52 protein-coding genes (1 of these 52 running past the window's edge) are annotated in these 56,510 nt (G+C 73.2%); 20 read left to right on the top strand and 32 right to left on the bottom strand.

The window, feature by feature from the left end:
• A protein-coding gene (locus tag ACPCK6_RS13335; protein WP_423481258.1) for a cation-translocating P-type ATPase crosses the window boundary here: on the bottom strand, positions 1-1,128 show its 5' end (the start). It extends 1,533 nt beyond the left edge of the window; only the first 1,128 of its 2,661 coding nucleotides appear in the window; the start codon lies at positions 1,126-1,128; its stop codon lies beyond the left edge, outside the window.
• 173 nt (positions 1,129-1,301) lie between these two features.
• Between ACPCK6_RS13335 and ACPCK6_RS13330 the strand changes: the two genes are divergently transcribed.
• The 4 genes from ACPCK6_RS13330 to ACPCK6_RS13315 all read left to right on the top strand — a co-directional run bounded on the left by ACPCK6_RS13330 (position 1,302) and on the right by ACPCK6_RS13315 (position 4,065).
• The gene (locus ACPCK6_RS13330; RefSeq protein WP_423481257.1) at positions 1,302-2,051 is read left to right on the top strand and encodes a hypothetical protein; all 750 of its coding nucleotides are present in this window, start codon (positions 1,302-1,304) and stop codon (positions 2,049-2,051) included.
• A gap of 41 nt (positions 2,052-2,092) precedes the next feature.
• Positions 2,093-2,281, top strand: coding sequence for a hypothetical protein (locus ACPCK6_RS13325; protein WP_013286843.1), 189 nt, complete (start codon positions 2,093-2,095; stop codon positions 2,279-2,281).
• Between the two features lie 34 nt (positions 2,282-2,315).
• A complete protein-coding gene (locus tag ACPCK6_RS13320) occupies positions 2,316-2,789 on the top strand; it encodes a hypothetical protein (protein ID WP_423481256.1) in 474 nt (157 codons plus the stop codon).
• A 79-nt stretch (positions 2,790-2,868) separates the two neighbouring features.
• Complete coding sequence (locus tag ACPCK6_RS13315) at positions 2,869-4,065, top strand: MFS transporter (RefSeq protein WP_423481255.1); 1,197 nt, start codon at positions 2,869-2,871, stop codon at positions 4,063-4,065.
• Positions 4,066-4,113: 48 nt separating this feature from the next.
• On the opposite strand, the gene ACPCK6_RS13310 is transcribed toward ACPCK6_RS13315, so the two are convergent.
• From ACPCK6_RS13310 to ACPCK6_RS13295, 4 genes are all read right to left on the bottom strand, one after another.
• Positions 4,114-6,318, bottom strand: coding sequence for a carbohydrate-binding module family 20 domain-containing protein (locus tag ACPCK6_RS13310; protein WP_423481254.1), 2,205 nt, complete (start codon positions 6,316-6,318; stop codon positions 4,114-4,116).
• A 382-nt stretch (positions 6,319-6,700) separates the two neighbouring features.
• On the bottom strand, positions 6,701-8,977 hold the full coding sequence (gene katG, locus ACPCK6_RS13305) for a catalase/peroxidase HPI (RefSeq protein WP_396882431.1): 2,277 nt from the start codon (positions 8,975-8,977) through the stop codon (positions 6,701-6,703).
• A gap of 23 nt (positions 8,978-9,000) precedes the next feature.
• The gene (locus ACPCK6_RS13300; RefSeq protein ID WP_135240611.1) at positions 9,001-9,429 is read right to left on the bottom strand and encodes a Fur family transcriptional regulator; all 429 of its coding nucleotides are present in this window, start codon (positions 9,427-9,429) and stop codon (positions 9,001-9,003) included.
• Between the two features lie 134 nt (positions 9,430-9,563).
• A complete protein-coding gene (locus ACPCK6_RS13295) occupies positions 9,564-10,565 on the bottom strand; it encodes a glycoside hydrolase family 11 protein (protein ID WP_423481253.1) in 1,002 nt (333 codons plus the stop codon).
• Between the two features lie 524 nt (positions 10,566-11,089).
• On the opposite strand from ACPCK6_RS13295, the gene ACPCK6_RS13290 reads away from it, so the two are divergent.
• Positions 11,090-12,673: a ricin-type beta-trefoil lectin domain protein gene (locus tag ACPCK6_RS13290; RefSeq protein ID WP_423481252.1), complete on the top strand. Its 1,584-nt coding sequence runs from the start codon at positions 11,090-11,092 to the stop codon at positions 12,671-12,673.
• Between the two features lie 31 nt (positions 12,674-12,704).
• On the opposite strand, the gene ACPCK6_RS13285 is transcribed toward ACPCK6_RS13290, so the two are convergent.
• From ACPCK6_RS13285 to ACPCK6_RS13265, 5 genes are all read right to left on the bottom strand, one after another.
• The gene (locus ACPCK6_RS13285; protein WP_396882428.1) at positions 12,705-13,184 is read right to left on the bottom strand and encodes a hypothetical protein; all 480 of its coding nucleotides are present in this window, start codon (positions 13,182-13,184) and stop codon (positions 12,705-12,707) included.
• Between the two features lie 44 nt (positions 13,185-13,228).
• A complete protein-coding gene (locus tag ACPCK6_RS13280; RefSeq protein ID WP_423481251.1) occupies positions 13,229-14,881 on the bottom strand; it encodes a class I adenylate-forming enzyme family protein in 1,653 nt (550 codons plus the stop codon).
• Positions 14,882-14,997: 116 nt separating this feature from the next.
• Positions 14,998-15,762 carry an ABC transporter permease gene (locus ACPCK6_RS13275; protein ID WP_318334458.1) on the bottom strand — a complete coding sequence of 255 codons (765 nt, stop codon included), beginning with the start codon at positions 15,760-15,762 and terminating at the stop codon, positions 14,998-15,000.
• 23 nt (positions 15,763-15,785) lie between these two features.
• Positions 15,786-16,763, bottom strand: a complete 978-nt coding sequence (locus ACPCK6_RS13270) for an efflux ABC transporter ATPase subunit, DrrA-related (RefSeq protein WP_423481250.1) — start codon at positions 16,761-16,763, stop codon at positions 15,786-15,788.
• 85 nt (positions 16,764-16,848) lie between these two features.
• Entirely contained in the window at positions 16,849-18,009 is a 1,161-nt protein-coding gene (locus ACPCK6_RS13265; RefSeq protein ID WP_423481249.1) for a glycosyltransferase, read from the bottom strand.
• 71 nt (positions 18,010-18,080) lie between these two features.
• Between ACPCK6_RS13265 and ACPCK6_RS13260 the strand changes: the two genes are divergently transcribed.
• Both ACPCK6_RS13260 and ACPCK6_RS13255 read left to right on the top strand, forming a co-directional pair.
• Positions 18,081-19,019: a 3-oxoacyl-[acyl-carrier-protein] synthase III C-terminal domain-containing protein gene (locus tag ACPCK6_RS13260; protein ID WP_396882424.1), complete on the top strand. Its 939-nt coding sequence runs from the start codon at positions 18,081-18,083 to the stop codon at positions 19,017-19,019.
• A gap of 20 nt (positions 19,020-19,039) precedes the next feature.
• Positions 19,040-19,993, top strand: a complete 954-nt coding sequence (locus ACPCK6_RS13255; protein WP_423481248.1) for a 2-hydroxy-acid oxidase — start codon at positions 19,040-19,042, stop codon at positions 19,991-19,993.
• Here ACPCK6_RS13255 and ACPCK6_RS13250 read toward each other — a convergent pair.
• The 6 genes from ACPCK6_RS13250 to ACPCK6_RS13225 all read right to left on the bottom strand — a co-directional run bounded on the left by ACPCK6_RS13250 (position 19,898) and on the right by ACPCK6_RS13225 (position 27,221).
• A complete protein-coding gene (locus ACPCK6_RS13250) occupies positions 19,898-20,923 on the bottom strand; it encodes an aminotransferase class I/II-fold pyridoxal phosphate-dependent enzyme (protein WP_396882422.1) in 1,026 nt (341 codons plus the stop codon). The two genes, ACPCK6_RS13255 and ACPCK6_RS13250, sit on opposite strands and share 96 nt — an antisense overlap.
• The gene (locus tag ACPCK6_RS13245) at positions 20,923-22,197 is read right to left on the bottom strand and encodes an FAD-dependent oxidoreductase (protein WP_423481247.1); all 1,275 of its coding nucleotides are present in this window, start codon (positions 22,195-22,197) and stop codon (positions 20,923-20,925) included. Before ACPCK6_RS13245 ends, ACPCK6_RS13250 begins: the two co-directional genes overlap by 1 nt.
• Positions 22,194-23,894, bottom strand: a complete 1,701-nt coding sequence (locus ACPCK6_RS13240) for a prenyltransferase (protein WP_423481246.1) — start codon at positions 23,892-23,894, stop codon at positions 22,194-22,196. The genes ACPCK6_RS13245 and ACPCK6_RS13240 overlap by 4 nt, the downstream gene beginning before the upstream one ends.
• On the bottom strand, positions 23,891-24,928 hold the full coding sequence (locus ACPCK6_RS13235) for a UbiA family prenyltransferase (RefSeq protein WP_423481245.1): 1,038 nt from the start codon (positions 24,926-24,928) through the stop codon (positions 23,891-23,893). Before ACPCK6_RS13235 ends, ACPCK6_RS13240 begins: the two co-directional genes overlap by 4 nt.
• Positions 24,925-25,944: a polyprenyl synthetase family protein gene (locus ACPCK6_RS13230; protein WP_396882418.1), complete on the bottom strand. Its 1,020-nt coding sequence runs from the start codon at positions 25,942-25,944 to the stop codon at positions 24,925-24,927. Before ACPCK6_RS13230 ends, ACPCK6_RS13235 begins: the two co-directional genes overlap by 4 nt.
• Positions 25,945-26,195: 251 nt before the next feature.
• On the bottom strand, positions 26,196-27,221 hold the full coding sequence (locus tag ACPCK6_RS13225) for a methyltransferase (protein ID WP_423481244.1): 1,026 nt from the start codon (positions 27,219-27,221) through the stop codon (positions 26,196-26,198).
• A gap of 161 nt (positions 27,222-27,382) precedes the next feature.
• Here ACPCK6_RS13225 and ACPCK6_RS13220 point away from each other — a divergent pair, with 161 nt between their 5' ends.
• Positions 27,383-28,246 carry a TauD/TfdA dioxygenase family protein gene (locus ACPCK6_RS13220; RefSeq protein ID WP_423481243.1) on the top strand — a complete coding sequence of 288 codons (864 nt, stop codon included), beginning with the start codon at positions 27,383-27,385 and terminating at the stop codon, positions 28,244-28,246.
• Between the two features lie 7 nt (positions 28,247-28,253).
• Here ACPCK6_RS13220 and ACPCK6_RS13215 read toward each other — a convergent pair whose 3' ends face one another.
• Positions 28,254-29,465, bottom strand: coding sequence for a cytochrome P450 (locus ACPCK6_RS13215; RefSeq protein WP_423481242.1), 1,212 nt, complete (start codon positions 29,463-29,465; stop codon positions 28,254-28,256).
• 157 nt (positions 29,466-29,622) lie between these two features.
• Between ACPCK6_RS13215 and ACPCK6_RS13210 the strand changes: the two genes are divergently transcribed.
• Together ACPCK6_RS13210 and ACPCK6_RS13205 are read left to right on the top strand one after the other, a co-directional pair.
• Positions 29,623-30,786: a nucleotide disphospho-sugar-binding domain-containing protein gene (locus ACPCK6_RS13210; protein ID WP_423481241.1), complete on the top strand. Its 1,164-nt coding sequence runs from the start codon at positions 29,623-29,625 to the stop codon at positions 30,784-30,786.
• Positions 30,787-30,796: 10 nt separating this feature from the next.
• A complete protein-coding gene (locus ACPCK6_RS13205; RefSeq protein ID WP_423481240.1) occupies positions 30,797-31,999 on the top strand; it encodes a cytochrome P450 in 1,203 nt (400 codons plus the stop codon).
• Between the two features lie 15 nt (positions 32,000-32,014).
• Here the strand turns inward: ACPCK6_RS13205 and ACPCK6_RS13200 are convergent, their stop codons facing one another.
• Complete coding sequence (locus ACPCK6_RS13200; protein ID WP_423481239.1) at positions 32,015-33,424, bottom strand: condensation domain-containing protein; 1,410 nt, start codon at positions 33,422-33,424, stop codon at positions 32,015-32,017.
• A gap of 65 nt (positions 33,425-33,489) precedes the next feature.
• On the opposite strand from ACPCK6_RS13200, the gene ACPCK6_RS13195 reads away from it, so the two are divergent.
• The 3 genes from ACPCK6_RS13195 to ACPCK6_RS13185 all read left to right on the top strand — a co-directional run bounded on the left by ACPCK6_RS13195 (position 33,490) and on the right by ACPCK6_RS13185 (position 35,864).
• Positions 33,490-34,170 (top strand): 4'-phosphopantetheinyl transferase family protein, encoded by a 681-nt coding sequence (locus ACPCK6_RS13195; protein WP_423481238.1) that lies wholly within the window; start codon positions 33,490-33,492, stop codon positions 34,168-34,170.
• A 74-nt stretch (positions 34,171-34,244) separates the two neighbouring features.
• Entirely contained in the window at positions 34,245-34,538 is a 294-nt protein-coding gene (locus tag ACPCK6_RS13190) for a phosphopantetheine-binding protein (RefSeq protein WP_396882410.1), read from the top strand.
• A 12-nt stretch (positions 34,539-34,550) separates the two neighbouring features.
• Positions 34,551-35,864, top strand: a complete 1,314-nt coding sequence (locus tag ACPCK6_RS13185) for a glycosyltransferase family 2 protein (protein WP_423481237.1) — start codon at positions 34,551-34,553, stop codon at positions 35,862-35,864.
• 29 nt (positions 35,865-35,893) lie between these two features.
• On the opposite strand, the gene ACPCK6_RS13180 is transcribed toward ACPCK6_RS13185, so the two are convergent.
• The 4 genes from ACPCK6_RS13180 to ACPCK6_RS13165 form a co-directional block, all read right to left on the bottom strand.
• The gene (locus ACPCK6_RS13180) at positions 35,894-37,132 is read right to left on the bottom strand and encodes a beta-ketoacyl-[acyl-carrier-protein] synthase family protein (protein ID WP_423481236.1); all 1,239 of its coding nucleotides are present in this window, start codon (positions 37,130-37,132) and stop codon (positions 35,894-35,896) included.
• A gap of 65 nt (positions 37,133-37,197) precedes the next feature.
• Positions 37,198-37,458, bottom strand: coding sequence for an acyl carrier protein (locus ACPCK6_RS13175; protein ID WP_013286876.1), 261 nt, complete (start codon positions 37,456-37,458; stop codon positions 37,198-37,200).
• A gap of 94 nt (positions 37,459-37,552) precedes the next feature.
• The gene (locus ACPCK6_RS13170) at positions 37,553-38,806 is read right to left on the bottom strand and encodes a cytochrome P450 (RefSeq protein WP_423481235.1); all 1,254 of its coding nucleotides are present in this window, start codon (positions 38,804-38,806) and stop codon (positions 37,553-37,555) included.
• Positions 38,797-39,759, bottom strand: coding sequence for a PaaX family transcriptional regulator (locus ACPCK6_RS13165; protein WP_396882406.1), 963 nt, complete (start codon positions 39,757-39,759; stop codon positions 38,797-38,799). Before ACPCK6_RS13165 ends, ACPCK6_RS13170 begins: the two co-directional genes overlap by 10 nt.
• A 237-nt stretch (positions 39,760-39,996) precedes the next feature.
• Between ACPCK6_RS13165 and ACPCK6_RS13160 the strand changes: the two genes are divergently transcribed.
• Positions 39,997-41,343, top strand: coding sequence for an extracellular catalytic domain type 1 short-chain-length polyhydroxyalkanoate depolymerase (locus ACPCK6_RS13160; protein WP_423481234.1), 1,347 nt, complete (start codon positions 39,997-39,999; stop codon positions 41,341-41,343).
• Between the two features lie 77 nt (positions 41,344-41,420).
• Here the strand turns inward: ACPCK6_RS13160 and ACPCK6_RS13155 are convergent, their stop codons facing one another.
• From ACPCK6_RS13155 to ACPCK6_RS13110, 10 genes are all read right to left on the bottom strand, one after another.
• Positions 41,421-42,176 carry a GntR family transcriptional regulator gene (locus ACPCK6_RS13155; RefSeq protein ID WP_194799048.1) on the bottom strand — a complete coding sequence of 252 codons (756 nt, stop codon included), beginning with the start codon at positions 42,174-42,176 and terminating at the stop codon, positions 41,421-41,423.
• A gap of 88 nt (positions 42,177-42,264) precedes the next feature.
• A complete protein-coding gene (locus ACPCK6_RS13150) occupies positions 42,265-43,467 on the bottom strand; it encodes a dipeptidase (RefSeq protein WP_198033260.1) in 1,203 nt (400 codons plus the stop codon).
• 29 nt (positions 43,468-43,496) lie between these two features.
• Positions 43,497-44,486 carry an ABC transporter ATP-binding protein gene (locus ACPCK6_RS13145; RefSeq protein ID WP_423481233.1) on the bottom strand — a complete coding sequence of 330 codons (990 nt, stop codon included), beginning with the start codon at positions 44,484-44,486 and terminating at the stop codon, positions 43,497-43,499.
• The gene (locus tag ACPCK6_RS13140; protein WP_423481232.1) at positions 44,470-45,453 is read right to left on the bottom strand and encodes an ABC transporter ATP-binding protein; all 984 of its coding nucleotides are present in this window, start codon (positions 45,451-45,453) and stop codon (positions 44,470-44,472) included. Before ACPCK6_RS13140 ends, ACPCK6_RS13145 begins: the two co-directional genes overlap by 17 nt.
• Complete coding sequence (locus ACPCK6_RS13135) at positions 45,450-46,286, bottom strand: alpha/beta fold hydrolase (RefSeq protein ID WP_262011949.1); 837 nt, start codon at positions 46,284-46,286, stop codon at positions 45,450-45,452. Before ACPCK6_RS13135 ends, ACPCK6_RS13140 begins: the two co-directional genes overlap by 4 nt.
• Positions 46,283-47,464 carry a M24 family metallopeptidase gene (locus ACPCK6_RS13130; protein ID WP_423481231.1) on the bottom strand — a complete coding sequence of 394 codons (1,182 nt, stop codon included), beginning with the start codon at positions 47,462-47,464 and terminating at the stop codon, positions 46,283-46,285. Before ACPCK6_RS13130 ends, ACPCK6_RS13135 begins: the two co-directional genes overlap by 4 nt.
• A 2-nt stretch (positions 47,465-47,466) precedes the next feature.
• Positions 47,467-48,348 (bottom strand): ABC transporter permease, encoded by an 882-nt coding sequence (locus ACPCK6_RS13125; protein ID WP_262011951.1) that lies wholly within the window; start codon positions 48,346-48,348, stop codon positions 47,467-47,469.
• A gap of 61 nt (positions 48,349-48,409) precedes the next feature.
• Positions 48,410-49,363 carry an ABC transporter permease gene (locus tag ACPCK6_RS13120; RefSeq protein WP_194799043.1) on the bottom strand — a complete coding sequence of 318 codons (954 nt, stop codon included), beginning with the start codon at positions 49,361-49,363 and terminating at the stop codon, positions 48,410-48,412.
• Between the two features lie 35 nt (positions 49,364-49,398).
• On the bottom strand, positions 49,399-51,024 hold the full coding sequence (locus tag ACPCK6_RS13115; protein ID WP_423481230.1) for an ABC transporter substrate-binding protein: 1,626 nt from the start codon (positions 51,022-51,024) through the stop codon (positions 49,399-49,401).
• Entirely contained in the window at positions 51,021-52,235 is a 1,215-nt protein-coding gene (locus ACPCK6_RS13110) for a dipeptidase (RefSeq protein ID WP_281599423.1), read from the bottom strand. The genes ACPCK6_RS13115 and ACPCK6_RS13110 overlap by 4 nt, the downstream gene beginning before the upstream one ends.
• A gap of 357 nt (positions 52,236-52,592) precedes the next feature.
• Here ACPCK6_RS13110 and ACPCK6_RS13105 point away from each other — a divergent pair, with 357 nt between their 5' ends.
• From ACPCK6_RS13105 to ACPCK6_RS13080, 6 genes are all read left to right on the top strand, one after another.
• Positions 52,593-52,973: an ArsR/SmtB family transcription factor gene (locus ACPCK6_RS13105; protein WP_318334481.1), complete on the top strand. Its 381-nt coding sequence runs from the start codon at positions 52,593-52,595 to the stop codon at positions 52,971-52,973.
• A complete protein-coding gene (locus ACPCK6_RS13100; RefSeq protein ID WP_318334482.1) occupies positions 52,927-53,394 on the top strand; it encodes an SRPBCC family protein in 468 nt (155 codons plus the stop codon). The genes ACPCK6_RS13105 and ACPCK6_RS13100 overlap by 47 nt, the downstream gene beginning before the upstream one ends.
• The gene (locus ACPCK6_RS13095) at positions 53,387-53,812 is read left to right on the top strand and encodes a DUF6069 family protein (RefSeq protein WP_318334483.1); all 426 of its coding nucleotides are present in this window, start codon (positions 53,387-53,389) and stop codon (positions 53,810-53,812) included. The genes ACPCK6_RS13100 and ACPCK6_RS13095 overlap by 8 nt, the downstream gene beginning before the upstream one ends.
• An 80-nt stretch (positions 53,813-53,892) precedes the next feature.
• Positions 53,893-55,023: an ABC transporter permease gene (locus tag ACPCK6_RS13090; protein WP_423481229.1), complete on the top strand. Its 1,131-nt coding sequence runs from the start codon at positions 53,893-53,895 to the stop codon at positions 55,021-55,023.
• Positions 55,020-55,745 carry an ABC transporter ATP-binding protein gene (locus ACPCK6_RS13085; protein WP_396882396.1) on the top strand — a complete coding sequence of 242 codons (726 nt, stop codon included), beginning with the start codon at positions 55,020-55,022 and terminating at the stop codon, positions 55,743-55,745. The genes ACPCK6_RS13090 and ACPCK6_RS13085 overlap by 4 nt, the downstream gene beginning before the upstream one ends.
• Positions 55,746-55,806: 61 nt before the next feature.
• The gene (locus ACPCK6_RS13080) at positions 55,807-56,391 is read left to right on the top strand and encodes a TetR/AcrR family transcriptional regulator (RefSeq protein WP_396882395.1); all 585 of its coding nucleotides are present in this window, start codon (positions 55,807-55,809) and stop codon (positions 56,389-56,391) included.
• Positions 56,392-56,510: the final 119 nt, after the last annotated feature.

Below are 56,510 nucleotides of genomic sequence, written 5' to 3'. Positions count from 1 at the left end.
GTCGGGGGCGCTCACCGGCTCGCCCCGGTGGTGCACCTCGCCGTCGGGCGCGTAGCCGGTGCCGGTGACGGCGTAGCGGTCGCGGCCGGGGACGACCGCGTACTGCACCGCCATCCGGCCCTCGGTGAGCGTGCCGGTCTTGTCGGAGGCGATCACGGTGACCGAGCCGAGGGTCTCCACCGCGTGCAGCCGGCGGGGGATGGCGCGGCTACCTGCCATCCGGCGCGCGCCCAGGGCGAGCGCCAGCGTGACGACGGCGGGCAGCGACTCCGGTACGGCCGCCACCACGAGGCTGACGGCGGTGACGGCCATCTGCGTGACCGGCCGCCCGTCGAGCACGCCGATGGCGAAGACCAGCCCGGAGAGCACCACGGCGGTCAGGCCGAGCACGCGGCCGAGCGAGGACAGGCGTCGTTGCAGCGGGGTGGGCGCCGGCCGGGTCGCCGCGACCAGGGCGCTGATCCGGCCCAGCGCGCTCGCCGCGCCGGTGCGCGCCACGGTTCCGGTGGCGCGGCCGGTGGTGACCACGGTGCCGGCGCTGGCCTCCTCACCCGCGACCCGGGCCACCGGCACCGACTCGCCGGTCAGCGCCGACTCGTCCAGGCTGAGGCGTACCGCGTCGGTGAGATCGAGGTCGGCGGGCACCACGTCGCCCGCCTCCAGCCGGACCAGGTCGCCGCGGACCAGGTCGGCGGCGGGCAGCACGAGGTCACGGCCGTCGCGGACCACACGCGCGGTCGGTGCGGCGAGCCGGTCCAGCGCGGCGACGGCCCGGTCGGCGCGTACCTCCTGCACCACGCCGATCGCGGTGTTGATCAGGACGACCAGCACGATCACGGCGGTGTCCGGGTAGTCGCGCAGCAGCGTGGTCACCACGGCGGCGGCCAGCAGCAGCGCCACCAGCGGATCGGTGAGCTGGCGGAACACCCGGCCGGCCAGCCCGCGCTTGCGCGGGGCGGCAACGGTGTTCGGCCCGTCGGCGCGCAGCCGGGCGGCCGCCTCGGCCGAGCCGAGCCCGGTCGCGGGGGCCGGAGAGATCTCGGTGGGCGTCGTCGCTGTCGCCGGCCCGCCGTTGATCACCACATCGTCCTCCATGTCGTCGCCGCCCGCGCCGGGCAGTCCCAGCATGCCGCGCGGGCGGGCACGGATCGCAGGGCCGAGGGCCTGTCGGATCCGGGACCAACGGCCCCCTCGTCACGGGGCAGCGCGGCGCCCGGCGCGCCGGTAACGTCCGCTCGGTGAACCGGACACGCGCCGCCACCGGGCCGACACCGCCGTCCCGTCACCGGTGGCTCCGGTGGATGCTCGCAGTGCTCCTCCTCGCGTCGGCCGGGTGCGGGAGGGGGATCGGGGAGGAGAGCGGCGACGCGCTGGCGCGCGACACCGCGACGGCGGAGGCGAAGCAGCTCAACACGGAGCTGGGGCACCGCAACCGGGCGCGGGACGCCGGGTCGATCGCGGCGGCCGAGATCGTCCAGGAGCCGACGGACGCCGCGTCCGGCGGCGGTGTGACAGTCCGGCGGGAGGCGCTGGCCTGGTCCGGGCGCACCGCCGGGAACGAGCGGGCCACCGTCGACGTGCGGTTCGTGGTGACGGTGCCGGAGCAGCCGCCGGTGTCGATCGGTGGAGCGAGCAACAGCGCCGGTGAGGCCGCGCGCTGTTACCGCTACGAGTTCGAGCTCTACCGCTACACGACGTACCACGAGATCGACTGTCCGAGCGGCCCCGCTCCCTCGCCGCCCACCGCCGCGCCGGTGCCGAGGGTGCCCGAGGACGGGCGGCAGCGGCTCACCGCCGTGCTGCGCACCGCCACCCCGGAGACGCTGGCGGACGCGGTGCGGGCGGCTTTCCCGCAGGACTGGATCACCGTCGACACGACGGTGCACGAGGGCGCGCTCGTCGCCGCCGTCGGCGTACCGGCCGAACGGGACTGCCTGCTGCTCGTCCGCACGCCGGCCGGGAAGATCGAATCCCCCGGGTACGACCGGATCTGGCTGGAGCCGGGCGAGACCGGCTGCCGGACCGCGCTCTACGTGGCGCCGCCGCGCTGACGTACCGGTTTGCCGCGTGGCCGCCGGGGCACCTGACGGTCATGACCGATCCGGAGCAGTTCCAGCGGCAGCAGGAGGGCGCGCTCGAGCGCGGGCAGGTGTTCCAGGACGCCGAGGGGCGGCGTACCCGGGATCCGGGCGCCGGGGCGGAGAACGCGGAGAGCGAGGCCGACCGCAACGCCGAGCGTCTGGCGCGCGGCGAGGTGGGCCCGGGCGTCCCGGAGGACTGACGCGCCGAGGCGGGTGTCAATGTAGCGTTGACAGGTGACCCTGGACCACCTGTCCGAGATCGCCGCGGCCCGGGTCCGGCTGGACGACCGCGAGCTGGACCTGATCGACCGGGCCCGGCACGACGGTGCCACCTGGGCCGAGATCGCGCGGGCGCTGGGCCTGGGCAGCCGGCAGGCCGCCGAGCAGCGCCGGCAACGCCTCGTCGCGGCCCGGCGGGCCCGCCTGTCCCGGCTCGATCCGGCCGGCGCCCCCGACCTGCCCGTGCTGCGGGCGGCGGTCACCGACCTGCACCGCTGGATCGAGGCGGACCGCGCGTGGGACGGCCGCTTCCCCCGCGCGGCGTTGACGCGCCGCACCTGCGCGCTCGCGCTGGACGCCGGTGCCGGGCCGCTGCACACGCTGGCGGGACACCTCGCCGACGACCTGGCCAGGGCCGGGCGGCGGCTGCCCGCTCCGGCACGCGACGCCGCCCGGCGCATCGCCGCCGCACTGTCAACACCGCATTGACGTACGCCCGGGGCATTGCCTCGCACTAACTCAACTCCGGAGGATGTGAGTCCACCAGACTCAATCTCTCGGGGGATCCATGCGCCGCAACGCCGTCCTGTTCGTGACCGTCTCGCTGCTGTCCGGCCTCGGCGGCAGCGCCATGGCCCTGGTCTGCGGCATCTGGATCCTGGACCTGACCGGCTCGACCGGGCTCGCCGCGCTGGCCGGGCTCTGCGTCTACGCCCCGACGCTGGCCGGCCCGTGGCTCGGCGGCCTGCTCGACCGGGTGCCCCGGCGTCCGCTGGTGATCGGCGTCAACCTCGCGCTCGCCGCCGCGCTGCTGAGCCTGCTGGCGGTACGGGGGCCCGGCGAGGCGTGGCTGATCTACGCCGTCTCGCTCGCCTACGGGATCGGCTACGTGCTCGTCGACGCCGGCGAGACCGCGCTGCTGCCCGCCGCACTCCCCCCGGCCCGGCTGGCCGACGTCAACGGCTGGCGGTCGAGCGCGCAGGAGGGTGTGAAGCTGGTGGCGCCGCTGGCCGGGGCGGGCCTGTACGCATGGCGGGGCGGACACGTCGTCGCGGTGCTCGCCGCCGTCGTACCGGTGATCGTGGCCGCCCTGTACGGCGCGTTGCGCCTGACGCGGACCGTTCCCGCTCCCCCGGCCGCACGCCCGGCGGGGGTGCGGGACGGGCTCGCCACGCTGCTGGCCCGGCGGACGGTACGCGTACCCGTGGCGCTCGCGGCGGTGTCCATCGCGATGTCCGGCTTCACCACCGCGGCGCTGTACGACGTGGTGGTCACCGGCCTCGAGCTGCCGTCCACCTTCCTCGGCGTGCTCGCCGGCGCCCAGGGTGCCGGATCGCTGCTCGCCGGGCTGGTGGTCGGCCGGCTGGTCCGCCGCCACGGTGAGATCGCGGTCGGTGCCGCCGGCACGGTCCTGTTCGCGGCCGGCTGTCTCGGGCGCTGCCTGCCCTGGTGGCCGGGCACTGTGGCCGCCTCGGTGGTGATCGGCGTCGGTCTGCCGTGGACGCTCGTCGCGGCGGTCACCGCCGTGCAGACGTACACGCCGCAGGCGATGCTCGGACGAGTCGCCGGGACCGCGAACACCGCGATGTTCGGCCCGATCACGCTGGCCATCCCGCTCGGGTCGGCGGCGGTCGCGGCCGGCGGCCGGCCGCCGCTGGTGCTCGCCGCGGTGGCGTGCCTGGCCACGGCAGTGGCGGCGGTCCGGGGCGGAGGCCGCGAAGGCGTCATCACCGCGTCGGAGGCCGAGGCCAGGGTCCGGGCCTGACCGGATGCGGCCCGTCCCCAGGGGTGAGGGGGACGGGCCGCACGATCGTCAGCGCCAGGTGTCGCTGACGGCCCGGGTGCCACCGGCCGGCGTGGTGAGCGTCCGGTTCGCGCCGGACTCCCAGATCACCGTGCCGTCCGGGTTCTTCTTGACGTACTTGTACTCGACAGCGGTGTTCGCGGGCAGGTCGACGGTGGCCCGCCAGACCGGGTAGGCGGCCGGCGAGAGCGCGACGGCGGCGGCCGGGTTCCAGCCGCCGAGCGCCGGGATGTTGCCGACCACGAACACGTTCTGCCCGTAGACGGTGGTCGCGGTGGCGGAGAACGTGGTGGCCACAGTCGTGCTGACGGTGTCGCCGCGGAACGTCTCGGTCACCGCGTACGTACCGCCGGCCGGGGTGCTGAGCGTCCGGTTCGCGCCGGACTCCCAGGTGACGGCGCCGGCGGCGGTCAGCTTGACGAACTTGTACTCCACCGCGGTGGACCGGGGCAGGCTGACGGTGGCGCGGTAGGTGCCACCGCCCTGCGCGGCGAGCTTGACGCCGTTCGCGGGCGTCCACGAGCCCAGCTCGGGGATGCTACCGACGACGTAGACGTCCTGCCCGGCGGCCACGTTCGCGGCGACGGTGAACGTGGTGGCGATCCGGTCACCCGGGCTGACGGTGGGCGACGCGGTCGGCGAGGCCGACGGGGACGCGGTCGGGGAGGCCGACGGGGACGGGCTCGCGCCCGGCCGGGCGTTCACGTGGATCGCGACCGCGTCGTTGGCCGGGACGGTCACTGTGGCCCGGCCCCCGGACACGGTCACCGTGGAGCCGGTGCAGCCGCTGCCGGTGGCGACGCCGGAGATGACGTCGCAGTACCGGCCGTCGGCGAGCCCGGTGACGAAGGTGGCGGTGGTGGCCGAGCCGGAGTCGTTGATGCCGATCCACGCCCGGTCGCCCCGGTGGAAGCCGATCACGTTGCTGTTGACCGTGGTGAAGTCCGAGACGGTCTTCACCGGGCGGGCCGCGTTGGCCCAGCCGACCATGCCCTTGACGCCGGTGGTGCGGCTCAGGCAGTTCCAGGCGGCGCCGCAGACGGTGTCGGTGACCCGGCCGGTGCCGTCATGCGGCGGGGACTGGTTGCGGTTGGACCAGGTGAAGCTGTCGTAGACCGACGGCTTTCCGTGCGGGTAGGCCAGCGCGAAGTAGTTCGCCAGCACGTAGTCGGTGCCGTTCTTGTACGACAGCACCACGCCGTCGCGCTCCAGGTCGTGGTTGGTGACCATGGAGAAGACGTTGGCGCCGGGCGCGTCGAGGTTCCAGTTCGGCACGTTCGCCAGCGCCGAGATCGAACCCTGGAACGCCGAGCGGATGCCCTTGGCGTACGCGAAGTCGAGCACGTCGCCGTTGCCGATGTAGGCGCGGGCCTGCAACGCCGGGTTGCTCGCCCCGTCGAAGATCTCCTGCGCGACGTACGGGCGCCGGCCCTCGACGACGGTGTTGTTCAGCTTGCCGAGGATCGCCGCGAAGTCGTCCTTGCGGATGTGCTTGACCGCGTCGACCCGGAAGCCGTCGACGCCGAGCCCGATCAGGTCGTTCAGGTAGCCGGCGATCTTGTTGCGGACCGCTTCCTTCTCGGTGTAGAGGTCGGACAGCGACAGCAGCTCGCAGCTGGTCACCTGGGCCTCGTTGTTCCAGTCGCTGATCGCGCCGCCGGTCGGGCAGTTGTCGCCGGGGCGGTGGAAGTCACCGTCGCCGTACGGCACGGCCGGGTAGTTGTAGCCGGAGAACTCGGTGCCGGCGTAGCCGCGCGTACCGGCCGGGTTGTTGGTGCCGGCCATGTGGTTGACCACCGCGTCGACGTAGACGCGCACACCGGCGTTGTGGCACGCGGTGACCATCGCGGCGAACTGCTGGCGGTTGCCGAACCGGCTGTCCAGCTTGTACGACACCGGCTGGTACACCTCGTACCAGGGGTACGCGCCGTCGGCGCTGGCGGGCAGCTTCACCGACTCCTGCGGCGGTGCCACCTGCACCGCGCCGTATCCGGCCGGTCCGAGGTGGTCGGTGCAGGCGGCGGCGACCGAGGTCCAGTTCCATTCCCAGAGGTTGGCGGTCACCTCGCTGTCGTTGAGGGCGACGGCGGCGCGGGCGGGGGCGGGGGCGGTGGTGGCGGCGGCGACGGCGACCGTGCCGCCGGCCGCGACGAGCGCGGCGGCGAGCAGCAGGCGACCGGCGCGGCCACGGGGGTGTGGCCTGGCGGAGTGCATGGCTGGGGGACCTCTTCCGTGGGTTCGAAAGGGTGAACGGGGGTGGGGCGGCCGTCCCGGGTAGCGAACACCATGCGCCATCCATGAAAGTCTTTGCAATAGCTTGCGGCAAAGTTTTCGAAACCAGCAGGCAACACGAGTGGGCCCGGATTCCCGGCCACCAGCGGCGATCCATGCTGGACCGAGCGGGTCGGCGCTCGACCGAGATCCCGCTGCTCGGGACGGGGCGAACCGCTTCGCGGGACGACCGCAACTTCCGAGCAGATTTTCCAACGTTTGCGGGCGGGCGGGTGCGTACGGCTGATCCCCGACGCCCGCCGGACACGGACGAGCCCCGGCCCGTCGCGGCGCGACGGACCGGGGCTCGCTCAGATGTGGCGGATCAGGCCAGGTCGAAGCGGTCCAGCTCCATGACCTTCGTCCAGGCGGCGACGAAGTCGCGGACGAACTTCTCCCGCGCGTCGTCGCTGGCGTAGACCTCGGCGAGCGCCCGCAGTTGCGAGTTGGAGCCGAAGATGAGGTCGACCGCGGTGGCGGTCCACTTCACCTGGTCGGTCGCCAGGTCCCGGATCTCGTACACGTGCTCCTCGGACTCCGCCGCCTTCCACCGGGTGCCCGGGGAGAGCAGGTTGACGAAGAAGTCGTTGGTGAGCACGCCGGGCCGGTCGGTGAGCACGCCGTGCGCGGCGCCGCCGACGTTGTTGCCGAGCGCGCGCAGGCCGCCGACCAGGACGGTCATCTCCGGCGCGGTCAGGTTCAGCATGTACGCGCGGTCGACGAGCAGCACCTCCGGCTGGGTCTTCTCACCCGGCCGCAGGTAGTTGCGGAACCCGTCGGCACGCGGCTCCATCACCCGGAACGACTCGACGTCGGTCTGCTCCTGGGTGGCGTCGGTACGACCCGGGTGGAACGGCACCGTGACCTCGACGCCGGCGTCGCGCGCCGCCTGCTCGACAGCGGCCGAGCCGGCCAGCACGATCAGGTCGGCGAGCGAGATCTGGGCGCCGCCGGCCGCGTTGAACTCCTGCTGGATGCCCTCCAGGGTGGTCAGCACGGTGGCGAGCTGCTCGGGCTGGTTGACCTCCCAGTTGCGCTGCGGCTCCAGCCGGATCCGCGCGCCGTTGGCGCCACCGCGCTTGTCGGTGGAGCGGTAGCTCGCGGCCGAGGCCCAGGCGGTGGAGACCAGCTGGGCGGTGGTGAGGCCGGACTCCAGCACCTTCGCCTTGAGCGCGGCGACGTCGGCGTCGTTCACCAACTCGTGCGCGGCGGCCGGCACCGGATCCTGCCAGAGCTGGGCCTCGGGCACCCACGGGCCGAGGAAGCGGCTGACCGGGCCCATGTCCCGGTGCAGCAGCTTGTACCAGGCCTTGGCGAACGCCAGCGCGAACTCGTCCGGGTTCTCCAGGAAGCGGCGGGAGATCTTCTCGTACGCCGGGTCCACGCGCAGCGACAGGTCAGTCGTCAGCATGGTCGGCTTGTGCTTCTTCGACGGGTCGTGGGCGTCCGGGATGATCGCCTCGGCGTCCTTGGCGACCCACTGCTTGGCGCCGCCGGGGCTGGTGGTCAGCTCCCACTCGTAGCCGAAGAGGATCTCGAAGAACCGGTTGCTCCACTGGGTCGGCTTGTCGGTCCAGGTGACCTCGAGGCCGCTGGTGATCGTGTCGCCGCCCTTGCCCTCGCCGTACGTGCTCAGCCAGCCCAGGCCCTGCGCCTCCAGCGGCGCGGCCTCCGGCTCGGGGCCGACGTGCGCGTCGGCCGGGCCCGCGCCGTGGGTCTTGCCGAACGTGTGGCCGCCGGCGATCAGCGCGACGGTCTCCTCGTCGTTCATCGCCATCCGGCGGAACGTCTCACGGATGAAGTGCGCCGCCGCGAGCGGGTCGGCGTTGCCGCGCGGGCCCTCCGGGTTGACGTAGATCAGACCCATCTCGGTCGCGCCGACGCCGGCCACCATCTCCTTCTCGGAGGCGTAGCGCTCGTCGCCCAGCCAGGTGTCCTCGGGGCCCCAGAAGATCTCCTCCGGCTCCCAGACGTCCTCCCGGCCGAAACCGAAGCCGAAGGTCTTGAAGCCCATCGACTCCAGCGCCACGTTGCCGGCGAGCACCAGCAGGTCGGCCCAGGAGATCTTCTGGCCGTACTTCTGCTTGACCGGCCAGAGCAGCCGACGGGCCTTGTCCAGGTTGGCGTTGTCCGGCCAGCTGTTCAGCGGGGCGAAGCGCTGCCCGCCGTCGCCGGCGCCACCGCGGCCGTCCTCGATGCGGTAGGTGCCCGCGGCGTGCCAGCTCATGCGGATCATCAGGCCGCCGTAGTGGCCGAAGTCGGCCGGCCACCAGTCCTGCGAGGTGGTGAGCACCTCGGTGATGTCCCGCTTGAGCGCCTCGACGTCGAGCTTCGCGAACTCCTTGGCGTAGCTGAACTCCGGGCCCAGCGGGTTGCCCTTGGACGAGTGGGCGTGCAGCACCGACAGGTCGAGCTGGTTGGGCCACCAGTCGCGGTTGCTGCGCGGACGACCGCCGGTCTTCGGGGTCGGCGAGTCGATCGCCGGGTTCTCGCTCTCGCTGCCGTGCGCGGTCACCGAGTCGTGCGCGACCGGGCAGCCGGCCGCCTCCTTGGCGTCCACGCCCTGCGGGCTGACGGGCCGGTTGTCCTGGGTGTCGCTCATCTGCTTCCTTCCGAACTGGCGGATCACTGGGCGGTGCGGTCGGCCGCGCAGCCGGGGCAGGTGCCCCAGTAGACGACCTCCGCCTCGTCCACCACGAAGCCGTGGTCGTCCGAGGCGGTGAGACAGGGGGCGCGGCCGACGGCGCACTCGACGTCGGCGATGGCGCCGCAGGAACGGCACACGACGTGGTGGTGGTTGTCTCCCACCCGTGACTCGTAGCGGGCCGTGGCGCCGGCCGGCTGGATGCGCCGGATCAGCCCGGCGTCGGTGAGTGCCCGGAGCACATCGTAGACCGCCTGGTGGGACACGGTGGGCTGCTCGGCGCGGACCAGGGCGATCACCGTGTCGGTGTCGACGTGCGGGTGGTCGCGCAGCGCGGACAGCACCGCCAGGCGGGGCCGGGTCACCCGCAACGAGACCGCCCGGAGCTGCGTCTCGAAGTCGGCCGTCATGCGACGACCTTAGTCCGGTCTTTTGGAATCAATCAAGTTTTTACCCAGGTGTGTCGGCCGTCACATCATCGCCCTCCGGGCACACGAAACGGGGGTGCCGCGCCAGGCGCGGCACCCCCTCCCCGGAAAAGGGCTCAGGCGGCGGAACAGGTCGCCGTCGGGGTGTTGCTGTTGCCGTTCTTGTAGAGCGTGATGCCGAAGTTGTTGCCGTTGCCGTTCGGGCGCGCGGTGAGCGTGCCGCTGGTGCCGCTGATCGACGCGTTCCAGCTGTTCTGCAGGCTCTGCCCGCCCTGGGTCTGGATGCTGACCACCCAGTTGTTGGTGCCGCTGACCGAGAAGGTCACGTTGAACCGGTCGCCCCACTCCTCGGCGCGGCTGACGCTGACCGTGCAGCCACCGTTGTTCGGCGGCGGGGTGGTCGGGTTGCCACCGCCGGTCCCGCCGATCGTGATGTTGGAGTTTCCGCTGCTCTGGTAGCCCTCGGTGGCCAGGATCTGGTAGTCGTGCGAACCGAGGTTCATGCCGTAGCGCGACCAGGCGTCGAAGTGGTTGCCGGAGGTGATGGTGCCGCCCACGCGCTTCGACTGGCGGACGCTCCAGTACTGGTAGAACGTCCGGGTCCCCTCGATCGAGGGGGCGTTGACCCGCTGCGTGCGGTAGACGTCGTACGTGCCGCCGTCGGAGGACACCGAACCCATGTAGCCGCTGCCCGGCGGGCGCCAACTGCCCCAGCTGTCCACGATGTAGTACTCGACGAGAGGGTTGCGCGTCCAGCCGTAGAGCGTCAGGTACGCGTTGCCGGACGGGTTGAAGCTGCCGGAGTAGCTGACCGTGCGGCGGCCGCCCGGGTTCCAGCCCTTGCCGGCGACGAAGTTGTTGATGTTGCTCCACTGGGTGCTGTACTGACCACCGTTACCCATGGTCATGGAGACGTTGCCACTGTCCTTCCAGAAGGAATAGAAGTAGCCGTTGTTGGTGCCGGTGGAGTTCGACGTGACGGTGGTGTCGGCGTAGGCCGGACCTGACGCGACGGCCGTCGCCCCGGCGGCGATCAGCGCCACGGCACAGGCGCCGCCGAGGGCCATCCTGAGGCGTCCGCGCCTGCGGATGCCCGTACGGACGGGGGCGTCTTTCATGGACGGGTTTCCTCCCTGTGACGGCTGGCGGGCGGCCAGCTTCCGGTGGCGCGAGCCGCGGGTGCTCGCCCGCCCGCGGACGGCGGGACCGGGGCGACAGCCGCGCCACGGTGGTGGTCGGACATCGACGTCAATCGAGATACGCCGATGGCCACAGTATTGGAGCCCCGGTTCATCCTGTCAACAAGTTCCGGAAATGTTGTGGTAACCCCGGCGGCGGTTCTGAACGGGCCTTACTGCCGCCGGGAAGGGTCTCCGATCAGCGTCGACGGGCCGTCGAAGGGCGCTCGACCGCCACCGTAAAGGACAGGATCCCGAAACTTTTCGGTTCCGTTCCGGATCAACACCGTCCTCGCCGCTCGACCCATGCGGGCGGTCCGGGCCGGGCACCACCGTCCACATTTGACGGCTCGCCGGACGCTCGGTTCAATGACGGCCGGACCGGATCGGACCCGATTCCGGCCGGGTGAACCGAGGACGCCGCGCACCGGCAGGGCGTCCGTCATCACCGGAGGGACCGCCCTGTGACACCCGATGCCCCCGGCGCGCGCCAGCGGCCGCGCCGGATCCCGCGCGGCGTCGTCGCCGCCGGCGCCGCCGGGCTGGCGGCGCTGAGCCTGGCGGTCGCCGCCCTCAGCGGGAGCGTCGCCACCGCGCGCGACGACGAGCCGGCCGGCCGGGCCGTCTCCGCCGAGCACCTGGCCGCCATCCGGACCGCCGCCCGCTCCTGCCCCGCGCTGACCCCGGCGCGGCTGGCCGGGCAGTTGATGGCCGAGTCGGGTCTGGACGCGCGGGCCGAGCGCACCGCGTCCGGCGGCCGGGGCCTGGCCGGGCTGGACGACGAGCGGTGGCGGACCTGGGCGCCGTGGCCGGACGCGCAGCGCACCGACGGTGCCGCCAACATCCTCGCGCTCGCCCACCACATGTGCGACCTGGCCGGGCAGGTGCGCGCGTCTGCCGTCCCGGGCGACCCGTGGCGGTTGTCGCTCGCCGCGTTCCACACCGGGTTCGAGGAGGTACGCGCCGCCGAGGGGGTGCCGTCGGCGGCGGTCCCGTACGTCGACGAGGCCGGCCGGTACGCCGCCTACTACGGGCGGCAGGACGGCTTCGCCGAGACCGGGCCGGCCGGCGGCGAGGGCGAGCGCCGGCAGCCCAAGGCGGTCCCCGCCGCGTACGTCCGCCTCGTGGTCCGGGCCGGCTCGGTGTGCCCGCAGGTGCCGCCGGCCGCCGTCGCCGCGCAGCTGATGGCCTCCTCCGGTTTCGACCCGAACCTGCTCGGCGACGGTGGCCGCAAGGGCATCGCCCAGTTCCGGCCCGAGCTGTGGCGTGCGTACGGCCCGTCCGGCGCCTCGCCCTGGGATCCGCAGGCAGCGGTGCCGGCGGCGGGCGCCACGCTCTGCGCGCTGCGGCGGGAGCTGGCCGCGCTCGACGGCGACCCGGACCTGCTGGCGCTGGCGGCGTACCGCGACGGGACCGACGCCGTGCGCCACACCGGCGGCGACTTCGACGCCGGGACGCAGGCGTTCCTGCGCACGGTCCGGGAGTTCACCGACTTCTACGCCCTCGACGGCCGGCTGCGGGGCGCGCCGGCGACTTCCGGCACGCCGTCGCCCGGCACGCGGACGCCGAAGCCGCCGGCCTCGTCGGCCGCGCGCCCGTCCACGTCGGCGCCGGAAGCGGGCACGTCGAAGGAGCCGGCGAAGCCGCCCGCGCCGGTCCGCCCGGCCGGCGCCAAGCAACTCGTCGGCAAGGAGACCGGCCTGTGTGCCAGCGGCGGCAGCGGGGACGGCGTACGCGTCGTGCTGCGGGCCTGCCGGGAGGAGCGCTTCCAGTGGTGGACGTTCGCGTCCGACGGCAGCGTCCGGGTCGAGGGCGGCCTCTGCCTGGACGTGGCGTGGGGCGAGAAGCGCGACGGCGTGCCGGTGCAGACGGCGTGGTGCAGCGGCAACCCGGCGCAGAAGTGGGAGTGGATCGAGAGCCAGGGCCGGCGGTCGCTGTTCAACCGGGCCACCGACCGCTGCCTGGACGTCGACGGGCACGCCGCGGGCGCACCGCTGAACGCCTGGACCTGCGTGTTCAACGTGAAGCAGACCTGGTCGCTGCGCTAGCGGAGCGACCAGGCCCGCCGGCCGGGCCGGATCAGGGAGTCGAGCCGATGAGCAGCCCGAACGCCCCGCAGCAGGCCAGGCCGATCACCGGCAGCAGGACCAGCATGACGCTGTAGTTGGACCACAGGCCGAACCGGGTGACGTCGGTGCCGTAGCCGTCGTACACCCGGTTGCGCCACCCGCCGAAGCGGAACGCGAGGTGGTGCGCGGCCCCCGGCTGTACCGCGAGCGTCGTGGTGACGAGCGGGACGCCCATGAAGTCGGTGTACCGGACGTCGTGCGCACCGGCCGGCACCGCGACGTGCCAGGTCCCCTCGCCGGGGATGGCGACCACCTGGCGGTTGATCTTGAAGCGGCTGGTCACCGGCACCGGGATCAGGTACGGCCCGCGGTTCACCGAGACGACGAGCACCCCGCAGCCGGGCGGCGGGGTGATCGGGTGCGGGTAGGCGATCAGCGGGCTGACGCCGCCGGGCATCGGCGGGTACGGCTGCGAGGGGAGGTAGGACACGGCTGGATTCTGGCACGGTCGCGCCAGCCGTCGATGTCCCCCGGTCAGCCGGTGCGGGGCGCTCCGGCGTCGGCGAGCAGCCGCTGTCGCATGAGGAACTTGCGGACCTTTCCGGTCGGCCCGGTGACCACGTCGTCGTCGGGGACCGTCACCACCCGGCGCAGCGTCGCGGCCACCGACGGCCCCAGCGCGGCCCGGACCCGGTCGGTACGGTCGTGCGCCGGATCGGCGTCGGCGGCGAGCAGGAGCAGCACGTCGGTGACGGTCGTGCCGTCCTCCCCCGTCGCCGCGAGGACGGTGCAGTCGCGGACGTCCGGGCAGTGCCGGAGGATGCGCTCCTCGGACAGCGCGGTGTACAGCCAGGTGCCGCCGCCGAGGTCGACCGCGTCGCTGGCCCGGTCGACGTGGTGGTAGTCGCCGGCCTCGTCGCGGTACATCAGGTCGCCGGTCAGGTAGTAGCCGCCCAGCCGGGTGCGGTACGTGGTGACCGAGTCGTTCCAGTAGCCGAGCGCCAGGGTCGGCGACTTGAGGCCGACGTGCCCCACCTGCCCCGGCGGAACCTCCTCGCCGGTCTCCACGTCGAGCAGCGCGATCTCGGCGAACGGGTACGGCCTGCCGACGCAGCGGTCGTAGCGGTCGCTGCCGAGCCGGTGGGTGATCCGGAACGCGCCGTGCCCCATCTCGGTGGAGCCGAGCATGTCGACGAACTTGGAACCGGGGACGTCGACCATGCCGTCCCGGGTGTACGCGGGATGGCTGCCGACGGCGACGAGCCGGCGTACGTGCGCCTCGTGCGCGCAGTCGCCGGTGTTGAACCAGTTGCGCACCGAGCTGAGGTCGCGGGTGGTGAGGTCGACCCGGGCCAGCTCGGACCAGGTCACCGCGAAGCCGAACACGCCGGTGGGGCGCCACCGTTCGATCGCGGAAAGGATCGTCTCCGCGCTGTGCGCGAACGGGCCGCCCTGCGCGGACAGGCAGAGCAGCTGGTAGCCGTTGCAGAGCGCCTGGTTGAGCGTGATGATGCCGGCGGCGTGCGCGGCCGGCAGCGCGGACATCTCCCGAACCTCGCCGTACGGCCGGGACTCGGTGAGCCGGACCGCGCGGATCGCGGCGAACAGGCCGTGGTGCGAGTGGACGATCGCGGCGGGTACCCGGGTGGTGCCCGAGGAGTGGGTGATGACCACCGGCTCCTGCGGGTGGTGCCGGTGGTGCGGCGGCGCCTGCGCCGGGTCGCCGGTGCCGGTCTGCGCCGCGTCGCCGAGGATCGGCGCGCCGAGGTCGTGCTCGGCCAGGGCGGCGTGGTCGGCGTCGACCACCACCCCGGCCCCGCGCAGCCGCCTGACGAACTCGGCGGCCAGCGGGACCGGCATGTTGCCGTTCATCAGCGCCGGGATCGCGCCGAGCCAGGTCAGCGCCAGGAAGTTGAGGAACACGTCTGGTGCGGAGGTCACGTACACCGCGATCGGGTCGGCCCGGCGGACGCCGCGCGCCCGGAACCAGGCGGCCCGGGCCGCGACCCGGTCGGTGAGCGTCGCCAGCGACAGCGGCGTCCAGGCGGGAATGCCGTCGACGTCGGCGTCGAACGTCACCCGGTGCATGTCCATGTCGGCGCCGTGCTCGGCCAGCCGGAGCAGCACGTTGCCCGCGCCCAGCTCCATGTCGGCCGCCAGCGTCGCCCGGAAGTTGTCGGCACCCAACGAGTGGCCTCCTCAGCTGACACGCGTCGCGGCCGCGCCCCGTACCGGCCGCCGAGCGGGGACACGATCAGGCTAGAGCGCTCGCCACGCTGAGACAATGGTCGATGCACGCACGGTCAGGAGACCTCGCGGTTGAACAGGTGCGACGACCAGAACAGACTGGCGGCGGCCAGCCCGGACATGATGAGCGCGCCCTGCCACACCACGGTCTGGGTGATCTGGCCGGCGAACAGCGCGCGCATGCCGTCGGTGGCCCAGGCGAACGGGTTCCACACCGCGACCCGCTGGATCCACATCGGCGCCAGTACGAGCGGGATGAGCACGCCGGCGAGCAGCGACACCGGCTGGCCGACGGTGTTCACCAGCACGCCGAGGCTGTTCTCGTTGCGCACCAGCAGCGCGATGTCGTACGAGATCGACGTGCTGAGCAGCACCATCACCGACAGCAGCGCGTACGACACCAGCAGGTTCGCCAGGTGCACCCGCAGGCCGAACGGCAGCGCCACCAGCGTGACCACCACCGCCTGCACCACGTTGAGGCACACGTGCATCAGCGCCCGGCCCAGCAGCAGGCCGGTCCGGCTCACCGGCGTCACCCGGCACCTGTCGATGATGCCCGCGCGCAGCGCGCTGAGCAGCCCGTACCCGGCGAACAGGCCGCCGAACAGGCCCATCGCCACGAACAGGCCGGGTACGTAGATGCGGTACGCGTCGGCGTACGACGAGGCACCCCGGTCGACCATCACCACCTTGAGGAACGGCGCGAACAGGATCAGGTAGGTGATCGGCTGGGCCAGGCTGAACGCCACCATCACCGGGTTGCGCACCATCAGGCCGGCCTCCTGCTGGAAGATCAGCCAGGTGTCGCGGACGAGCTTCACGCCGTACTCCTCTCGGCGTCCGGTCACTCGGTGAGCGACCGGCCGGTCTTGGCCAGGAACACGTCGTCGAGGCTGGGGCGGCGGGCCTCGATCGCGCCGGGCTCGATGCCCCTGTCGTAGAGCGCCCGCATGACCTGCGGGATCGCGGTGGCGGCGCTGTCGACGTAGAGCCGCAGCGTGCCGTCGACCGGCTCGGCCGCGTGCACGTACGGCGCCTCGGCCAGCAGCTTCGTCGCGGCCGGCAGGTCGCCGCCGGTCGGGTCCGCGACGTCGGCGGTGGCGAAGTCGACGGCGACCACGTCGCCGGAGATCTCGCGTTTGAGCGCCGACGGGGTGCCCTCGGCCACGATCCGCCCGGCGTCGATGATCGAGACCCGGTCGCAGAGGCTGTCGGCCTCGTCCAGGTAGTGGGTGGTGAGGAAGATGGTCATGCCCTCCTCGCGCAGCCGACGTACCTCCTGCCACATCCGGACCCGGCTGGGCGGGTCGAGCCCGGCGGTGGGCTCGTCCAGGAACATGACCTGCGGCGAGTGGATGACGCCGAGCGCGACGTCGAGGCGGCGGCGCTGCCCGCCCGAGTACGTCTTGATCTTGCGGTCGGCGAAGTCGTCGAGCTGGAACGCGCGGATCGCGCCGACGGCCAGGTCCTGCGCCACCGACTTGGACAGCCCGTGCATGCGGGCCTGGAGCACCAGGTCGCGCCGGGCGGTCGAGTCGTCGTAGGTGCCGCTGGCCTGCGCCACGAAGCCGATCCGCCGCCGGACCTGCGCGGGCGCCCGCAGCAGGTCGACCCCGGCGATGGTGGCCGCTCCCCCGCTGGGCCGGATCAGCGTGGCGAGCATCCGCAGCGTGGTGGACTTCCCGGCGCCGTTCGGGCCGAGGAACCCGACGATCTCGCCGCGCCGTACCGCGAAGTCGACGCCGCGTACCGCGTCGACTGTGGTGGCGCCGCGCCCGCGTCCGACCCGGAAGGACTTGCGTAGGCCGGTGGCCTCGATCATCGAGCCTCCTCGTGCGGCACGACGCCGGCGCGGGTACGTCAGGTCAGGCTAGTTCCGCGCCGACCGTTGGACAACGGTCGATGCGTCAGGCGTCGGGAGCCGTCCGTGCCAACGCGGCGAGGTGCGCCGCCGCCGCGCGGGCGCCGCCGGCCGCCGCGAACGACTCACCGACCCGGCGCGCCCCGGCCCGGTACGCCGGCTCGTCGAGCACCGCGCTCAGCGCGGCGGTCAGCTCCGCCGGGGTCGCCGAGCCGAAGGAGACCGCCAGACCGGCTCCGGCCCGGCACACCTGACTCGCCACCGCCGGGTGGTCGTGCCGGATCGGCGCGACCACCACCGGCACGCCGTGGGCCAGCGCCTCGGAGACGGTGCCCAGCCCGCCGTGGGACACCAGCGCGTCCAGTCGCGGCATCAGCTCCAGCACCGGCACCCGCGGCGCGACCAGCACGTGCGGCGGCGGGTCGGGCACCAGGCCGGGCCCGGCGGTGAGGATCACCTGGACCCGGCCGGCGAGCGGCGCGGTCGCCGCCGTCATCCGCCGGAGGAAGTCGGCGGCGAGATGCTCGGCCATCGTGCCGACGGTGACCAGCACGTGCCGGCGGCCGGGATCCCACGCCTCCCAGGCGAACGCGGGCGCGTTCGGCCGCCGTCCCAGTGCCGGCCCGGTGAGCACGCAGCCCGGCGGCAGCGGCGCCGGGCCGGTCAGCGCCGTCGTGGTCAGCCCGATCACGAGGTACGGCGAGAAGCGCAGGTCGATCGTCTCGTCCACGGGTACGTCGGTCATCGCCCACACCCGCTGGACCTGGGCGCGTACCCAGTCGGTGAACTCGGGCATCTCCCCGGTGGGCGGCGTCAGCTCCAGCATGCCGACGCAGAACGTCGCCCAGGGCAGCCCGCGGCGGTGCGCGGCGAGCGCGCCGGCCAGCGCGTACTGGTCGGCCACCACCACGTCCGGCTCGTACCGCTCGACCGCCGCGTCGGCGGCGTCGCGGATGAAGCGGTTGGCGGGCAGCACGTGCCCCTGCCAGAGGCTGCGCACCGAGGCCGCCCCGGACGCGCCGTCCGGCCGGTAGTAGCGCTTGCCGGTCGGGAACAGCACGGCGTCCGGGCCGACCAGCGGGCGCAGGTCGCTGCGCGGCCCGACCCAGGCCACCTCGTGCCCGGCCGCCTCCAGTTGCTGGGCGATGGCGACCGGGGCGTGCAGATGGGACTCCACCGGCAGCACGACGAAAAGGAAGCGAGCCACGTCGATATGATCGCACGCGCGTTGACATCCACCGGCGTCACTGATCTGATCCGTGTCGTGACGGTACGCGTATGACGGCGATCGACGCCGTCTCGGTGTTCCTGCCGCAGCGCCGGGTGCCGGTCGAGAGCCTGGCCGCGCCGCTGGGCCTGACCGACATGCAGGTCCGCCTGTTCGGCCGCTTCCACGGCCTGACCGAGGTCCGCCGCGACCCCGGGCTGTCCCTGACCGACCTGCTGCTGCGCGCGGCGGGCGGCCTCACCGCGCTGCCCGCGCTGCGGCGGCGGGTGCGGTTCGTGGTGTACGGGCGGGCGTTCCCGGTGGTCACCCCCTACCCGGTCAACCCGCTGCACGAGGTGTGCCACACGCTCGGGCTGAGCCACGCGCTCGCGTTCACGCTCACCCAGCAGTCCTGCGCGAGCGCGCTCGCAGCGATCGACGTGGCCGGGCGGCTGCTCGCGTCCGAACCGGACACGCCGGACGGCCCGCCGATCGCGCTGGTGCTCACCGGGGAGAAGGCGTTCACCCGCGACGCCCAGTTCATCCCGGAGACGTCGGTGTTCAGCGAGGGCTCGTCGGCCTGCCTGCTCAGCGCCGGTGGCGGCCGGGACCGGCTGCTCGCGTACGCCTGCCACCAGCGGGGCGAGTTCGACGTGGCCGGCGGCGAGTCCCCGGCACGGTTCCAGCGGGCGTACCGGCCGGCGCTGGCCGAGGTGATCGGCCGCGCGCTGGACCGGGCCGGGACGGCGCTGTCCGAGCTGCGGCTGGTGCTGCCGCACAACGTGAACCTGATGACCTGGAAGCGGCTGTGCCGGCTGATCGGGCTGCCGCTGGACCGGGTGCTGCTGGACAACGTGACCGAGACCGGCCACGTGTTCTGCGCCGACGCGTTCGTCAACTACCGCACCGCCCGGCAGCGCGACCTGCTCCGGCCGGGTGACCGCTACCTGGTCGCGGCGGTCGGTGCCGGGGACGGCGCGACGTTCGCCGCCATGGTGTTCGAGCACTGACCGGCGTACGGGAGGGCGGCATGGACGACGGGCTGCGCCTGCTGCGGGCCGCACGCCGCACGGTCACCGGCCCGGCCGCGCTGCTCGCCGATCCCGTGCTGCGCGAGCGCAGCGCCGGCTACCTGACGGACCTGACCCGGCCGTACGGGCTGCGCGTGCCGGACGGCCTGTTCGACGCGCCGTCGGCGGCGCTGGGCCAGTCGTACGGGGAGATGGCCGCCGAACTGATCCCGGCGGTCGTGCCGCCGGACGAGCCGGTGGACCTGCTGGTGCTGGCGTTCGCCGTGCACGACATGCTGCCCGGGCGGGCCACCGCGGCGTACCTCAGTCACGTGTGCCCCGGTACGCCGATGTCGTTCGCGCTCTGCGACCAGGGTTCGGCGGCGACGTTCACCGGGCTGCGGATCGCCCGCGACTACGGGTGCCGCCGCGCCCTGCTGGTCACCGTCGAGCAGGCGGTCCTGCCGTACGACGCGGCGGTGCCCGTACCGGCCCGCCACCGGGCCGTGGCCATGCTCTACGGCACCGCGGCCGACGACAGCGCCCGGAGCGACGGGGCGCGGGTGACCGGGCTGCGCCAGCACGCCGACGTCGGCCCCGGCGACGTCGCGGCGTTCGCGGCGGGCGAGGTGTGCGAGCTGACGGCCGGGCGTACCGATGTCGCGGTCGTGCTCGGCGCCGATCTCGCGGCCGCGTGGCCCGGTCCCGGCGGCGGCGCGGTGACCACCGGTCCGGAGCGGCAGCCGTCCACCGGGGTCTGGTGGGCGCTGCTGGACCGTCTCGACGCGGACGCGGCGCGGCCCCGGCCGGTGGTGGTGGCCGACTACGAGCCCGGCCTGGGCTACCTGAGCGTGGCCGCGCTGGCGCCGGCGGGCCGGTCAGAGCCCGTCGGCGAGCGCGGCGCGGACGACCGCGCACAGCCGCTCGTTCGCCTCCGGAGCGCCGACGGTGATCCGGACCCCGGCGCCCGGTAGCGCCATCACCAGGATGCCCGCCTCCCGGGCCCGCTCGGCGAACGGCACGGCCCGCTCCCCCAGCGGCAGCCACACGAAGTTGGCCTCACTCGGCGCGACGGTGAGCCCGAGGCCGCGCAGCGCGCCGATCAGGCGGGTACGCGCCGCCACCAGGTCGGTGCACCGCCGGGTCAGCTCGACGCCCACCTCCGGTGTCAGGCTCGCCACCGCGGCCGCCTGGGCGAGCGCGGAGGGGAAGAACACCGCCCCGGTGAGCGCGGCGGCCCGGGTGAGCCGGGGCGGCACCACGGCGTACCCGACGCGCAGCGCGGCCAGCCCGTACGCCTTGGAGAACGTGCGCAGCACGCAGACGTTGCCGTACGCGCGGTACAGGTCCATCCCGTCCGGGGAGCGCGGGTCGGTGACGAACTCGCGGTACGCCTCGTCCACGATCACCGGCACGTCGGCCGGGACGCGGTCCAGGAACGCCTCGACGTCGTCACGGCGCAGCGCCGTACCGGTCGGGTTGTTGGGGTTGCACAGCAGCACGCACCGGGTCCGGTCGGTGACCGCGTCCGCCATGGCCGGCAGGTCGTGGTCGTACCCGCGCATCGGGACCGGCACCGCGCGGGCGCCGGCGTTGCCGATGATCAGCGGGTAGCCCTCGAACGACAGGGCCGGATGGACGACGTCCGGGCGCGGCCCGAGGGACTGCACGAGGTGCTGGCACAGCCCGGCCGAGCCGGGACCGACGAGGATCGCCTCGGGGCCCACACCGAGCCGCGCCGACAGCGCCGCCACCAGCGCCGACGACGTGCGGTCCGGATAACGCTGGAGCGTCGCGGCGGCGTCGGCGACCACCCGCCGGATCCCCGGCAGCGGCGGGTAGGGCGTCTCGTTCATGGACAGGTCGGCCGGGGGTTGCGTCCCGACGGCGGTGGCAGGCGTCATCATCGTTCACTCTCCGACGGGACCGGTGGGGACGGGGTGTGCGCGTGCCGGTCGGCCAGCAGCCCCAGTTGGTAGAGCCGGTCGACGGCGGACAGCGGCCGCACGTCGGTGCCGGAGAGGTTGCCGGCGGTGAGCCCGAGCAGCCGGGGGTTGGCGGCGGTGCGGCGCATCATCCGCGCGCCGAGAAGCTTCGGCAGCCCGGACACGGCGGTGATCATGCGGGAGGCGTTGTGGCTGACGGTGGCGACGTGGTCGAGCCGGGGCCGCCGGGCCGCCTCGAAGGCCCGCAGTGCCCGGTCCACGGCGGCCGGTTCCGGCGCGCCGCCCTCGGCCGCCAGGCAGGCGGCGAGCGTCTCGGCGTCCCCGAGGGAGCTGTTGACGCCCTGCGCGGCCATCGGGTGCACCGCGTGGGCGGCCTCCCCGGCGAGCGCGAGCCCCGGTACGGCCAGTCGCGCGCTGCGCAGCCGGTAGACCGCGAGCAGTTGGCGCCGGTGCAGGCTCGCGCGCAGGGCCGGGGCCAGCGGGCGGATCGCCGGCACGTCGGCGAGCAGCCGTTCGCACCAGGCGTCCAGGTCCACGCGACCCCGGAACTCGTCCGGTGTGACCTGCGCGTAGAGGCGGCACCGCCCGCCCGGCAACGGGTAGACCAGGCAGAGCCCCCGGGCGGTGCGGTAGGCGGACACCTCGTCGGCCACCTCGGCGCCGTCCACGTCGAAGGCGACCAGGCCGTGCGGGTACTCCCGGCGTTCCACGCCGATCCCGGCGACGCGGCGCAGCGGCGACGACATGCCGTCGGCCGCGACCACCAGCGGCGCCGCGACGTCCCGCTCGGTGCCGTCCGCGACGACCCGGACGCCGTCGATCCGCCCGCCGCTGTCACGCCGGACGCCTGTCACCCGCACGCCCCACCGGACCTCCACCGAGGCGGGGAGCCGGCCGGCCAGCACCGCGCGCAGGTCGCCGTAGTCGGCGCAGAGGATCTGCCGGTACGCCCCGGGCAGGCCGGCGTAGTCCAGGCAGAGCAACGGCTCGCCGTCCGCGTCGCGGATGGCCAGCCGCCCGACCGGGCGTGCACCGGTGGCCCGCAGGGCGTCCAGCGCGCCCCAGGAGTCGAGGATGCGGACCGTCTCGGGCTGGAGGATCTCGCCCTTGGCGATCGACGCCGGAGCGCGCTGCCGGTCGAGCACGAGCACCCGCAGGCCGAGCGCGCCGAGCGCGTGGGCGCAGGCCAGCCCGCCGGCGCCGGCGCCGGCCACCACCACGTCGGCGGTCATCGGGCCACCGCGCCCGGTGCGGCGCCGGATCGTGCGGCGGCGGCCCGGCGGTACTCGCCGAGCGTCCGCAGCGCGAGCGCCTGGGTGATCACCGCGTTCGGGTAGCGCATGTGGTGGCGGATGTAGTTGCAGACCCGGGCGGCGGGCCAGGCGCCGTCCGGTCCGGCGGCGGCCACCAGCCAGGCGACGCCCCGGTCCACCGCCCCGGCGGCGTCCGGGTCGCCGGTGGCGAGCAGGCCCTGCACCGCCCAGGACGTCTCCTCGACGGTGCCGCCGCTGCCGTCGCCCGGGCCCCACGAGCCGTCGGGCAGCTGGGTGCCGCGCAGCCACCGGGCCGCGCGACGTACCACCTCGTGCCGGGCGTGCCCGACCCGGGACAGCGCGGCGACCACCACCGCGGTGCCGGAGGTGTGGTCGCGGTACCAGAGGTTCTCGAACGTGCCGTCGGGCGCGGCCCGGGTCAGCAGCCAGGCCGCGGCGCGGGCGATCGCCGGGTGGTCGTCCGGGTGCCCGGCGTCGTGCAGCGCGAGGATCGCCTGGCTGGTGATGGCCGGACAGGGTCCGTCGTTGGCGAGCCGGGTGTCGCGGACCCACAGGCTCCACGAGCCGCGGCTGTCCTGGCGGCCGGCGAGCCACGCCAGGCCCTGGCGCAGCACCGGGTCGGTGCCGGCGCCGGGGAGTCCGGCGAGCGCGGAGAGGATCTCGGCGGACTCCAGCGTGACCGGCCAGCCCCGGGCGTTCGAGTAGCTCCACCCGCCCGGCGGCACGTCCAGCACCTCGAACGCCTCCGTCTTGCGGGCGGCGTGGAGGAACTCCCGGGTGGCGTGCAGCCGGGGGTCGTCGGCGTAGCCGGCCGTGATCAGCCCGGTCGCCGCATACCCGGTGCGGGTAAGGTCGAGGTTGGTGACCGCGTCCCAGGACCCGTCGGGGCGGACCGCGCGGCGCAGCCAGCCGACGACGGCGCGGGCGATGTCGGGTGCCTCGCCGCTGCGGGCCAGGCCGAGCAGGACGAGCGCGGCCGGCCACGGGTCCTCGCTGAGCGCGCCGGTGCGGCCCTCGTGGTCGTGGATGGACCGCAGCAGCCGGACCGCCGCCGGACGGGCGCGGCGCAGCGTGGCCCGGCGCAGCCGGCCGGCGGGCAGCATGTCTGCCTGCATCAGGGCGAGCCCGACGAACGGCGCGGTACGGAACGACAGGCGCTGCCGGCGTACCCGGTCGAACAGGACGATCTCCAGCGGCAGCCGGCGCAGCGGGCCGGCCTCGGCGGTCATCCCGGCCATCGTGAGCAGTTGCCGGCACAGCAACGAGATCGCCGGATCGGTGATCGTGTCCACGCCGCCGAGCGCGGCCAGCCGGGCGCGGCCCGCCGCAATCGCGTCGGCGCTGTCCGCCGGTGCGCTCAGCGCCAGCGCGGCGACCGCCACGGCGGTGGGTACGACGGCGGTGCCGGCGCCCACGACGCCACCCCAGCCGCCGTCGTCGTGCTGCGCGCGACGCAGCCAGGCGGTCCCGGCGTCGACCAGGTCGGCACAGCCGGACGGGTCGGCGGCGTGCAGCGCGGCGACAGTGCCCGCGGTGCCGAGCACCGAGGCGGGTGGGTCGTCACCGAAGGCGCCGTCGGGGCGGCGGCGGCGGAACAGCGCCTCGGCACCGTCGGTGAGGGCCCTCCCGACGGCCTCGGCGGTCACAGCGGTCATGGCGCGTCCTCCAGCGGCAGTCGACTGCGGGTGGCGAGGGTCAGGCCCGCCACCGGCGGGCCGAGTTCGTGCCGGACGCGCATGCCGCGCTGCGCCAGCCAGGTCAGCAGCACCATCGGCAGCGCGAGCGCGAGCTGCACGGCGACGCCGAGGCCGAGGCCGACCGCCGCCGAGGCCAGGACGACCCGCTCGACGACGAGGACCGAGTGGGCGCGCAGCGCCACCCGGACGGGCATCCCGTCGCGGCGCGCCACCAGCGGGGCCAGCGCGACGACGCCGGTGGCCAGGACGACGAGCACCGTCGCCAGGTACGCCATCCGCGTGCCCGTGCCGGCCAGCAGCCCGGCGGTCACCGCGGCGCCGATCGTGACGGAGTAGAGCGCCACCACGGTCCGTACGGCCACCGGCACGCCGCGCCCCACCGGTAGCGTGCGGTAGCCGCCGGCGCGGTCGCCGTCGATGTCGCGCAGCGCGCCGACCAGGTTGGACATGGCGTCGTGCGACCAGAACGCGACGACGAGCGCGAGCAGCACCGGCATCGCCCAGTCCCGGTCCGGCGCGATCCCGGCGGCGAGCGCGCCGTAGCCGAGCGCGACCGCGCCGAGCGCGCCGCGGACCAGGTTGCCGGCGATCCCCCGGGCCTTGAACCATCTGCTGTACGCGACGATGCCGCACCCGGCCAGCAGCGCCGCCAGCGTGGTGCCCCATCCGTCCAGCACGGCGAGGACGCCGAGCGCAGCGAAGCAGGCGCTACCGCACCACAGCGCCGTGCCCGCGCGCAGCCGGCTGGACGGGATCGGCCGGTGCGGTTTGCTGCCGGCGTCGAGGTCCCGGTCGAAGTAGTCGCCGAGGTAGTGGCCGCCCAGCCAGCCGGCGGTGGGCGCGGCCCAGGCCGACAGCAGCAGCCACGGGTCGTGGCGGCCACCGGCCACTGCGGCGCCGGCGAGGCCGACCAGTCCGACGTACCAGAGGGTGTAGGGCCGCCAGGTCTCCACGTGGGCCCGCAGTGCTCGCACGGCGCCGGCCGTGCTCACGCCATCTCGCTCGTCATCCAGGCCGCGATGCCGGTGAGCACGTCCGCGCTCGCGGACGGGGTGAGCACTGCGAGTTCGGCGCGGGCCCGCTCGGCGTGCTCCACCATCCGCCGCCGGGCACCGGCGACCGCGCCCACGTCGTCGAGCAGGGCGGTGACCCACTCGACGTCGCCGGGACCGGCGCCGCGGCGGTGCAGCACCGCCAGCAGCTCCACCCGTGCGGCGTCACCGATCGCGTCGTACGCCAGCAGCAACGGCAGCGTGGGGCGGCCGTTGTTGAGGTCGCTCGTCGCGGGTTTGCCGGTCTGCTCCGGGGTGGACAGGTAGGACAGCAGGTCGTCGCGGATCTGGAACGCGGTGCCGAGGTGCTCGCCGTAGCGGGCCAGCGCGGCGGACACCAGCGGGTCGGCGCCGCCGAGCAGCGCGCCGATGTGGCACACGGCGCGGAACAGCGCGCCGGTCTTGAGCCGGATCATCTCCGGGTACCAGCGGGCGCCCGCGTCCAGGTCGCCGACGAGCCGCTCCTCCAGCGCCTGGCCCCGGCACAGGTCCTGGCCGGCCTCGGCGAGCGCGGTGACGGCGGCGACGACGGAGGCCGCGGGGACCGCCCGGCCGCCCTCCACGATCGCCTGGAAGGCGTGGAAGATGAGGTGGTCGCCGGCCACGATGGCGCCGGGGATGCCGTACGCGACAGGGACCGCCGGGCGGCCGCGGCGCAGCGTGTCGGCGTCGATGATGTCGTCGTGCACGAGCGTCGCGACGTGCAGGTACTCGGTGCCGAGCGCGGCGGCGAGGACGTCCCGTGGCGATCCGCCCACGGCCTCGGCGGCGTGCAGCGTCATCATCGGGCGGAGCATCTTTCCCGCCGGCAGCAGCGCGTAGCGGACGACCGCGTCGAGCCGGTCGGGCGTCTCCGGCCACCGCCGGCCGAGTTCGGCGCGCAGCAGCCGCCCCGATTCGCTACGGGCCAGGTCGTCGATGAAGGGCGGATATCGCGTGGAGCCAGCAACCGTCATGACGCGTCGACCCTTTCGCCAGGGATCGGCTAGTCGCCACGCGAGACGTTACCGGTAGGCCCTCCCCGGAACAACCATTGATAAATACGCATGGACATGGGTGGCCACAAATGTCGCGACAGCATTCTTCAGCACATTGCCCGAAGCACCGAGAAATCCACCGTTCGGCCCACGGCCGCCATCTCGATGCATATACGTCAATGTTCGGGCGCACGGGACGGCACCGGACAGGTGCGACCACCGCGCCCGGGTCAGGCGCCGGCGGCGAACTCCATGAGCGTCAGCCCGTCGGTGCCGTGGTAGGTGCGCCGGGGCGCCAGACCCGCGGCGGCGGCCAGCGCGGCGAACTCCGGCACCCCGCGCTCCCGGCCGCCGACGAGCACCAGCATCCGCAGGTCGTACGGCGACAGGTGCGGCACGTGCGGCATCGTCGGCAGCACCTCGATGACGAGCACCCGGCCGGTGGTCCCGGCCGCCTCGGCGCAGCGCCGCAGGATCGCGGTGGCGTGGGCGTCGCTCCAGTCGGTGAGCGCGCGGGAGACCACGTACACGTCGGCGCCGGGCGGCAGCGGGGCGAAGAAGTCCCCGACCACGGTCTCGGCCCGGCCGGCCAGCCCGCACGCGGCGAACGTCGCGGCGGCGGTGGCCACCGGCTCGTCGCGGTCGACGAGCGTGCCGCGCAGGTGCGGATGGGTGCCCAGCACCTCCCGCAGCAGCCCGCCCGCGCCCCCGGCCACGTCGACCACGTGGCCCGCCTCGTGCCAGGGGTAGAGCGCGGCGACCTCCGGCGCGGTGAACCGCTGCTGGCTGAGCATCAGCGCGTCGAAGTAGGCCCGGTGGTCCGGGTGGGCGTCGAGGTCGGCCCAGAAGTCGCGCCCGTGCACCTCCCGGTAGCCGGGCCCGCCGGTGCGGATCGCGTGCGGCAGGCCCGTCCAGGCCAGGTCCATCCGCGCGCCGAGGCCGGCGAGGTCCAGGTAGGCGCCGTGGCCGCCGCCGTCTCGGTCGCAGAGCAGCTCGCCGACGTCGGTCAGGCCGAAGACGTCCGGCGACACCTCGACGAACACGCCCCGGTGCACGAGGTAGCGCAGCAGGCGGCCCAGTGCGGCGGCGTCCGCGCCGCAGGCGTCGGCCAGCTCACCCAGACCGGTGACGCCCGCGGCGATCCGGTCCGGCACGCGCAGCGTCACCGCCGTACGGACCGCGAACGGGGTGGCCAGGTCGGTGAGCCGGTCGAGCCGCTCCTCCGCGTCACCCTCGATCGGGGCATCGATCGACACCGGCGCCTCCTCCCGCGTCGCGGGCCGGCACCGCCGCCCCCGCCGGTGCGCATGCTTCCAGGCGTACGGCGGGTGAGTCAACGACGACGGCTGGTGAGGACATTCATGGACGTGGAACAATTCGCGGACCAGCCGAGGCGCGCAGACCGGAGGGATCATCGATGACCACATCCATCGCGGCCGAGGTCCGGCTCGTCTCCGGCGCGCTGGGCGCCGAGGTCCACGGCGTCGACCTGAACACGCTCACCGACGAGGGCTTCGCGCTGATCCACGACCTGCTGCTCAAGCACCAGGTGGTCTTCCTCGCCGGCCAGACCGGGCTGACGCCGCAGGCGCACGTCGCGTTCGGCCGCCGCTTCGGCGAGGTGGAGCTGCACCCGTACCTGCCCCGGCTGGACGGGCACCCGGAGATCGTCGTGATCGACTCCGCCGACGGCGGCAAGGTCGACGTCTGGCACACCGACATGACGTTCCACCAGAGCCCGCCGATCGCCTCGATCCTGCACCTGATCCAGTTGCCCGAGGTCGGCGGCGACACCATGTGGACCAACCAGTGCCGGGTCTACGAGGCGCTCTCCGCGCCGATGCGGGATCTGCTCGACGGGCTGACCGCCATCCACGTCATCCGGATCGGCACCGAGTTCACCAGCCGGGCCGAACACCCGGTGGTCCGGGTGCATCCGGAGACCGGGCGCCGCTCGCTGTACGTCAACCGGTTGTTCACGTCGCACATCCCGCAGCTGACCCGCAACGAGAGCGACGCGCTGCTGGAACACCTGTTCACCTTCTCCGAGAGTCCCCAGTTCACCTGCCGTTACCGGTGGCGGGCCGGGGACGTCGCGGTGTGGGACAACCGGGTCACCCAGCACTACGCCGTGAACGACTACGACGGGCTGCGGCGCGGGCAGCGGATCACCGTGCTCGGCGACCACCCGACCGGCGACGAGCCCCGGTGGGAGCACTACGTCCCGGCACCGGGCGAGCGCTACTGGCCGGGCCGGGTCAACGCGGTGGAGAGCTACTGACCGCCGGTCACCAGGTGACCGGGAAGGAGGCGATGCCGCCGTTCATCCGGTCGTGCCGCCAGGGGATCTCCGCCAGTGGCACGGCCGGCGCGAGCGCCGGCATCCGGGTCAGCAGCGCCCCGAGCGACAGCTCCACCTGCATCCGGCCCAGCGCCGTGCCGAGGCAGAAGTGCGGCCCGAAGCCGAACGTCAGATGCGGTACGCCGGGCCGGCGGTCGATGTCGAAGACGTTCGGCTCGGGGAAGAACCGGGGGTCGCGGTTGCCGGCCCACGGGATCGCCATCACGCAGTCACCGGCCCGCATCCCGACCCCGCCGAGGACCAGGTCCGCACGGACCACCTGCACCCGGAACATGGCGCTCACCGACGTGTAGCGCAGGATCTCGTCGGTGGCCGCGGCGAGCTTGCCCGGCGCGGCGCGCAGCTTCGCCAGTTGCTCCGGGTGCTGGAACAACGCGCGCAGGCCCGCGCTCGTCGAGTTGATCTCCAGCCCGCCGAGCAGCACCCCCATGGCCAGCTCGACCAGTTCGGCGTCGACCAGCTCGTGCGCGCCGCCGCCGCGGACCCACGCGGAGAGCAGGTCGTCGCCGGGCTCGGCCCGCTTGCGCGCCAGCTGCCCGGCCAGGTAGTCCCGCAGCTCGGCCTGCGCGGTCGCGGCGGAGGCCGAGCCGTACGCGGTGACCGAGTTCAGCCCCTCGATCCAGGCGTAGAAGCGGGGCCGGTCGGCGGCCGGGACGCCGAGCACGTCGCACACCACGAGCACCGGCAGCGGCGCCACCAGTCCGGCCACCACGTCGGCCGGGCGCGGGCCGGCGAGCATGGCGTCGACCAGCTCGTCCACCAGCCGCTGCACCCGGGGCCGGAACGTCCCGATGCGCCGGGCGGTGAACGCGCGGCCGGCCACCCGCCGCACCACGGCGTGCGCCGGACCGTCCATGTTCAGCTCGCGGGGTCCGCCGCCGTCCGGTGTCGCCGTCGCGCCCAGCGGCAACCGGGAGAAGCGAGGGTCGGCCAGGACGGTGCAGCAGTCCTCGTAGCCCAGCACGAGCCAGGCCGCCCGCCCGTCGGGCAGCCGCACCCGGCTGACCGGCTCGGCGACGACCATCTCCAGCAGCTCGGCGGGAAGGTCACCGGTGAACGGTTCGAACGGATAGGAACGCAGCCCGGAATTGACTGTCACCGGGCCACCGGGCGGCTGATCGTGGTCCATCTCGGACATCGGCTAAGAGTCCAGCATCGGTTAGTCCGGCGTCAATATCCGCCGTGTACGTTCGCGGCCTTCCGCGTACCGGCGTCGATCCCCTAGCATCGGTTCTCCAGGGCTGCCGTTTCGCCGCGCGGATTGGTGGGATTTGACTGCACCGCTGCGATTTCTGATGTCGACGTGGGGCTGGCGGTCGCATTTCTACAGCCTGGTCCCGCTCGGCTGGGCGTTGCAGGCCGCCGGTCACGAGGTACGGGTGGCGAGTCACCCGTCGATGGCCGCCACGATCAGCGCGGCCGGGCTGGCGGCCGTACCGCTGGGCGCGGACGTCGACTTCGCCGAGGCGTTCGCCGGCCGGATCGGCGCGGTGGCCCCGCTCGCCGGTTCCGCGCCCGCCGGCGCCGTCGAGCCGGCGATCACCGCCGACGGCGGGGTGGTCCGGTTCGCCGACGCCGTCCTCGACGACCTGGTCTCCTACGGCCGGTCCTGGCGGCCGGACCTGGTCCTCTGGGAGCCGTTCAACCTGGCCGCGCCGGTGGCCGCCGCCGCGCTGGGCGTGCCGGGCGTGCTGAACCTGTGGGGTCCGGACTCCTCGACCACGCTGCGCCTGGACCCGGATGAGGTGGTCGGGCCGCTGGCCGCCCGGTTCGGGCTGCGCGCCGCCGACGTGCCGCTGGACGGCGTCCTGACGCTCGACCCGGTGCCGCCGCCGATGCAGGTGCCGATGCGGCGCCCCGGCCGTCCGGTGCGGTTCGTGCCGTACAACGGCCCGGCCGTGGTGCCGGACTGGCTGCGCCGCCCGGCGGAGCGGCCCCGGGTGTGCGTCACGGCGGGCACGATGATGGCCGGCGCCGGGCTGCACGACCGGCTCGACCTGGGCGGGGTGATCCGCGCGGTGGCCGGGCTCGACGTGGAGGTCGTCGTGGTGGTCGAACCGCGCCAGCACGAGGGGCTGGGCCCGCTGCCGGCCCGGGTCCGGCTGGTCGACGGGCCGCTGGCGGTACGCCTGGTGCTGCCCACCTGCGCCGCGCTCGTGCAGCAGGGCGGGGCCGGCACCACCATGACCGCGCTCGCCTACGGCGTGCCACAGCTCGTCCTGCCCCAGGTCAGCGACCAGCACTTCAACGCGGAACGGCTGGCCGCCACCGGCGCCGGCACCTGGCTGGCGGGTGAGCAGGCCACCGCCGACGCGGTCCGGGGCCTCGTCGGCGAGCTGGTCGGCGACGGCCCCCGGCGGCGGGCCGCGGCGCTGATGCGTGACCGGGTCCATGCCATGCCCTCCCCCGCCGACCTGGTGCCGACGCTCGCCGCCCTGGCCCGGGGCGGCCCGATCTGAGGAGTCGCAGATGACGCAGGAACCGCCGGCCATCCCCTACCCGCTCGCGCCGGCTCCGACGATCTACCACCCGTCGCCGGACTACACCCGGATGCGCGAGTCGTGCCCGGTGGCCCGGGTCGAGCTGCCCGACGGCGCGTGCGCGTACCTGGCCACCCGGCACGCCGACGTGCGCCGGGTCTTCACCGACCAGCGGTTCAGCCGGGCCGCCGCGGCCGGCCCGAACCGCCCGACCCGGGAACTCGGCTCGCTCGCCGAGGACTCGCTGATCGGGATGGACCCGCCGCGGCACACCACGATGCGCCGGGCCGTCTCGCACGCGTTCACCGTCCGCCGGGTGGAGGAGCTGCGCCCCCGGGTGGCGGCGCTCGTCGACCGCATGATCGACGACCTGGAGGCGGCCGGCCCGCCGGCCGACCTGATCACGCACGTCTCCGGTCCCCTGCCGATCTCCGTGATCAGCACGCTGTTCGGCATTCCGGAGCAGGACCGCGAGCGGGTACGCCGGTGGTCGGACGCGCTCGTCGGCGACTGGGACGCCGACCCGGACGCGCCACGGGCGGCGCTGCAGGCGTTCCGCGAGCTGATCGATCTGCGGCGGCGCGAGCCCGGCGACGACCTGATGAGCGCGCTCATCGCGGTCTGGGACGACCACGACGACCTGACCGAACGGGAGCTGGTGTCGGTCACCGCCGGGATCTTCGTGGGCGGGCACGAGACCACCACCAACCAGCTCAACCTGTTCCTGCTGGTGCTGGCCCGCCATCCCGAGCAGCTGGCCGGGCTGCGCGGCGACGATCCGGTGGCGGTGGCCCGGGCGGTCGAGGAGCTGTCCCGCTTCATCCAGCTCGGCGACAACGGGGTGCTGCTGCCCCGGGTCACGACCGAGGAGGTGGAGCTGGGCGGCGTACGCCTGCCGGCCGGCGCCGCGGTGCTGCCGGCGATCGCGTCGGCCAACCGGGACGCCACGGTGTTCCCGGGCGCGGACACGCTCGACCTGACCCGCGTGCACAATCCGCACCTGGCGTTCGGCGCCGGCCCGCACCACTGCCTGGGCGCGGCGCTGGCCCGGATGGAGTTGCAGGAGGCCCTGGGCGCGCTGCTGCGGCGACTACCAGGGCTGCGGCTCGCCGTCGACGAGGCGGAGCTGCGGTTCCGGCCGGGGCTGGTGGTGCGCAGCCTGGAGTCGCTGCCGGTGACCTGGGACGCGTGACCGGAGGGTGGCCGGTCAGCCGCCCGCCGATCCGGGGACGACCCGGGTCGGCGCGGCGGGGTCGAGCGCCGCCTCCACCGCCACCTCCTCCACGCCGCGCAGCAGCCGTTCCGCCTGCTCCTCGGTGAAGCAGCCGAAGTCGAAGATGACCTGGAGGTGGACCGTCTCCGGCTGGTCCTCGACGGTGATGAAGACCTGCTCGGGCAGGTGGTCCAGCGGGCCGTCCCAGACCAGGAACGTCTCGTCGGCCCGGCGGCGGATCCGCTCGGCGGTCACCGGGTCGTCGTGCAGCCCGCCGTCGGCCGCCTGCCGGGTGGTCACCCGCCGGTCGTTGATCCGGCAGCTGATCCGGGCCGGGTACCCGCGTTCGGCGTCCAGCCGGTCCGAGACCTCGGCGAGCTGCACCGGGTCGTAGTAGGCGTACTTCCCGGCGGAGACCGCGGCCCGGCGGGCGCGGGCCACCACCTCGTCCACAGTGGTACCGGCGGTGTCCACGCGGAGCACGCCGTTCTGGCTGAGCGGGGCGATGGCCTCGGCGAAGCCCGGCCGGAACCGGTTGCCGACGATGAGCTTGGCGGTGAGCGGGCTGACGCCGGTGGCCCGGCCGATCGCGATCGCGATGACCGCGAGCAGCACGCGCGAGGTGTCCGTGCGGGTCCGCGCCGCGATGGCCCGCACCGCCAGGTACGCCGCGGGCGAGCTGAACCGGCCGTGCCAGTACCGGTGGCCCCGGCGCCCGCCGGCCGCCGGCTCGCCGAACGTCAGCGGCGGGACGTCCCGCAGGTGTTCGGCCCAGTGGCGTACGGCCCGGTCGCTGAGCCGGCGCAGCGGCGGCGTCTCCTCCCGCCGGCCCAGGTCGAGGATCTGCACGGTACGCGGGTCGGCGACCCGGCGGACCGGCCGGCCGGCCAGGCCGAGATCGGCCAGGATGAGGGACGTGGCGGTGCCGTCCACCACGAGATGGTCGATCGTCAGCACCCGGTGCACCAGCGCGCCGCGGTGCCGGATCACCGCCATCCTCACCGACCAGTCCCGGTAGAGGTCGTAGTGGCTCAGCAGGCGGGCGTGACCCAGGTCGTAGGCGAACGCGGCCACGTCGGCCGGGTCCGCGTCGTCGGGTACGTCCAGCACGTCCAGGACCGTCTCGCCGCTCGCCGACACGACCTGGCACGGGCCGCCGCCGTCGCCCGCGCCGAGCCGCATCCGCAGCGCCGGGTGCCGGGCCATCAGCGCGGCGAACTCGGCCGCCACCTGCTCGATCGTGACACCCGCCGGCATCGGGTGGGCGCCGCTGACGTTGTGCGTCCAGCCGGTCTCCCGCATGTCCTGCATGATGGCCTTCTGCCCCCAGGTCAGGGGCGCGGTGCCGGCGCCCGGCCCGGCGAACGCCACGGGAACCTGGGCCTGGACCGTCTGCGCGAACACCCGCTCATCAGAGCAACGCGCATCGGTGTGTGTCAACGTGACGGCGCACGGTTACGCTGCCGTCCATGCGGGACGCCGTCCGGGTCTGGATCGTCCCGGTGGCGGTGCCGGCGGACGAGCTGGCCCGGTACCGGGCGGTGCTCGACGCGGACGAGCGGGACCGGGCCACGCGGCTCGGCACCGGGGCGCTGCGGGACCGGTTCACCGTGGCGCACGGCGCGCTGCGCGTCCTGGCCGGGCGGGCCACCGGCGCGCCACCGGCGGCGCTGACCTGGCGCCGGGGCCGGTACGGCAAACCGGCGCTGACCGGCCCGTGGCGCGGCCTGCACACGAGCCTGTCCTACTCCGGCGATCTGGTGGCGGTCGCGCTCAGCGAGGGCCGCCCGGTCGGGGTGGACATCCAGCACGTCGCGCCGGGCGGTGATCCGGTGTCGGCGTCCGCGCGCTTCTTCGACCCGCGGGAGGCCCGGCACGTCGCCGCCGGACCGGATCCGGCCGGCCGGGCGCTGCGGTTCACCCGGCTGTGGGCGCGCAAGGAGGCGGCGGTCAAGGCGGCCGGGGGCCGGCTGTGGCCCAACCTCGCCGTGCCGGTGCACCGGCTCGACGTGGTCGAGTGCGTCGACCCGGCCGGCCCGCACCGGCTCGCTGACCTGCCCACACCCGCCGGGTACGCGGTGGCGGTCGCGCTCGCCGGCGACCGGCCGTACGCCGTCGAGTGCCACACCACCCTCGGTCACGATCGGTGACGATCGCCGTACCCGTTGACACCTGCCGATGTCCCCTGCTCTGATGACTCCATGCCGACGCGCATGATCGACTCGTGGGACGCCCGGTGCTAGAACACGACGCCCCGGCCGACGCGCCGCCCCGTGCCCAGGTCGTCGACCGCCTGACCGTCCTGCTGACCCGCATGCTCCGGCCGGACGCGCCGGTCACCGAGCAGACCCAGCTGATGGACGACCTCGGCCTCAGCTCCTCGCTCGGCCTGGAGCTGCTGCTGTCGCTGGAGGACGAGCTGGAGATCCAGATCGACGTCGAGGAACTCGACGAGGATCGGATGGCCACGCTCGGCGACCTGGCCGACTACATCACCGCCAACTCCACCCCGCGCTGAGCAGGCCGAGACGTGAACCGGCCCGGCCTGAGCGTGGTGGTGCCCGCGCACGAGAACGGCTCCGCGCTCGACGCGACGCTGCGGTCGCTGACCCGGCAGACGCTGCCGCCCGGCGACTTCGAGGTGATCGTCGGTGACGACGGCTCGGCCGTGGCGCTGGGCCCGGTGGTGGACGCCTACCGGGACCGCCTGCGGATCGACTACGTCCGCAGCGAGCGGAACCGGGGCCGCAGCGCCAACCGCAACGCGGCGGCGGCCCGGGCGCGCGCGGACACGCTGATGTTCCTGGACGCCGACACGGTGGCCCACCCCGGGCTGCTGGAGCGGCACCGCGACTTCCACGCCGGTCGCGCCGGGCGGCCCGGGGTGCTGCTCGGGCAGCGGTACGACCTGGACTGGGCCGGCGCGGACGCGCTGCGCCGGGGCGATCCGATCGCCCCGGCGATGCTCGACGCCGAACGCGGCGACCCGCGGCTGGAGGACATCGCCCTCCCGCAGCGGACGGACGACTTCCCGAGCGCGCCCTGGGTGCTGGGCCTGACCCACAACGCGTCGGTGGACCACGAGTCGTTCCGGCGGGTCGGCGGGTTCGACGAGGCGATGGTCAAGTGGGGCTTCGAGGACCTCGACTTCTTCTACCGGGTGTTCCACCTGCACGGCGCGCCGCCGGAGCTGTTCCGGCTGGACGTCGACGCGCTCTCGTACCACCTGCCGCACTTCCGCAAGACGTCGAACGGGCTCGCCTCGATGGACAACATGAAGTACCTGCTGCGCAAGCACCTGCGCTACGACGTCGAGGTGCTGTACGGGCTCAACACGTTCGGCCGGCACCTGGGCCGGATCCGGCTCTACGGCCAGGCCATCGAGGCGTACCGGACCGGTGGGCTGGGCCGGCCGGACGTGCTGCCCGCGTCGCTGCGCGAGGAGCTGGCGGCGAGCGCGGCGCTGGTCGTCGGCAACGGCGTGTCCACGCTGGATCTGGGCGCCGGGTCGCACACATTCGACCACGACGCGCCGGTCGGCGAGACGAACTCCCACCTGCTCGGCACCGTGCTCCAGCAGTTCAAGGCCGGCGCGCTGGACCTGATCGTCAACGTCGACATGTGGCGGTGCCTGCTCCCCGAAGACCTGCCCGCGTTCCTCACCCGGGGGCTGCTCAAGGCCGACCGGATCGAGCTGGTCGCCACCCGTACCGGACCGGACCAGCGCGCCCTGCTGCCGGTGCCGCTGGTCGCCGACCTCGACTACGTGGCCGAGATGCTGCGCCCGCACTTCACCGTGGCCGTCGCCGCGTCCGGTGCCGCCACGGTGATCACGCTCCGCTGAGATCCCGGCCGGGCGGGCCGGCCGGCCGCTCAGGCGGGACGGGCCAGGACGAGGCTGACGTTGTGGCCGCCGAAGCCGAACGAGTTGGACAGCACCGCGTCCACCGCCGCCACCCGCGCCTTCTCGCGGATGTGGTCGACCTCGCCCGCCCGCTCCGGGTCGTCCAGGTTGTACGTGGGCGGCAGCAGGCCGCGGCGCAGCGCCTCGACCGCGATCGCCGCCTCGATCACGCCGGAGACGCCGAGCATGTGCCCGGTCACGCCCTTTGTCGAACTCAGCGGCGGCGGGGCGGTGCCGTAGACCTCGGCGAGCGCGGCCAGCTCGGCGGCGTCCCCGGCCCGGGTGCTGGTGCCGTGCGCGTTGACGTACCCGATGTCGCCGGGCACCAGCCCGGCGTCGCGGACGGCCATCCGCATGCAGCGGGCCGCGCCGGCGCCGTCGGGGCGCGGCGTGGTCGGGTGGTGGGCGTCGTTCGTGGCGCCCCAGCCGAGCACGTCGGCGTGCCGGTGGGCGCCTCGCGCGGCGGCGTGCGCGGCGCGTTCCAGCACGAACACCCCGGCGCCCTCGCCGAGGACGAGCCCGTTGCGGCGGCGGTCGAAGGGGCGGCTCGCGGCGGCCGGGTCGGCCCAGCCGCGGGCCAGCGCGCGGGCGTTGCCGAACGCGTCGGCGAACGTCGGGAACAGCGGTGCCTCGGCGCACCCGGCGAGCACCACGTCCGCCTCGCCGGCGCGCAGGATGCGCAGCGCCTCGCCGATCGACTGCGCCCCGGCCGCGCACGCCGTGCCGATCGACGACGTGTAGCCGTGGATGCCGAACTTGATCGCGATGCGGGCCGCGCCCATGTTCGGCAGCGTCCCGGGCAGCATGTACGGGCTGACCCCGAACCGGCCCCGCCCGGCGCGGGCGAGCACCTGTTCCTCCAGCGTGGACAGACCGCCGACGCCGGAGACGACGACCGCCACCCGGTACGGATCGACGTCCCGGCCGATCCGCAGTCCGGCGCCGGCGAGCGCGTCCTCGGCGGCGCGCAGCACCATCACGATCGACCGGTCCACGACGCGGGACTCCGGGCCGGGCAGCACGCTCGCCGGGTCGATCGCCGGGGCGAACGCGGCGACGTCGACGACGCCGTGCAGCGGATGGCCGGCCGGGGGCCGGGAGAGCCCGGACCGGCCGTCGCAGACCGCGTCGAACACCTCGGCGGCGCTCGCGCCGACCGGGCTGACCAGTCCGATCCCGGTGACGGTGACCGGTTCGCGCACGCTCACCGGGCCCGTTGCGCCGGTGTGGGCGCCGGGACGCCGCGCGGCCGGGTGCCGTGCCCCGACATCGGTCAGTGCGCCGAGGCCGGTGCGATGCGCGCCGCCACCGTCCGGCTGAACTCGCCGACGGTCATCATGGCGAGATCCTCCGCCTCGTCGTCGTCGAAGGCGACTCCGAACCGGTCCTCCACGCGTACGGCCAGCTCGGCCAGGCCGAGGGAGTCCACGTCGAGCCCGGCGGGGCCGAAGACGGTGTCGTCGTCGACGTCGGAGACGTCGTATTTCATCTCGGTGAGTGCGGCGAGGAGGAACGCGCGGATCTCGTCGGTCATGCCCGGTTTCCCTTCCACGGTGTCCTGGCGGCGCACTCGACCTGCTCGACGGAACCTGTGAGGCGCGGAGCGGACACTCCGCGTAGCATCGACCTTACTCGATCAGGTTGGTTTGGCAAGGTGCCCGGTCGGTCAGCCGTACCGGAAGCCGGTCGTACCCGCGCAGCATCAGCGCGCGGCGCGGGCCGGGCTCGGCGGTCAGCGCCGGGAAGCGGTCCAGCAGCCGGGGCAGCACCAGCCGCCCCTCGGCGCGGGCCAGCGTCGCCCCGAAGCAGTAGTGCGGCCCGGCGCTGAACGCCAGGTGCCGGTTGTCGGCGCGGGACGGGTCGAAGCGGTCCGGGTCGGGGAAGCGGCGCGGATCTCGGTTCGCGGCGCCGGTCAGGACCACCACGGTCCGGCCGGCCGCCACCGGCAGACCGGCGACCTCGGTGTCCACGGCGGCGTAGCGGACCGCGAAGTGCACCGGCGGCTCGTACCGCAGGATCTCCTCGACGTACGACGCGGCCAGCGACGGATCGGCGCGCAGCGTGTCCCGGGCGTCCGGCCGCTCGGTGAGCAGCACCAGCCCGTTGCCGAGCAGGTTCGCGGTGGTCCGGAACCCGGCGTTGTACATGATGATGAGGTTGGCCAGCAGCTCGTCGGAGGTCAGCCGGCCGGGTTCGTCGTCCAGGCCGCGCAGCAGCGCCGAGACGAAGTCGTCGCGCGGCGCCGCCCGGCGCGCGGCGACCAGGTCGGTGAAGTACGCGGTCAGCTCCGCCGCCGCGACGTTGGCGGCCCGGACCTCGCGCATGGACCGGCGGCCGATCTCCAGCACCGCGTCGAACGCGCGGACCCGGGACGGGAACCACTCCCGGTCCGCCTCCGGCACGCCCAGCAGCTCACCGATGACGTCACTGGGCAGCCGGAGCGCGAACCGCGCCATGAAGTCGACCGGCCGGCCGTCCGCACCCTCGGCGGCGAGCCCGTCGAGCAGGTCGTCGGCGATGCGCCCGATGGCCGGTTCCAGCGCGGCGACCCGGCGCGGGGTGAGCGCCTGGGAGAACAGGTGCCGGACCCGGAGGTGGTCGCCCTCGGCGGCGTTGAGCATCGACGACTGGAGGATCCGGATCACCTGGTGCTCGCGCCAGCGCACGCCGGCCCGGTCCAGGTACTCGGCGCCGAGCACCCGGAAGACCGGGTCGCGCAGTACCCGGTTGACCGCGTCGTACCCGTGCACGACGAGCGCGTGCGGGTCGGCGGGCCGCAGCGCGACCGCCTCCCCCGCCTCGTGCAGCCGGGCGTAGAACGGGTACGGGTCACGCCGTACCTCGTCACCGAGCAGCTCGTCGAGGGAGATGGTCACGCGCATGGCCGCTCCTCGCGGATGCCGGCGAGCATGTCGGCGGTGGTGTGCGCCCGGATGCCCGGCGGCACCGGCTCGGCGAACCGCGCGACGACCGCCCGGACGTGGGTCTCGGCGGCCTCGGCCAGGCCGTCGTAGACGGCCGCGAACAGGTCCCGGGCGGCCCGGCGCGGCCATCCGGCGGGGAGCAGTTCCAGCGGCAGCCGCGGGTCGAGCGTGGGGAACCGCCGGTAGGTGTCCATCACCTCGGTCCGGGCCCGCACGGCCGCGGCGCCGTCGACGGAGCCGAGCCGCGACACCATCGGGGTCCACCGGCGCAGGAACGCCTCGTAGTGCCCGCTGATCGCGTCGACGTCCCAGGCGTCCACGGGCGCGCGCTGACCGATCGCGTCAAGCGCGTCCTGCCGTCCCCGGAACACCGTGACCGCGCCGAGGGCGAGCGGGGCGAGCCGGGCCCGCGCGGGCGCGGTCAGTTCGTACGGCGAGATCCACAGTCCGTCGTAGAGCGGCGCGAAGCCGAGCCAGCGCAGCTGGCCGCGCAGCGCCCGGCGTTGCGCCCCGTGGTCCTGCGGCAGCGAGAAGGCGACGACGGTCCAGCATCCGTCCCACGTCTGCACGTCGGTCGTGGAGGCGATGATCCAGTTCCCGCCGGCGGACAGGTACTCGGCGGCGGAGCGGCTGAGCCGGTAGAAGCTGTTGCGGCCCTGCCGGCTGCCCTCCAGCACCCCCCGCCGGGCCAGCCGGCTGATCGCGGTACGCGCCCCGGCGCTCGTCACCCCGGCCTCGCCGAGCAGGGCGACGATCGCCGCGGACGGCAGGTCGGCGCGGGTACGCAGCGTGTAGTCGGCGAGCAGCGTCACCGCGACGCTCTGTGGCGAGGTGCCGGCCTGCCGCCGGGGCAGCCGCGCGGCCGGCCCCTCGTCCGGGTAGATCTCCTCGATGTCGAACGGGTTTGCCACGCGCGCTCCGGGCTGGGCTCAGGGACGGTGCACCGACTGTAGACGAACGCCGCCGCATCTCATCGGAGCGCGTCGATTGACACTTCGGCGTCCGGCGGGAACACTATGTGCCACACGACGGAGCCGGGCCGGGCGAGAAACGTCACTGGGCGAGACGCGACACCGCGGCGGTCCGGGCCGCCGGCGCGGCGCGCGCCCGCCCGTCACCGCCCGCACAGGGCGATCGAAGGAGATTCCGTGAGAATCAGAGCCAAGATGGTGGTGGCCCTGGCCGCGTCGCTGGTGGCGGCCGGCCTGGTGCTCCCCGCCGTCCAACCCGCGTACGCGGCGTCGCTGACCGAGGTGACTAGCTTCGGCGACAACCCCGGCCGGATGCGCATGCACGTCTACGTCCCGGACGCCCGCCCGGCCCGGCCGGCCACCGTGGTGGCCATGCACGGCTGCGGCGGTTCCGGCCCCGGTTTCTACTCCGGCAGCGAGTTCGCCGGGCTGGCCGACCGGTACGGCTTCATCGTCATCTACCCCAGCGCGACCCAGCAGGCCGGCTTCGGCAACTGCTTCGACACCTGGTCCGACGCGGCCAAGCGGCGCGGCGGCGGCAGCGACCCGGTGTCGCTCATCTCGATGGTCCGCTACGTCCAGCAGCAGTACGGTGCCGACCCGGACCGGGTCTACGCCACCGGCAGCTCGTCCGGCGGCATGATGACCAACCACATGCTGGCGCTCTACCCGGACGTCTTCAAGGCCGGCGCGGCGTTCATGGGCGTGCCGTTCAACTGCTTCGCCGGCGCCGCCGACTATCCCCCGGGCTCCAGCCAGTGCACCGGCGGGAACATGAACCGCACCCCGCAGCAGTGGGGTGACGCGGTCCGCCAGGCGTACCCCGGCTACACCGGCCCCCGCCCCCGGGTGCAGTTGTGGCACGGCACCAACGACACGCTCGTGCCGTACTCGCTGCTCCAGGAGACGATCGAGCAGTGGACGAACGTGTTCGGCCTCAGCCAGACGCCCACGTCCACCGACACCCCGCAGTCCGGCTGGAACCGGCGGCGCTACGCCGACGGGACCGGCACCGTGCAGGTCGAGGCGTACAGCATCCAGGGCGCCGGGCACAGCCTGCCGTCGGCCGGCATGGCCGCGGCCGCGGTGGCGTTCTTCGGCCTGACCACCACGCCGGGCCCGACCACACCGCCGCCGGGCCCGACCACACCGCCGCCCGGCCCGACCACACCGCCGCCCGGCCCGACCACGCCCCCGCCCGGTACGGGAGCCTGCTCGGTGAGCATCGAGCTGAACGCCTGGAACACCGGGCTGACCGAGAACATCACCATCAGCAACACCGGTTCGGCCGCGGTGAACGGCTGGTCGCTGACGTTCACGCTGCCCAGCGGTCAGACCATCACCTCGGGCTGGAACGCCTCCTACTCCCCCGCCTCGGGTCAGGTGACCGCGCGCAACCTCGCGTACAACGCGGTCATCCCGGCGCGCGGCTCGACCACCATCGGCTTCCAGGCCACGCACACCGGCAACACCGCCCGGCCCGGCTCGTTCAGCCTCAACGGCGCACCCTGCACGTTGACCTGACCGGCACCCGCACTCCGGCGTTCCTTCCTACGGCGCCGGGGACGGCCCCGCGGCCCGAGAGGTCGCGGGGCCGCCATCTACTCGGCCGGCGACGCCGGTTCCGGCTCCCCGCCGCGACTGATCCGCAGGGTCAACACGTCGGTGCGAACCGTTATGTGGCCGTGGAACAGCGGCGCGCCGCCCGTCCCGTAACCGACCTGGGTCGCGGTGACCAACGGGTGCCCGATCGCCACGCCGAGCCGCTCGGTGGCCTCCTCGTCGGCGAGCACCGCGGAGAGTTCGATCTCCGCCCGCCGCACCGGCATGCCGGTCGCGCTGGCCAGAAACTCGAACATGTCCAGGTCGATGCTGAGCAACCCGGACGGGTCGAGGTCGCGGCCGTCGAAGCGCAGCGGCAGGTGATCACGGATCCAGGCCGCCGGTACCCCGTCCACGGCGAAGAGCCGGTCGACCCGCCACACCGGCGAGTCCGGCTCCAGTCCGAGGACGCGGGCGCAGTCGGCCGGGCACTTCGCCCGGCTGACCGCCGCGTCCTGAAGCGTCGGACGGTGGCCCGAGGCGGTGATCCGGTCCCGCAGCGCGGTGACGTCCCCGATGGACACCGGCACCCGTTCGGCGTCATCGTGCACGAAGGTGCCGATCCCCCAGGTCCGGGTGACCACCCCCTCGGCGACGAGCTGCCCCAGCACCTCGCGTACGGTCGCGCGACTGACCTCCAGACGCTCGGCCAGGTCCCGCTCGTTGGGCAGCTTCTCCCCCGACCGGAACTCGCTGCCGATCAGCTGCCGTAGCCGGCCGTGCGCCGCCTGTAGCGCGGTCTCCCGCCGAGCCATCCGCCCTCACCTCATCACTGCCCGCCGCCGCGTCGGCGTACGGAGTGTAGTTCGTCCGCGTGCGCTCAGCCGATCACCCGGGACGGCGTCACCAGACCTGCTCCAGCACCCGGATCGTGTTGCCGCCGATCACCTTGGCGATCTCGTCGTCGGAGTAGTCGTGCGCCACCAGCCAGCCCACGATGTTGCCGAACGCCTCGCCCGGATTCTCCAGCCCGGACACGTACTCCACCCGCGGGTGCTGCGGACGGTTGCCGGCGTCGTGGGCGTAGTTGCCGGCGTAGGTGTCGTGCACCCCCACGTGGTCGCCGAACATGGTGTCCGGGCCGAACGTGACGTGGTCGATGCCGACCAGGTCGACGCAGTAGGTGAAGTGGTCCATCACCGACTCGATCGAATGGTGCTGGTGCGCCTGCGAGAGCGTGGTGTGCGGGGCGGCCTCGATGCCGATCACGCCACCCCGCTCGGCACAGGCCCGGATCACCTCGTCCGGCTTCATCCGGGAGGTGTCCCAGACCGAGCGGGCACCGGCGTGGGTGATGAACACCGGCACCCGGCTGGCCTCGATCACATCCAGGCAGGTCTGGTCGCCGGAGTGCGAGATGTCGATGGCGATGCCGAGCTTGTTCATCCGGTCCACCGCACGCCGGCCGAAGTGCGTCAGCCCGCCGTCGTGCTTCTCCGACAGGCCCCCGCCCAGCATGTTCGCCTGGCTGTACGCGATGCCGAGCTGGCGTACGCCGAAGCCGTAGAGGATGTCGATCCGGTCCAGCTCGTTCTCGATCGGACTGCTGCACTCCAGGCCGGCCACCAGGGCCAGCCGGCCGTCCCGCTTCGCGGCGTGGATGTCGTCCAGGGACGTGGCCAGGAAGACGTGGTCCTGCTTGTAGAGGTCGCTCATCCGCATCCCGAGGGCGTAGACGAGGTCGTTCCACTTCCAACCGTTCTCGCTCGTCACACAGGAGGCGCCGGCCATGAAGTTGTCGAAGACGGCGGTCAGGCCCGAGCGCGCCAGCCCCTCGTACCCGGTGCGCTGGCGGGCGGTGCGGTTGTAGGCCCGCAGCTCACTGACGTCGGCGGGCAGGACCACCGGATGCTCGTGCAGCGAGATGGCCGCGTGCTCGGTGAGCAGCCGCGTCACCCGCGCCCGCTGGGCGTCGGTCAGGCCGAGGTCGTGCTCCGGCACCCGGCCGATCTCCTCGGCCAACGTGAACACCCGGTAGTCCGAGTGCGGCTCCAGGTACGAGTACGACCTGTGACCCTTGTACCGGGGGGCGGGTTCTTGCAGCAAGACGCTTCTCCTTTGGCGATCGCCGGCCGTCACGCGGCCAGCGGGAAGTGGCAGGCAACCGGATGCGGCCCGGCGGCCAGCGGCGGCTCGGTGCTGGCACAGGTGTCGGTCGCCTGCCAGCAGCGGGTCCGGAAACGGCAGCCGGAGGGTGGGTCGACCGGGCTGGGCGGGTCGCCGGCCAGCAGGATGCGCTGCCGCTGCCGCCGGCCGGCCGGGTCCGGCACCGGCACGGCCGACAGCAGCGCCCGGGTGTACGGGTGCCGGGGCGACTCGTAGAGGCTGACCTCCGGGCCGGTCTCCACGAGCTTGCCCAGGTACATCACGGCGACCCGGTCGGAGATGTGGCGCACCACGGACAGGTCGTGGGCGATGAAGACGTACGCGACGCCGAGTTCCTCCTGGAGCCGCTCCAGGAGGTTGACCACCTGCGCCTGGACCGACACGTCCAGTGCGGAGACGGGCTCGTCGCAGACGATCACGTCGGGGTTAAGCGCGAGCGCCCGGGCGATGCCGATGCGCTGACGCTGCCCGCCGGAGAACTGGTGCGGGTAGCGGTCCAGGTGCAGGCCGGGGTCGAGACCGACCAGGTCGAGCAGCTCCTTGATCCGCTCGACCCGGCGCCGGCGGTCCAGCACGTCGGGATGGATCTCGAACGGCTGGAGCAGGATCTCCCGGATCGTGCGGCGGGGGTTCAGCGAGGTGTACGGATCCTGGAGCACGATCTGGATCCGCCGGCGCAGGGCCCGCAGCTCCCGTCCCCTTGCCTGGTGCACCACTGACGTGCCGAAGCGCACCTCGCCGGAGGTGGGTTGCTCCAGCCCGACGAGCATGCGGGCCAGCGTGCTCTTGCCGCAGCCGGACTCGCCCACCACGCCGAGTGTCTCGCCCCGGCGCAGGTCGAAGGAGACACCGTCGACGGCTTTGACCACGCCGCCGGAGGCGAACGGGAGCCGCCCCTTGAGCGGGAAGTGCTTGACCAGGTTCTCGACCCGCAGCACGACCTCATCGGCGGGTGGCATCGAGCACCTCCTCGTGGTGGTGACAGGCGCTGGCCCGGTCGGCCGGCAGCGCCCGCAGCGGCGGCAGGACGACCCGGCACTCGTCGGTGGCCCGGGGGCAACGCAGGTGGAACGGGCAGCCGGTGGGGAGCCGAGCCGGGTTGGGCGGAGCGCCGGGAATCGCGTAGAGCCGCTCGTCGCGCCGGTCCACCCGGGGCATCGAGTTGAGCAGCCCCTCGGTGTAGGGGTGCGCCGGACCGGCGAAGATCTGCTCGACGGTGCCCCGTTCGACGATCCGGCCCGCGTACATCACCGCCACGTCGTCGGCGACCTCGGCGACCACGCCCAGGTCGTGTGTGATCAGCAGCAGGCCCATTCCGCTGTCCCGCTGGATCTCCGCGAGCAACTCCATCACCTGGGCCTGCACGGTCACGTCCAGGGCGGTGGTGGGCTCGTCCGCGATCAGCAGGTCCGGTTCGAGGGCGATGGCCAACGCGATCATGATGCGCTGGCGCATGCCGCCGGAGAACTGGTGCGGGTAGTCCCGGATCCGGTCCTTGGCCGCCGGGATGCGCACCCGGTCGACCAGTTCGACGGCGCGGCGCCGGGCGTCGGCCCGGGACATGCCGCGCCGGACCCGCAGTACCTCCACGATCTGGTGTCCGACGGTGAAGACCGGGTTGAGCGCGGCCATCGCGTCCTGGAAGACCATCCCGATCTCTTCGCCACTGACCCGCTCCCGCTGCTTGCGTGGCAGGGTCAGCAGCTCCCGGCCCCGCAGCTGGACCGAGCCGGCGACCGTCGCCGGGGGCACGTCGAGGATGCCCGTCACCGCCTGCGCGGTGACGCTCTTACCGGAGCCGGACTCACCGAGGATGGCAAGGGTCTGGCCCGGCTCGACCCGCAGCGACACCCCGTTCACCGCGTTCACCGGGCCGGTCGGGCCCGGGAACGCGACCCGCAGGTCGGCGATCTCCAGCAGGCTCATCGGAGCACTCCGGCCCGGCTGAGGAAGTCCCGCACCACCTGCTGGAACCGCTCCGGCTCCTCGAGCTGCGGCGAGTGGCCGGAGGACTCGAAGACCACCAGCTCGCCGTGGGGCACCAGGTCCGCGATGACCTGCGAGGCGGCCACCGGGGTACGCCAGTCGTGCCGGCCCACAGTCACCAGGGTCGGGCACGTGATCGACGGCAGCTTCGGCTTCAGGTCGTAGCGGGGCATGTTCTGCCCGAAGGCGGCGTTGTGGGTGCGGTAGTGGAACCGGGTGGCGGCCAGCCGCGCCTCGTCCTTGGCCGGGTCGTGCCGGTGGTCGTAGAGCGGCAGGATCGCTCGCCAGTACTCGCGCAACTGCTCGTTGCTCTCGAACCGGCCGGTGCCGATCCGGCCGATGACCCACTCCGGGATCACCGAACGGTCGGTGTTGCGGGCCCGCTCCACCGCCAGGTGGTCGTGCGCGGTGTCCGCGGCGGTGTCCCGCAGCACCAGCGCGGAGACCCGGTCCGGGTGGGCGATGGCGTACTCCATGGCGATGAACCCGCCGTACGAACCGCCGGCCATGACGATCGTCTCGTAGCCGAAGTGCGCGCGGATGGCGTCCACGTCGGCCACCCACTGTTCGTGGGTGAACGGTCCGTCGTCGCTGGACTCGCCGGAGCCGCGGGCGTCGAAGACGATGACCCGCATCCGGTCGGCGAACGGGCCGAACGAACGCTTCGGCTCCTGGCGGGAACCGAGGCCCGGAGCACCGTGGTGCACGATCATGGCCGGGCCGTCGACCGGGCCGAACGCCTCGACGACCAGTTCCGCTCCGTTGATTCTCATCGGATCCCCTCGATGATGTTGGATGCCAGGTCACGCGGGTACCGGGTGAGCCGGCGCGGGCCGTCGTCCTGCACCAGGACCGTGTCGGAGATGCGGTAGCCGGCGTGGCCGGGCACGTAGACGCCGGGCTCGCTGGACAGCAGCATCCCGGGGGCGAGCACCGTGTCGTCGCCGTCGGAGACCCACGGCGCCTCGTGGTTCTGCAGCCCGATGCCGTGACCCTGCCGGTGCCGGATGTAGTCGTCCAGGCCCCGGTCCCGCAGCACGTCCAGGCAGATCCGGTTGACCTCGGCGCAGGTACGCCCGGCGATCATCGCCTGGGTGCCCACCTCCTGCGCCTCTCGGTCGGCTTCGTAGTAGCGCACCTGCTCGGCGGTGGGCTCGCCGATGACGAACGTCCGTTCGCTCTCCACGAACCGGCTGGCCACCGCCGCGCCGAGGGAGAGGATCAGGGTGTCGCCCGGCTGGAGCCGCCGACGGGTCGGCAGGCCGTGCGGCAGGGCGGAGTTCGGGCCGGCGTAGACCAGCCCGCCGGCCAGCTTGGTGGTGTAGACGACCAGGTCGTACTCGGCGTACATCCGGTCGGTGCCGTAGCCGATCACGTGCCGGGCGATCTCGTCCTCGCGCGGCAGCGGCCGCCCGGCGGCAAGCGCCTCCTCGATCAGTGCCCGTCCGGCGGCCAGCATCTCGTCGCAGATCCGCGCGGCGGCCTCGTGGAACGGGATCTCCTCGGGGAACTTGCGCAGCCGCAGCGCGGCGACCGCGTCGGTGGTCTCCAGCTCGGCTCCGCCGATGGCCCGGGACAGCGCCCGGAACGCGCCGACCGAAAGGCCCGCGCCCACGCCGATGCGGCGGACCGGACCGCCCGGACGGGACAACGCCGAGGCGAGCGTCTCCTCGGCGGTGACCACGCCCGGGTACTCGAAGTAGGTGATGGTCGGGACCGTCACGCCCTGCTGGGCCGCGTACTCCTCGTCGAGGCGCGGGATCACCAGTAGCGGATCCCCCTCACGCGGCAGCCAGAGATACACCGGACGTTCGGTGGCGATGTAGAAGAAGCCGCTGAGGAAGGCGACCTCCGCCGGCGAGGTGGCCAGGAACCCGTCCAGGCCACGTTGTTCGAGCGCCTCGGTGAGCCGGCTTCGGACGCTGTGGTAGAAGCTCTCGGGCAGTCGCATGGTCAGCCTCCGTTGCGACGGGGGTCGCGGGTGTCGTTGAACCGGGTTCCGGCGAGGGTCGCCGCCAGCACCAGGAACAAGATCGCCAGGGACGGGAAGAGCGTCTGCCACCAGGCGATCGCGATCGTGCCGCTGCGCTGGGCGTTGAGCAGGATCCGTCCCCAGGACCAGGCGTCCGGGTCACCGAGGCCGAGGAAGCTCAGGCCCGCCTCGGAGATCACCGCCCGGGAGGCGGTGAGCAGCACGCTGACCACCATCAGCGAGACGACGGCGGGCAGGATCTCCCGGGTGACGATCCGCCAGCCGGTGGCCCCGAGCACCCGGGCGCCGTCGATGTAGGGCATCGCGCTGATCACCAGGCCCTGCGACCGGATCAGCCGGGCGACCTCGGGCCAGGCGAAGAACCCGATGATCAGGGTCAGCGTCGTGACGCTCGGGCTCACCACCGCCGCCAGCATGATCATCAGCGGCAGGGTGGGCAGCGCCAGCATCACGTCGGTGATCACCGTGGCGACCGCGTCGAACGGCCGGAAGTACGCCGCGGCCAGCCCGATCGCGGTGCCCAGCACGATGGCGAGCAGTGACGCGGCCAGGCCGATCACCATGCTGGTCCGGGTGCCCCAGACCACCTGGGCGAAGATGTCCTGCCCGAGGTCGTCGGTGCCGAACCAGTGTGCCCCGGAGGGGGGTTGCAGCACGTCCGCGCCGGCGCCGGCGGGCTCGTCGGCGATCAGCGGCGCGAAGATCGCCAGTAGCGCCATCACGAGCAGCACCAGCACCGACAGCGCCACGACGGGCTGACGCAGGTAGCCGGAGAGGAAGGACCGCTTGGGCGCGGCCGGGGCCGGCGGCAGCGCCTGCTCGGTCAGCACGGGGGCACTCACGGCACCCTCCCTTCGGTGGCGGCGGACGGATCCGGGCGGCGTGCCGCGACGCTGCGCGCGTTCACAGCCGGATCCGGGGATTGAGGACCGCGTAGAGCATGTCGGTCAGGGCGTTGGCGATCACCACGGTGACGGCGAGCATGATGAACGCACCCTGGATCACCGGGTAGTCCTGCTGCCCGACCGCCTCGTAGATCAGCCGGCCGACCCCGGGGTAGGCGAAGACCGTCTCGGTCAGCACCGCGCCGCCGACCAGGGTGCCCAGTTGCAGGCCCATCAGGGTCAGTGCCGGCAGGATCGCGTTGCGCAGGCCGTGCTTCCACACCCGGCGCCGGGCCGAGAGACCACGCGCCTGCGCGGCGCGGATGTAGTCCTCGCCGAGGACTTCGATCATGTTGGTACGAAGGGTCAGCGCGTACGGGCCGAGCTGCACCAGGACCAGGGAGAGCACCGGCAGCACCAGGTGGTGGGCCAGGCTCAGGTAGGCCGCCGCGCCCCGGGTGTCCGGGTCGATCGCCCCACCGATCGGGAACCAGCCGAGCTGGGCGCCGAAGAAGACCAGCAGCAGGATCGCGACGCTCGGCACGAACAGCGCGTTCGCGCTGATCCCGAAGCCCTGCAACGCGCGGTCGAGCCACTTGCCGCGGTTGACCGCGGCGGCCACGCCGATCGGGATACCGACGGCGATGGTCAGCACGAACGCGCTGCCGGCCAGCAGCAACGTCCAGGGCAGCCGGTCGAGGATGATGTCGGTGACCGGCTGGATCTGGCGGAACGAGATGCCCAGGTTGCCCTGGACCAGCTCGCGCAGGTACGACACGTACTGCTCCCACAGCGGACGGTCCAGGCCGTACGTCTTGAGCAGTGCCGCCTGCATCTCCGGTGTCATGTCGCCCTCGACCATGAGGGTCGTGGGGTCCCCCGGCAGGAGCCGGAGCAGAAAGAACGTCGAAGTGATCGCAATCCACACGGTCAGGACGGCCTTCAGTGCCCGGCTGAGCACGAAACGCGCCACGGGGGGACCCCTCCTCTCCCTCTAGGTTGGGTGGGTTACTTGACCGGAGTGACCTGGGCCAGCGAGTACGCGGTGACCATGCCGAGCAGGTCCGACGGCGACGGGACGAAGCCGGTGAACTTGCTGGCGTTGTAGGCGAACTGGAAGTTCTCCACGTACAGCGGGGTCAGGTACGCCTGCTCGTGCACGACCTTGTCGACGCTCTTGATCTTGGTCTTGAACGCCTCCGCGTCGGTGGTGCCGGCCGCGTCGTTGATCAGCGCGTCCATCTCCGCCGACTCGAGCAGGTTGTAGTTGATGCCACCCGGGTTGCTGGACAGGTAGGTGCTGCGCAGCTGGTCCATCGGGTTGTCGAAGACACCCCACTGCGAGGCGTCGATGTCGTACTCGCCGTTCTTGGTGCGGGTGAGGAAGGTGTTCCGCTCCACGCACTCGTTCTCCAGCTTCACGCCGGCCTTGGCCGCGCTCTCCCGGAACAGCTGCACGACCCGGGTGATGTTGGCGTTGGACTGGTCGCACGCCACGCCGAACGTCAGCTCGTCGAAGAAGCCGTCGTTGTTGGCGTCCTTGTAGCCGGCCGCGCTCAGCTTGGCCTTCGCGCCCGCCGGGTCGAACGGGTACGGCTGCAGCTCGGTGTTGTCGTACTCGGAGAAGATCGGCGAGATCGGGCCGGCCATCTGCTGGCCGTCGCCCTGTAGCACGGCCGAGATGATCGCCTTGGTGTCGACCGCCATCGACAGCGCCTGCCGGACGTCCTGGTCGGCGAGGTACTTGTTCTTCATGTTGTAGGTCAGGTGCGCGAAGCCGAGGGCGCCGACCTTCTTCAGCTTGATCTTGTCGTCGTTCTCGAAGGTCTTCGCCGCCGAGACCGGCACCGGGGTGCCCATCATGTCGATGTCACCGTTGCGCAGCGCCAGCATCATGGTGTTCACGTCCGGGTAGACCCGGTACTCGACCTGACTCACCGCGGCCTTGCCACCCGGCGCGAGCGGGTAGTGCTCGTTGCGCTTCATGACGTAGCGCTGGCCCTTGGTGATGCTGTCCAGGACGAACGGCCCGGCGCCGACCCAGTTGGAGTCGTTGGCGAACTTGGACAGGTCGCCGGCCGGCTCGAAGATGTGCTTCGGCACGACCGACATCCAGAAGCCGACACCCTCGGCGAACGGCGCGTACGGCTGGGAGAGCTTGAACTTCACAGTGGTCGCGTCCGGCGCCTCGACCGACTCGACCCAGGTCAGCTTCGCCGCGACGTTGCCGAGCTTGTACTTCATGATCGACTCGGCGGAGAACTTCACATCCTCGGCGACCACGGGCTTGCCGTCGGTCCACTTGAAGTCGTCGCGCAGCACGAAGACGGCGGTCTTGCCGTCGTCCTCGTAGCGGTACTCCTTGGCCAGCTCCGGCGACTTCTTCGCGTTCTCGTCGATCCGCAGCAGGTGCGGGTACATCGCGTTGAGGATCCACGAGTCGGTCTTGCTCAGCGACTGGAGCGGGTTGAAGTTGCTCACGTCGGTGGTGGTGCCGATCCGCAGCACCGAGTCCGACGACGAACCGCTGGAGGAGGACGTCTCCTCGTTCAGGCCGCAGCCGGAGACACCGAGCGTGGCCGCCACGCCGAGCGCGACAGCGAGCCGCCACCGACCCTTGACTGTCTTGTTCACCAAACCTCCTGAAGAACCCGGATGATGTTGCCGCCGATGACCTTGGCGATCTCCTCGTCGGAGTAGCCGTGCGTGACCAACCACCCGACGATGTTGCTGAAGCACTCCGCCGGGTTCTCCATGCCACTCACGTACGGAACCCGGGGGTGGTCCACCACGCCGTGGGCCTTTCCGATCGCCAGGTGCTGGGTGAAGCTGTCGTGCAGTCCGACGTGGTCACCGAAGTTGGTGTCCGGGCCGAACGCGACGTGGTCGATGCCGACCAACTCCACGCAGTAGGTGAAGTGGTCCATCACCGACTCGATCGAGTGGTGCGGGTGGTCGCCCGAGAGGGTGGTGTGTGGAGCGGCCTCGATGCCGATCACTCCACCCCGCTCGGCGCAGGCCCGGATCACCTCGTCCGGCTTCATCCGGGGGGTGTTCCAGACCGAGCGGGCACCGGCGTGGGTGATGAACACCGGCACCCGGCTGGCCTCGATCACATCCAGCGACGTCTGGTCGCCGGAGTGCGAGATGTCGATGGCGATGCCGAGCTTGTTCATCCGGTCCACCGCACGCCGGCCGAAGTGCGTCAGCCCGCCGTCGCGGTCCTCGGAGAGGCCGGAACCGAGCATGTTCGCCTGGCTGTACGCGATGCCCATCTGGCGTACGCCGAAGCCGTAGAGGATGTCGATCCGGTCCAGCTCGTTCTCGATCATCGTGGCTGCTTCCAGGCCGGCCACCAGGGCGATCTGCCCGTTGCGCTTGGCCTCGAAGATCTGTTCGAGCGTGGTCGCCACCACCACGTGGTCCTGCTTGGCGACGTCGGCGAAGCGTAGGCCGATGTCGTAGATGACGTCGTCCCACTTCCAGGCGTGCTCGCTGGTCACGCAGCCGGTGCCGTTCATGAAGTTGTCGAAGACCGCGGTCATGCCGGAGCGGGCCAGGCCCTCGAATCCGAAGGCGTTCCGGCCGGTCCGGTTGTAGTCGCGCAACTGCGTCACATCGGCCGGCAGGATCTTCGGGTGTTCGTGGAGCGAGATGGCCATGTGCTCACGCAGCAGCCGGGAGACCCGGGCTCGCTGCTCGTCGCTCAGGCCGAGGTCGTGTTCCGGCACCCGGCCGATCTGCGGCGCGAGCTCGAAGACCTTGTAGTCCACATGCGGCACCAGGTAGTCGAAGGACCGGTATCCGGCGTAGCGGGGGGCGGGTTCCTGCACTGGTCTGCTCACCTCGTCAGCTAGAGGCATGAGGATCGAGGTCTGACCTCATGCCTCGTGGAACGTACCGAGCGCGACCGCGCCGCAGGAATACCTCGTGACCTTTCCGTTACCGGAATCGGGGAACATTCCCGCAGGCCGAGACGGGTGTAGGCGTGCAGGGCCGCACACCGGAGCCAGGCGGGACCGAACGCCCGAGGCGGTCGCGCCGAACGGGTGAGCGACTGCAGTCTACCCCGCCACACCCACAATTCCCCCAGGTGGTCAGACCACTGAGCAATGGTTGGCGCCCAGCGGCCGGGCCGGGGCGCGTGCGCCACGCCCGGCAAAACGTTGAACCGATCGGTTCAGTGTCGTACGGTGAACCTCGTGGTTCAGCAAGAGACGCTCGACCGGGTGTTCGCCAGCCTGGCCGACCCGACCCGGCGCGACATCCTGATCCGGCTGGGCGCGGGCCCGGCCACCATCAGCGAGCTCACCGAGCCCACCGGGATGACCCTCACCGGCATGCGCAAGCACGTCCGCGCGCTGGAGGACGCGGGCCTCGTGGTGACGCGCAAGGTCGGCCGGTCCCGGCAGTGCCGGCTCAGCGAGGCGCCGCTGGACTCGGCGATGGCCTGGATCGCCTTCTACCGACGGCTCTGGGCCCGTCGCCTCGACGGCCTCGACGCCTACCTCACACTCACCACGGAGGACCGCGACCATGACGCTCGACATGCGAGTGACACGACACCTTCCGGGCACCCCTGACGAGGCGTTCGACGCCTACACCGACGCCGGCAAACAGAAGATCTGGTTCGGCATCCTCGACGAGGAGCCCGGCATCGTGGAGATCGACGTCGACCTGCGGGTCGGCGGGAGGCAGACCGCGGTCTGGGGCCCCTCCCCCGACATGCTGTTCCGCGAGACGCAGACGTTCCTGGAGATCGACCGCCCGCACCGGCTGGTCACCGAGTCGACGGGCACCGGCCCGGACGGCACGACCATGACCACGCGCATCGAGGTCACCTTCGAGGCGCGCGACGGCGGCACGCTGATGACGGTGGTGCAGAGCGGCTTCCCCACCCCGCAGCTGCGCGACTTCTTCGTCGGCGAGGTCTGGACCGGGGCGTTCGCCCGCATCGAGGCGTACCTGACCCGGGAGCACGCCGAGGAGACCTCCCGTGGCTGACCTGCCCCGCACCGCCGTCGTCGCGCTCGCCACCGCCGTCGCGGTGGTCGTCAACCTGATCGTGTACGCGATCGGCCGGGCGGCCGGCGGCAGCTTCCTATTCACCGCCGACGGCCGGCGGGTCGAGGTCGACGCGGTGACCGTCGCGGGTTTCAGCGCGCTGCCGCTGGCGCTCGGCCTCACCGCCGTCGCCGTGCTGGCGTCCCGGTTCGCCTGGGTCGTCCGGGCGGCGCTGATCGTCGGCCCGGCACTCGCGGTGCTCACGGTCGCCACCATGACGCTGCCCGCCGACCTGGACGCCACCAGCACGATCACGCTGGCGGCGTGCCACCTCACGCTCGCGCCGATCATCGTCGTCGCGGTGACCGCCCTCGGCCGGCGCGCACGCCGCGCCACCGCGGGCCCGGTGGCCGGGTAGACAACCACCACCACCATCTTGCCGACACCGCGTTGCTAACATGGCGACATGGTGTCGACAAGTTTGAGAGGTGGCGGCTGATGTTCCTGGCCATTCGCGAGCTGGGGTTCGCGCGGCTGCGGTTCGCCCTGATGGGGGCCGTGATCGCGCTGATCTCGGTGCTGATGGTGATGCTGTCCGGCCTGTCCGTCGGGCTGGTCCGTGACGGCGTCTCCGGCCTGCAGAACCTGCCGGTCACCTCGTTCGCCTTCGCCCACGGCGTGCAGCACGACTCGGCGTTCTCGCGCAGCGTGGTGGACGCCGCGGCGGTGGACACCTGGCGCGACCAGCCGGGTGTGGCCGAGGCGAGCCCGTTCGGCAACACGCTCATCAACGGGCGTACCGACGGGGGCACCGAGGTCGACCTGGCGCTGTTCGGCGTCGAGACCGGCTCGTTCCTGTCGCCCGCCGTCAGCGAGGGCGACCGGCTCGGCCCGGTGGACGGGATCGTGGTGAGCCCCACCGCCATCGACGCGGGCCTGCGCGTCGGCGACACCGTGACGGTGGACCGGCTGGGCACGCGGCTGCGCGTCGTCGGCGTCACCGAGCAGCAGGACACGTTCGGCCACGTCGACGTGGCGTACGTGCCGCTGGCGACGTGGCAGGCGGTCAAGTCCGGCACCCCGGCCGGTACGCAGGTGCCGGCCCAGGCGGCGCAGGAGATCACCGCCGTCGCGGTCCGCGCGGCCGACGGCGCCTCGGTGGACCTGGCCGCCGGTGACGAGGCGGCGGGCACGGAGAGCCTGACGCTCGACGAGTCGTACGGCGCCTCGCCCGGCTACACCGCCGAGACCACCACGCTCCAGCTGATCCAGGGCTTCCTCTACGCGATCTCGGCGCTCGTGGCCGGCGCGTTCTTCGCGGTCTGGGCGATCCAGCGCAAGCAGGAGGTCGCCGTGCTGCGGGCACTGGGCGCCTCGACCCGCTGGGTGCTGCGCGACGCCCTCACCCAGGCACTGATCCTGCTCGCAGTCGCCATCGCCGTCGGCATGGGGATCGGCCTCGGCCTCGGCGCGCTGCTCTCCGGCGGCAACGTCCCGTTCGCGCTGCACCCGCAGAGCATCGCCGCCGCCGCGGCCGGCCTGCTCGTGCTCGGCCTGGTCGGCGCGGCAGCCGCCGTCGTCCGCCTCACCTCCATCGACCCGGCGACCGCCCTGGGAGGCAACCGATGAGCACCCGGCCCACAGCGTCCGCCTCGACGACGGGCACCGCCCCGGCCGGCCTCGGCCTGGTCATGCGCGGCGTCCACCTGCGCCACGGCGACGGCGCGGAGACCGTGCACGCTCTCGACGACGTGGACCTGACCGTCGCGCCCGGTGAGCTGGCCGCGATCGTCGGGCCGTCCGGCGCGGGCAAGTCCAGCCTGCTCGCCGTGGCCGGCGGGCTGGCCCGCCCCGACGAGGGCACCGTCACCGTGGCCGGGCACGACATGACCGTGCCCAGTCGCCGGGCGCGCACCGAGCTGCGCCGCCGGCACGTGGGGTTCGTGTTCCAGTCGGGCAACCTGCTGCCCGCGCTGACCGCCGCCGACCAGCTGCGCCTGCCACTGCGGCTGGGCGGGCGACGGGAGCGGACCGGTCGTGACCCGCTGGAGATGCTCGCGCACGTCGGCCTGGCCGGTAAGGCCGACCGGCGGCCGCACCAGCTCTCCGGCGGCGAGCGCCAGCGCGTCGGCATCGCCCGGGCGCTCATGACCGAGCCGTCGGTGCTGCTGGTGGACGAGCCGACGGCGGCGCTGGACCGGGCCCGCAGTCACGACATCGTGCAGCTGCTCGCCCAGGAGGCGCGGGAGCGCTCGGTGGCCGTCGTGATGGTCACTCACGATCACGACGTGCTGCAATACTGTGACACCATCTACGAGATGATCGACGGCAAGCTCGCCACGAGCAGCTGACCGCGACGAGCAGGCAGCGACGCGGACCGGACGCGGCGGCGGGAGACACGGGGAGGTCGCGGTGCCGAAGATCCAAGCCTCGACCGTCGCGGAACACCGGGCCGCGCAGCGGGCGGCGTTGCTCGACGCCGCCCGCGCCCTGCTCTCCGAGCATCCGGAGCAGATCCCCAGCCTGGCCGACGTGGCCCGGCACGCCGGGCTGGCCCGGTCCAGCGCGTACTCGTACTTCAAGTCCCGCACCGACATGTTCGACGTGCTGGTCGCCGACACGTTCCCCCGGTGGTCGGCCTTCGTCGAGAAGCGGATGGCCGAGGCCCGCACGCCGGGGGCGAGGATCCTGGCGTACGTCGAGGCCAACCTGCAACTGGTTGCCCGAGGCGACCACGCGCTGGCCCGGGCACTGGCGTCGGCGGGCGACAGCGAGGTGCTGGCGACCTCCAGCCGGCTGTTGCACGACAGCCTCGAGGCGCCGTTGCGCGCCGCACTCACCGAGCACGGGGCGAGCGACCCGGACCGGATGGCGGAGCTCGTCCAGTCGGTCGTCTACGCCCTGAGCCGGATGATCGAGAACGGTCTCGACCTTCCGTCCGCCACCGGCCTCGGCCGCGAGCTGCTCACCCCGTACCTGCGCCCGGACGCCGGCTGACCGCGCCCCTCTGGGGCGGCCGGCGACCGCGCCGCCACCACATCCGCTGACGGACGACGGCCCGGCAGCTCCAGGTCGGAGACCAGGCAGTTGATCTCGTAGTTGCGGATCACGTCGGC

This window comes from Micromonospora sp. AB353 (assembly GCF_049538395.1).
Taxonomy (GTDB): Bacteria; Actinomycetota; Actinomycetes; order Mycobacteriales; family Micromonosporaceae; genus Micromonospora; species Micromonospora aurantiaca.
The sequence above is the reverse complement of the archived record's forward strand: the minus strand, read 5'-3'. Positions and strand labels throughout refer to the sequence as shown.

Coding starts and splice junctions, on each gene's coding strand:
- ACPCK6_RS13330 (WP_423481257.1), top strand. CDS start 1,302: ATGCTCGCAGTGCTCCTCCTCGCGTCGGCCGGGTGCGGGAGGGGGATC.
- ACPCK6_RS13325 (WP_013286843.1), top strand. CDS start 2,093: ATGACCGATCCGGAGCAGTTCCAGCGGCAGCAGGAGGGCGCGCTCGAG.
- ACPCK6_RS13315 (WP_423481255.1), top strand. CDS start 2,869: ATGCGCCGCAACGCCGTCCTGTTCGTGACCGTCTCGCTGCTGTCCGGC.
- ACPCK6_RS13310 (WP_423481254.1), bottom strand. CDS start 6,318: ATGCACTCCGCCAGGCCACACCCCCGTGGCCGCGCCGGTCGCCTGCTG.
- katG (WP_396882431.1), bottom strand. CDS start 8,977: ATGAGCGACACCCAGGACAACCGGCCCGTCAGCCCGCAGGGCGTGGAC.
- ACPCK6_RS13300 (WP_135240611.1), bottom strand. CDS start 9,429: ATGACGGCCGACTTCGAGACGCAGCTCCGGGCGGTCTCGTTGCGGGTG.
- ACPCK6_RS13295 (WP_423481253.1), bottom strand. CDS start 10,565: ATGAAAGACGCCCCCGTCCGTACGGGCATCCGCAGGCGCGGACGCCTC.
- ACPCK6_RS13270 (WP_423481250.1), bottom strand. CDS start 16,763: ATGATCGAGGCCACCGGCCTACGCAAGTCCTTCCGGGTCGGACGCGGG.
- ACPCK6_RS13260 (WP_396882424.1), top strand. CDS start 18,081: ATGACGGCGATCGACGCCGTCTCGGTGTTCCTGCCGCAGCGCCGGGTG.
- ACPCK6_RS13255 (WP_423481248.1), top strand. CDS start 19,040: ATGGACGACGGGCTGCGCCTGCTGCGGGCCGCACGCCGCACGGTCACC.
- ACPCK6_RS13250 (WP_396882422.1), bottom strand. CDS start 20,923: ATGACGCCTGCCACCGCCGTCGGGACGCAACCCCCGGCCGACCTGTCC.
- ACPCK6_RS13245 (WP_423481247.1), bottom strand. CDS start 22,197: ATGACCGCCGACGTGGTGGTGGCCGGCGCCGGCGCCGGCGGGCTGGCC.
- ACPCK6_RS13240 (WP_423481246.1), bottom strand. CDS start 23,894: ATGACCGCTGTGACCGCCGAGGCCGTCGGGAGGGCCCTCACCGACGGT.
- ACPCK6_RS13230 (WP_396882418.1), bottom strand. CDS start 25,944: ATGACGGTTGCTGGCTCCACGCGATATCCGCCCTTCATCGACGACCTG.
- ACPCK6_RS13220 (WP_423481243.1), top strand. CDS start 27,383: ATGACCACATCCATCGCGGCCGAGGTCCGGCTCGTCTCCGGCGCGCTG.
- ACPCK6_RS13215 (WP_423481242.1), bottom strand. CDS start 29,465: ATGTCCGAGATGGACCACGATCAGCCGCCCGGTGGCCCGGTGACAGTC.
- ACPCK6_RS13210 (WP_423481241.1), top strand. CDS start 29,623: ATGTCGACGTGGGGCTGGCGGTCGCATTTCTACAGCCTGGTCCCGCTC.
- ACPCK6_RS13205 (WP_423481240.1), top strand. CDS start 30,797: ATGACGCAGGAACCGCCGGCCATCCCCTACCCGCTCGCGCCGGCTCCG.
- ACPCK6_RS13195 (WP_423481238.1), top strand. CDS start 33,490: ATGCGGGACGCCGTCCGGGTCTGGATCGTCCCGGTGGCGGTGCCGGCG.
- ACPCK6_RS13175 (WP_013286876.1), bottom strand. CDS start 37,458: ATGACCGACGAGATCCGCGCGTTCCTCCTCGCCGCACTCACCGAGATG.
- ACPCK6_RS13170 (WP_423481235.1), bottom strand. CDS start 38,806: ATGCGCGTGACCATCTCCCTCGACGAGCTGCTCGGTGACGAGGTACGG.
- ACPCK6_RS13155 (WP_194799048.1), bottom strand. CDS start 42,176: ATGGCTCGGCGGGAGACCGCGCTACAGGCGGCGCACGGCCGGCTACGG.
- ACPCK6_RS13145 (WP_423481233.1), bottom strand. CDS start 44,486: ATGCCACCCGCCGATGAGGTCGTGCTGCGGGTCGAGAACCTGGTCAAG.
- ACPCK6_RS13140 (WP_423481232.1), bottom strand. CDS start 45,453: ATGAGCCTGCTGGAGATCGCCGACCTGCGGGTCGCGTTCCCGGGCCCG.
- ACPCK6_RS13135 (WP_262011949.1), bottom strand. CDS start 46,286: ATGAGAATCAACGGAGCGGAACTGGTCGTCGAGGCGTTCGGCCCGGTC.
- ACPCK6_RS13130 (WP_423481231.1), bottom strand. CDS start 47,464: ATGCGACTGCCCGAGAGCTTCTACCACAGCGTCCGAAGCCGGCTCACC.
- ACPCK6_RS13100 (WP_318334482.1), top strand. CDS start 52,927: ATGACGCTCGACATGCGAGTGACACGACACCTTCCGGGCACCCCTGAC.
- ACPCK6_RS13090 (WP_423481229.1), top strand. CDS start 53,893: ATGTTCCTGGCCATTCGCGAGCTGGGGTTCGCGCGGCTGCGGTTCGCC.
- ACPCK6_RS13085 (WP_396882396.1), top strand. CDS start 55,020: ATGAGCACCCGGCCCACAGCGTCCGCCTCGACGACGGGCACCGCCCCG.